The organism is Rathayibacter sp. Leaf248, assembly GCF_920939495.1.
Classification (GTDB): Bacteria; Actinomycetota; Actinomycetes; order Actinomycetales; family Microbacteriaceae; genus Rathayibacter; species Rathayibacter caricis.
This window is the reverse complement of record NZ_CAKLAV010000001.1, coordinates 1-55,540: the sequence shown is the minus strand read 5'-3', so window position 1 is coordinate 55,540 and position 55,540 is coordinate 1. Positions and strand designations below refer to the sequence as shown.

Here is a 55,540-nt window from a genome sequence, read left to right as displayed (position 1 = left end):
ACCCCTCCACACGTGATCAGCCGCAGCTGCGCGGTGGGGGTCGGGCCGTAGACGTCCTCGGTCGGGAAGTCCTCCTTGGGCACGCTCACCGAGCCGGTCACCTCGAAGGTGCGGGTGCTGCCGTCCGAGAGCACGACGTCGACCGTGTCGCCGGGGACCAGCGCGGAGAGGTCGAGGAAGACTCCGGGGCCGATCCGCGAATCGACGTGGCCGGCGATGACCGCGGGCCCGATGTCACCCGGGACGACTCCGTCCCGGTACCAGCCCGCCCGGTCGACGGCGACGGGCGGCTGGATCCAGCCGGTCCCGTCCCGCGTCAGCGACTCCAGCGACGAGTCGACGCCGATCGCGGGGATGACCACGCGCTCGGGCACGACCGCCGAGCGGGCCGGAGCCGCGGCGGCGACCGGGTCCTGCAGGGCCGCCGCCGCGCCGGCGCCGGGGGTCGACCGCGCGGTCGTGGAAGCCGTCGCCGGAGCGGAGGCGGCGGGTCCGCCCTCATTGGCGGGCTCCGCCGCCGAGCAGCCGGCCAGCGCGAGCAGGGCCGCGAGGACGATCGCCGCGCGGGGACCGCGCCGCATCAGCTCGCGCGTCCGCCGACGCTCGAGCGCCGGGCGATCAGGGCGACCGCTCCGGCGATGAGGCCGTACACCGCCAGGACGGAGACCACTCCGAGGGCCCCGGAGACGATCGGAGCCGCACCGGTCGACGCGACGTGCACGGCGGTCGCTCCTCCGCCGGTCTGGATGCCTCCGGTGGGCAGATCGCCCACGGCGGCGGAGTCGAGCACGGGAGAGAGCACGAGGCCTGCGTTCGCGTCGTCGAGGACGAAGAGCGAGGCGACGGATCCGGGAGCGAGGTCGAGATCGGAGGTGGCGGAGACGGAGCCGGCCGAGACGTCGAGGCCGGACGGGCCCGCCGGCACGCTCGTGTAGGACGAGGCCGTGCCCTGCGCCGCGCCGGTCGCGAGCGGGATGCCTGCCGCGGTGGAGACGTCGACCCGGGACGCGGTGGTCGAGGCCTGGATCACGCGGACGCGGGCCTGCCCGTCGGCGGGCGGGGTGAGGTCGTCGGTGAACACGGTCGTGCTCAGGACGGCGTTGCGCCCGAGGGCCGCGACCGTGAGCGGTGTGCCGCCGGTGACGTCGACCGCCTGCTCGATCACGGGCGCGGTCCCCTCCGGAGCGTCCGAGGGGACCATCGAGACGACGTACGTCCCGGTGTCGAGAGTCCAGTACGGCGAGACCGCCCCGTAGGCGACGTCGTCGAGTTCGAACGCGGCTCCGCCTCCCGAGAGCGACGTCAGGGTCACGTCGACCGCCTTCGTGTCGGGCGAGAGGTGCGCGACCCGCACCCATCCCGTCTCCTGCTCGGCCGCCGAGGCGGGCGCGGCGCCGAGTGCGGCCAACGCGGACGCGGCGGCGAGGACGACCGCGGCGCGCGAGACGCGGCGGGGACGGGAGGAGCGGGTGGTCGGGAGCATGGCGGGTCCTTCGGGTGGAGGGGGACGTTCAGGGGGCGCCCGGGAGCAGCCCGGACGGCTCGTCGAGGTCGAGGGTCACGAGCAGGCCGGCGTCGGTGGACTCGACGGAGGTGGGGACGAAGTCGCCCGTCTGGCTGTCGAGCCACGCCCTGGCGGACGCGGTGGCGGCGGCGTCTCCGGGGAGGTCGGCGCCGTTGAAGCCCGAGAGCAGCATCTGGTGGCGCACCCCGTCGGGCTCGCCGGCTGCGGCCGGGAAGTCGGCGACCGACAGCGGCGAGGCGGCGAGCTGCTGACCGAGCAGGAGGAGCAGACGGGAGTCGACCCGTCCCGCCTCGAGGAGCTCGCGGGCGGCCGGAGTCGCGGCGAGGGCGGGGTTCGTCGCCAGCTGCCCGCCGGCCGACGCGCGCGCCGCCGTGAGGACGGCGTCGTCGGCGGAGGCCTGATCCGCGCCGTCGGCGAGCACCTGGCGCACCTCGACCGCGGAGTCTCCGCTGCCGAAGCTCACGACCGCCTCGGAGTTCTCGAGCGCGGTCGCGGTCTCGCCGGACGCATCCGCGAGCAGCGCGGGGGTGGCGAGGACGTACTCGACCACGCGCCAGGCGGAGTCCGGCGCGGCGGCGGCGAGTGTCGACTCCGCGACGATCGTGTCGGCGGGGAACCCGGCGGCGGTGACGTCGGACACGAGGTCGTCCTCGACGAGCAGCACGGAGTCGGGGTCGACCGTGGAGGCGATCCAGGCGATCGCCTCCACGGTGGCGGCGGGGTCGCCGGCCGTCCCGGCGGTGCCCACGGCGTCGCCGTCGTCGGGGAGGAGGAGCGGGACGGCGACGAGGGCGCCGCCGATCACGAGGACGCCTGCCGCGATGCCGGCGCCGATCAGGAGGCGGCGGCGGCGGGGGCGGACGGGGACGACGGTGCCTTCGTCGTCGGAGTCCTGCTCCCTGCCGTGCCAGCGGTGCTCGGAGGCGGGCACGGGAGCGGGGAGGGCGGAGCGGTCGCCGCGATCGACGGGAGGCGCCGCGGGCGCGGCGCGCGGAGCGGAAGGCGCCGCGATCGGCAGGATGGGAGGTGCTGGGGGCGGGGGTGCGACGGGGGTCGCGGGCTCGGTCTCGGGCTCGGGCTCGGGCTCGGGCTCGAAGATCTCGATACCGATCGTCGTGTCGTCACCCGGAGACGTCTCGACCGGCGCGACCTCGGCCGGCTCGTCGTCGACCAGTTCGTCGTCGATCGGCTCGGCCTCGGTCGGCTCGTCGTCGATCGGCTCGGCCTCGGTCGGCTCGTCTTCGATCGGCTCGGCCTCGGTCGGCTCGTCTTCGATCGGCTCGGCCTCGGTCGGCTCGTCTTCGACCAGCTCGGCCTCAACCAGCTCGGCCTCAACCAGTTCGGCGTCGATCGGCTCGGCCTCGGCTGGCTCGGCCTCGACCGGATCGGCGTCGATCGGCTCGGCCACGATCGGGTCAGGAGACATCGGCTGCGCGTCGGAGGGCGCCTCCGACACGGGCTCGTGCACGGGCTCGTCTTGGGGAACCGACGCGACCGCGGGCGCAGAGGCGGCGGGCGGCTTCGGCGCGAATCGCGACTCCGGCCGGTGCGTCAGCGCCCCGAAGGGCGGAACCGGGACCGCCATGACGGGCGGCTCCGGCTCGGGCTCGGGCTCGGTGAGCGGTCCCGGCGGGGGTTCGATCGGCGCAGTCGGCTCCGGTTCGATCGGAGGAGCGGGCTCAGGCTCCGCGGGAGGGGTGGGCTCCTCGACTGGCTCGACGTCGGGCGACGTCTCCGGCTCGACGACCGGCGCGCGCTGGGGCTCGACGACCGGCGGAACGACCGACTCGGCGTCCGGATCGGTGTCCGGATCGGTGTCCGGCTCCTCGGCGGCGACAGCAGGCTCGGCGTCGGGAACCACGAAGGGTGCGAACGACTCCGCACCGGGACGTCGAGCGAGGGTGCGGTCGAGATCGGGCTCCTCGGGTGCGGCGTCAGTATCTACCTCGCGGGGTGGGGCCTCGGTCCCGGCTGCAGCGGACCGCGCGGCGGCGAGGTCGAGTTCGCGGGCGCGGCTCAGCACCGGAACGGCACTCCTGGGCAGGGTGTCGTCGGAGAGCGGCGACGCGGCCGTCTCGTCGGCGACCTCCTCCGTCTCGACGGGCTCCTCCGACGCGAAGATCGGCTCCGGATCGGCGGGGATCACCTTCCGCGTCGGCACCATGGTGATCGGCGGCGCCGCCTCCTCGCGGCCGCCGGTCAGGGACTGGACCTTCGAGAGCAGTCGCCGGGCCGCGGACGTCGGGCGCGCCATCAGCGCACGCTCCGTCCGGGCACGCTCGCGCGTCTGATGGTCATGACTCCTCTTCGGAGCCCTCGGCCCGATCGGATCGGTCCGTCGTGCGGTCGGGAAGCGCGCGCCCACGTGTGCATGCGCCCAGTCTCGCGGTGCAGTGGCGCAGAACGAAAGCCGAGTGGCGCGCGGGTGGCGGTGTCGGACGCGCCCGAAGGGGGTGCGCCGAGCCGGGGCGCCCGGGATGATCGCAGGATGGACCTCCCGTTCCCCCTCCCGATCGCCCCCATGCTCGCCAAGGCGGTGGCCGCCGTCCCCGCGCAGGACAGCGTCGCGGGCGGCTTCTCCTACGAGCCCAAGTGGGACGGCTTCCGCGCGATCGTCTCGGTCTCCGACGGCGTCGTCGAGATCGGCAGCCGCGGCTCCAAGCCGCTCACCCGCTACTTCCCCGAGCTCGTCGAGGCGCTCGGACGCCTCCTCCCCGACGGCTGCGTCGTCGACGGCGAGATCGTGCTGGCGACCGGGCCCGACGGCGCGCAGCGGCTCGACTGGGACCTCCTCTCGCAGCGGATCCATCCGGCCGCGAGCCGGGTCGCCACGCTCGCCGCCGAGACCCCGGCGATGCTCGTCGCCTTCGATCTGCTCGCCGTCGCCGGGCGCTCGCTGCTGGAGGAGGCGTACTCGGCCCGCCGCGCGGCGCTCGCCGACCTGTTCGAGGGCGTGCCGCATCCGCTGCACCTCGGGCGCAGCACCGACGACGAGGCCCTCGCCCGCGACTGGCTCGAGCGGTTCGAGGGAGCGGGCCTGGACGGAGTGATCGCGAAGCCGCTCGCGGCCCCGTACTCCCCCGGCAAGCGCACGGTGCTCAAGATCAAGCACCACCGGACGGCCGACGTCGTCGCGATCGGCTACCGCGAGCACACCTCGAAGCCCGGCGTCGGCTCCCTGCTGCTGGGCCTCTACGACGACGACGGCCAGCTACGGCAGGTGGGCGGCGCCTCCGCCTTCTCGGACGCGCGCCGGATCGAGCTCGTCGACGAGCTCGCGGACGCCGTGGAGCGCGACGAGTCGGGCGACCCCGTGCGCGGCGACGGCGAGCGGAGCCGTTTCTCGGGCGCCAAGGACACGTCCTTCGTCCGGCTGCGACCGATCCGCGTGCTCGAGGTGCGCTACGACCAGCGCGAGGGCGACCGGTTCCGGCACACGGTGCAGTTCGAGCGCTGGCGCCCGGATCGCGAGGCGCGCTCGTGCACGTTCGAGCAGCTGGAGCAGCCGGTCGCCTACGACCTGCAGGACGTCCTGGGCTGAGGGGCGGTCAGCCGACCGGCTTCTTCGCGCGGCTCGGCTGCACGCGCGGCGGCTCCCCCGGCATCTTCGGGAAGTCGGGCGGGAAGGGCAGCTCGCCGAGCCCCTCCGACACGTCCCGCTCCCACCAGCCGAGCAGGGTCTCGAGCGTGCCCGCGGTCTCGTGCATCCGCGCCCACGGGTCGCCCGTGGAGCGGAGGCGGTCCGGTACCGTGCGGATCGTGAAGGCGGCGGGGTCGACGCCGTCGAGCTCCTCCCACTCCACGGGGCACGACACCGGCGCGTGCGGCAGAGGACGCGGACTGTAAGCGCCGGCGATGGTGCGGTCGCGGTTCGCCTGGTTGAAGTCGACGAAGAGGCGCTCGCCGCGCTCCTCCTTCCACCATGCCGTGGTGACGTCCTCGGGCATCCGCCGCTCGAGCTCCCGGGCGGCGGCGATGACCGCGTGGCGCACCACGAGGAACTCGTGCTCGGGCACGATCGGCGCGAACACGTGGAGCCCGCGATTGCCGGAGGTCTTCACGAACGCCTCCAGCCCCGCCTCGCGGAGCACCTCGCGCAGGACGTGCGCGGCCCGCACCGCCTCGGCGACGCCGGTGCCGGGCTGCGGGTCGAGGTCGATGCGCAGCTGGTCGGGGTGGTCGGAGTCCTCCGCCCGCGAGGCCCACGGGTGGAAGACGAGCGTGTTCATCTGCGCGGCCCAGACCGCGACGGCGGGCTCGTCGATCACGAGCTGCGGATGCACGCGTCCGCTGGGGTAGGTCACCGGCACCGATCGGACGTACTCCGGTGCGCCCTTGGGCGGGTTCTTGGAGAAGAACTGCTCGCCGTCGATCCCGGAGGAGAAGCGCTGCAGCGAGATCGGGCGGTCGCCATTGGCCGCGACGAACGCGTCGCCGACGGCGATGAGGTACTCGGCGACCTCGCGCTTGGTGATCCCCGGCGCGGGGTAGAGCACCCGGTCGGGGCTCGAGAGCCGCACCTCGCGATCGCCGTGAGGTCCGGGGACGGTGAGGACGACGGCGTCACGGGGCATGCCCACACGCTAGCCCGCGGTGCCTCCGGGCGACAGGGGCCCTCCGCGGCGCCGTCGGAGCCGGATCGGGCCCTTCGCGCGCGACGGATCGACGACCTGCCCGCCCTGCACTATCTCGATCTCGCCGCGGTCGACGAGCCGGCGCGCCGCGCGGCGCACGGGCTCCATCAGGGGCCGCCAGTCCTCGCCGCCGACCTTCCGCGCGACCTCCGACGGGCAGGCGGTCGAGGACGCCGCCCGGGCGAGCAGGACGGTGCGGATCTCGTCCTCCAACCGCGCCTCCTCCGGGCCGACTCCCCGGCGACGGCAGGCGTCGGAGCAGTACTTGACGTCCTCCCAGTCGCGCGCCCACTTCGCGCGCCACTGGATCTCGCGGCCGCAGGAGGCGCAGACCTTGCTCTCGGGGCGGGCGGAGGACTCGCGGACACGGTGGGCCATCCTCCGAGTCTGCGCGGGCATCCGGTCTTCTGCCACCGGTTGCGGGATGCCGAGGGGACCTGCAGGCGCCGGTGTCATACTCCGCAATGCGGCCGAGGTCCCGGGGTCTGTACGACAGGCTGGAGGGACCGTGCTGCGGCACGAAGGCGGGCCGTCCCGGTCGCCGCGCCGCACCCCGAACGATCAGGAGTCTCCGATGAGCCGTGAGAACCTCGCCACCACCTCCGACGCCGACGCCGGCGCGCACCACCGCGCGGCCTTCGCCGGCCTGTCCCCGGAGGAGTTCAAGCTCGCGTTCCGCAACCACGCCGCGGGCGTCGCGCTGATCACGGCCGACCCGGGCACCGGCCCGGTCGCCCTGACCGCGACCTCGGTGTTCTCGGTCAGCGCCGAGCCTCCGCTCTTCGTCTTCTCGCTGTCGGCGGCCTCCTCGAGCACGCCCGCGATCCGCGCCTCCGAGACGCTCGTCGTGCACCTGCTCGGCGCGCAGCAGCTCGACCTCGCGCGGCTGGGCTCGACGAGCGGGATCGACCGCTTCGCCGACACGTCGCTCTGGTCGCGGCTGCCGACGGGCGAGCCCTACTTCCCGGCCGCCGCGGCGTGGATCCGCGGCACCGTCATCAACCGGATGGAGGCGGGCTCGTCCACGATCGTGGCCGTGCACGCCCTCGAGGCGCACGTTCCCGAGGACTCGGACGCCACGGCGCCGCTGGTCTACCACAACCGCACCTGGCACCACCTCGGCGAGCACTCGCGGCTCGGCTGACCTGCTCGAACGACGGAGCGGCCGTCCTCGGGATCCGAGGGCGGCCGCTCCGTCGTTCTGCGCGGCTCAGGCGTCGCCGACGGCGACAGGGCGGCCCGGCGTGTTGGACCACTGCGACCAGGAGCCCGGGAACACCTGCGGGGCGAAGCCCGCGAGCGTGAGGGCGACCGCATCGGCTGCGGCCGTCACTCCGGAACCGCAGTAGACGCCGACGGGCGCGTCGCCGGTGACGCCCAGGGACTCGAAGCGGGCGCGGAGCTCGTCGCCCGGCAGGAAGCGGCCGGAGTCGTCGACGTTCGCGGTCGCCGGAGCGTTGCGGGCGCCGGGGATGTGCCCCGCCCGCGGGTCGATCGGCTCGACGTCCCCGCGGAACCGCTCGGGTGCACGGGCGTCCAGCAGCACGCCGTGCCCGGGCAGGGCGGCGGCGGCGTCGATGTCGAGTACGGGCAGCGCGCCGTAGCGCAGCTCCACGTCCCCCTCCGGATGCTCGACCGGCCCGGTCGCGAGCGGGCGGCCCGAGCCGGTCCACGCGCGGAGCGAGCCGTCGAGCAGGCGCACGTCCGCCACGCCGGCGTAGCGCAGCAGCCACCAGGCACGGGCCGACGACAGGTTCTTGAGGTCGTCGTAGACGACGACGGACTGCCCCTGCCGCAGGCCCCAGCGGCGCGCCGCCTCCTGCAGCCGCTCGACGGAGGGCAGAGGGTGCCGTCCCTGCTCCGGTGCACCGTGCTCCGCCAGCTCGTGGTCGAGGTCGACGTAGACCGCGCCGGGCAGGTGGCCCTCCAGGTACGCCGGGCGCCCGTCGGGGCGGTCCAGCCGCCAGCGCACGTCCAGGACGAAGGGCGGCTCGGGCGAGGCGAGGGCCGCCTCGAGCTCGTCGGGGGCGACGAGGACGTCGCTCCGGGCGGGGGTGTCAGTCATGACGGTCCTTTCGAGGGGGCGCTCACAGCGCTGTTCCGGGATTCAGGATGCCCTGCGGATCGAAGGCCCGCTGCACCGCTCGCTGGAGGGCGACGACCTCGGGTCCGAGTTCGCGGCGGGCCCACTCGCGTTTGAGGGCGCCCACGCCGTGCTCGCCGCTGACGGTGCCGCCGAGCTCGAGAGCGAGGGCGAAGACCGCCTCCGCGGCGGCGTCGGCCTGCAGGCGGGCGGTGTCGGAGTCGTCGCGCACGCGGATGATCGGGTGCAGGTTGCCGTCGCCCGCGTGGGCGAAGACGTAGACGTCGGCACCGGTGTCCTCGGCGATCGCGTGCACCCGCCGGATCGCCTCGGCGAGCCGGGACCGCGGCACGGCGATGTCCTCGATGAGGACCCGGCCGCGCGCCTCGATCGCGGGGAGGGCGTCGCGGCGAGCGGAGGCGAGCGCGAGTCCCTCCGCGGGGTCGAGCGTCGTCTCGACGCTGAGGGCGGTCTCGGCGAGGACGGTGCGGACCGCCTCGATCTCGTCGGCCGCGCCGAAGCCGTTGGTCTGCACCAGGAGGAACGCGCCGCCGCGGAGGGCCAGCGCGGTGCCGCGGAGGGCGTCGATCGCCCCCAGCGTGCGGTCGTCGACCAGTTCGAGGACGCTCGGGCGCAGGCCCGCACGGGCGAGGGCGGTGGCGGCCTCGGCTCCGGTCGCGACGTCGGCGAAGTAGGCCGCGGCGGTGGCGACGGACCGGGGCCGCGGGAGGAGCCGCAGCGTGGCGCCGACGACGACGCCGAGACTCCCCTCCGAGCCCACGACGAGTGCCGTGAGGTCGAGACCGACGACGCCCTTCAGGGTGTCGCGCCCGAGGTGCACGAGCGATCCGTCGGCGAGCACGACGTCGAGGGCGAGGACCGCGTCGCGGGTGACCCCGTACTTGGCTCCGCGGAGGCCGCCGGCGTTCGTCGCGATGTTGCCGCCGACGGTCGAGATCTCCACGCTGCCGGGGTCCGGGGCGTAGAGGAGGCCGTGCTCGGCGGCGGCCCGGTCGAGATCGGCCGTGATCACGCCGGGCTCGACCCGCGCGACCTGGTCGACGGGGTCGATCGAGAGGATGCGGTCCAGTCCCGAGACGTCGAGGATCAGCGAGCCCTCCCCGGCGCTGGCGGCTCCCGCGAGCCCGGAGGCGGCTCCCCGCGTCACGACGGGGATCCCCTCCGCGGACGCCCGGGCGAGGGTCGCGCGCACCTCGTCGACCGAGCGGGCACGGACGACCTCCGCCGGGACTCCGCCCGGGGACCAGCCCGAGCGGTCGGCGCGGAGGGAGGGGAGATCGGGCGCGAGGGCGCTCACGCGTCGAGCCGCTCGACGATCGGCGCGGCACCCGCCGAGGCCCTGACCCGCTCGAGGAAGAGCACGACGGTCGCGGCGACGGAGCGGTGCGAGACGTCGTTCAGGACGTCGTGCCGGCCGCCCGCGACCAGATGGATCTCGGCGTGCGGGGCGGTGCGGTGCACGGCGACCGCCTCCTCCACGGGGCTGACCGGGTCGGCTTCGCCGTGCAGGGCGAGCAGCGGCACCGCGACGGCGCTCGCCGCCACCGCGAGCAGCTCGGGCGGCAGGACAGCGGTGGCGACGGAGCCGGTCTCGCGGGCGAGGACGCCGGCGTGGGCCGGGCAGGCGGTGCGATCGGCGACGGCCGCTCCCTCGGGGCGGACCGGGAGGCCCGCGACCACGACGGCGTCGACCGCGGTGGTGGCCGCGATCTCGAGCGCGATCGCCGCGCCTGCGTCGGAGCCGACGAGCACGACGGGGGCGACGAGGGACGGATCGGCGAGGAGCGCCCGCGCGGCATCGGCGACGCCGTCGGCCGTCGCCTCGCCGAGCACGCGGACCCGGTAGGCATCCCGTGCGAGGCGGGAGCCGAAGCGCTCGTAGACGGCCGGGGTCTCGCCCCGGCCTGCGAGCACGACGAGCGTGCCGCGCGGGGCGATCCCGTCGGGCTCGTCGAAGGCGAGGGGAGCGGGTGCGAGGGAGGGGGCGGTCATGCGGGAACTCTCTCTGAGGGAACGTTGTGGGGATGCAGGAGCTCGGCCAGCGCGAGCGGCGCGCGGGCCGCCTCCGCTCCGCGTCGGCCGAGGAGGGACTGGAGGCGCTCGTTCACGGGCGCGGGCACGCCGGTGCGCCGCGAGAGCAGCACGATCTCGCCGTTCAGCAGGTCGACCTCGCTCCCGGCGCCGCGGGCGAAGCTCTGCCAGGTCGAGAGGCGCCCGGGGACGTGCCCGGGGACCGGATCGACGACGAGGCGCGTGCCGTCGTCCTCGGCGATCGCGCGGCCGTCGGCGAGCAGCACGGCCCGCGCCTCCGCGGCGAGCGCCGTGCGCGCCTGCGCCCTCTCGACGTCCGTGCCGGCGAAGAGGTCGAGGCCGTTCGCCGTGTTGACGACGAGCTTCCGGGCCTTCCAGCCGCTGATGTCGCCGACGGCGCGGGCGGCGAATCCGGCTCGGCGGAGGATCGCGGCGTACTCCTCGGCGCGCGGGTCCTCCGCGTCCGGGTACCGGCCGATCCAGAGCACCCCTACGGTCGGGAAGGACGGCGAGACGACCTCGCCGGGCTCGAGGAAGCTCGCGGCGATGCCGATCGAGACGCCGAAGACGTCGCGGTAGCGGCGCAGCGCCGCGTCCTCGGCCGCGAGCCCGTTCTGCAGGGTGAGGACGGGCAGGTCGGCGCCCGCTCCCCCGTCGACCAGCGGTGTCCAGGCCCACTCGGCGAGCGCCGCCTCGGCGTCCTGCGCCTTGACCGCGAGCACGAGCACGTCGCCGCGGGTCGGCGCGACGTCCTCCGGCCCCGCGGCCACCGGAACGGCGACCATCTCGTCGCCCGCCGGCCGGCGCACGGTGAGCCCGCTCCTGCGCAGCACGCGGAGCTGCTCCCCCCGGGCCACGAGGACGACGGGGTGCCCGGAGAGATGGAGCTGCGCGGCGAGGACGGAGCCGACGGCGCCCGCTCCGATCACCACGAAGCGCCCGCTCATGCGACGGCTCCCGCGACGGACGTGCCCGGCACGGCGGCCAGGAGCGCCCGGGTGTACTCCGCCTGTGGCGAGCCGAAGACCTGCGCGGTCGTCCCCGCCTCCTCGATGCGCCCACGGTTCAGCACGACGACCTCGTGCGAGACCTCGGCGACGACCGCGAGATCGTGCGAGACGAACAGGTACGCCACTCCGAGGTCCTGCTGCAGCTCGACGAGCAGGTCGAGGATCTGCGCCTGCACCGACACGTCGAGCGCCGAGACCGGCTCGTCGAGGAGCACGAGGTCCGGCCCGAGCGAGAGAGCCCGGGCGAGAGCTACGCGCTGGCGCTGGCCGCCGGACAGCTCGACCGGCAGTCGGGAGAGGGACGACTCCGGCAGCCCGACGCGCTCGAGGAGCTCGCGGGCCCGCTGCAGCCGCGAGGAGCGGTCCCCGAGGCGGAACGAGACCAGCGGTTCGATCACCGACTCGAGCACCGTGAAGCGGGGGTCGAGCGCGGCGAACGGGTTCTGGTGCACGAGCTGGATCCGGCGGCGCAGCGGCCGCCACTCCCGCTCGCGCGCCCGGGTCACGTCGACGCCCTCGACGAGCACGCGTCCGCTCGTCGGCGCGACGAGTCCGAGCGCGATCCGCAGGGCGGTCGTCTTCCCCGATCCGGACTCCCCCACCAGGGCGAGGGTCTGCCCGGCGCGGATCGAGAACGACACGTCGTCCAGCGCGCGGAGGTCGGCACGGCGGCCCGGCAGGGCGAACTCGTGCACCACGTTCTCGATCCGGAGCACCTCCGGAGCGGGCTCCACCCGCGTGAAGCGCGGCACGATCGCGCCGCCGTGTCCGAGGCCCGGGGCGGCGGCGATCAGCGCCCGGGTGTACTCCTCGCGGGGAGCGACGAGGATCCGGGCGGGTGCCCCCTCCTCGACCACGCGGCCCGAGCGCATCACGAGCACCCGGTCGGCCCGGTCGGCGGCGACGGCGAGATCGTGGGTGATGATCAGGAGCGAGATGCCCTGCTCCCGGACCAGCGACTGCAGGTGGTCGAGGATCCGCTTCTGCACCGTGACGTCGAGCGCCGAGGTGGGCTCGTCGGCGATGATCAGCCGCGGCTTCCCGGCGAGGGCGATCGCGATGAGCGCCCGCTGGCGCAGTCCGCCCGAGAGCTCGTGCGGGTACTGCCGGGAGCGCAGCTCCGGGTCGTCGATGCCGGCCTCGGCGAGCGCCGCCAGCACCTCCGCGTCGACGGAGCGGCGGTCGACTCCCCGCAGGCGCACCGATTCGGCGACCTGCGCGCCGATGCGCATCGTCGGGTTCAGCCCGACCATCGGGTCCTGCGGCACGAGGGCGACGACCCGTCCGCGGAGTCGGCGCAGCTCCTTCTCGGACGCGGCGGTCACGTCGGAGCCGTCGATCGTGATCGATCCGCCCGTCACGCGGCCGTTCGCCGGGAGCAGGCCCAGCACGGCGTTCGCGGTCGTGGACTTGCCGGAGCCGGACTCGCCGACCACCGCCACGATCTCGCCCGGGGCGATCTCGAGCGAGACGTCGTGCACCACGGGCCGGCCGTCGTACGAGACCGAGAGGCTCTCGAGCCGCACCAGCGCGCTCATCGCTGCACCTCCTCGATCGTCTTGGCGACGTGGTTGAGCGAGAACACCAGCAGTCCGACGAAGAGACCGGGCAGCAGGGACAGCCACGGGCTCGTCACCAGGTAGTTGCGGCCGGTCGAGATGAGCGTGCCCCACTCGGCCGCGGGCGGAGCTGCACCGAAGCCGAGGAAGCTCAGCGCCGCGACCGCGATGATCGCCGTGCCGAGATCCAGGACGGCGAGGACGGCGACCGGACCCCAGGAGTTGGGCAGCACGTGCCGCACCAGCACCCGCAGGCGCGTGGCTCCGCCGGTGCGCGCCGCCTCGACGTAGGGCAGCGTCTTCACCCGGAGCACCTCCGCCCGCGTCGTCCGGGCGAATCCCGGCAGGATCCCGATCCCGACCGCGAGCGCGACCGGCAGTGTCCCGAATCCGATCGCCGTGACGATCGCGAGCGCGAGCAGCAGGCCCGGGACGGCGAGCAGGACGTCGACGATCCGCATGATCACGGCGTCCACGACTCCCCCGGAATAGCCGGAGACGACGCCGAGCGTCAGACCGCCGACGAGGGCGATGGCCAGGGCGATCACGGTCGCCTGGATCGTGAGCGCTCCGCCGTGCAGGACGCGCGCGAACAGGTCGCGGCCGAGCTCGTCGGTGCCGAAGAGGTGCGCGGCGCTCGGCGCCTGGAGCTTGTCGATCGGAGCGGTCGCGTACGGATCGTACGAGGTGAACAACGCGGGAGCGATCGCCGACACCAGCACGAAGACGGCGAAGGCGAGGGCGATCAGGAAGCCCGGTCGGCGCAGGAGCAGGCGGAGCGTCCGCCGCCGCCGCGCCCCGCGCCCGTGCGCGGTCGCGACGGGAGTCACGACGGGCGGCGCGGCCTCGACGGAGGTGTCGGGACGGGTGAGTTCGAGCGTCACGGTCGAGCCGCCTTCGGGGTGTAGGTGATGCGCGGATCCAGGAGCGGGTAGAGCAGGTCGACCAGGAGGTTCACGCCCACGAAGACCGCGGCGGCGAGCACCACGATCGCCTGGACCACCGGCACGTCCTGGGTGAGCACCGACTCCTGGGCGAGAGTGCCGATGCCCTGCCGGGCGAAGATCGTCTCGGCCACGATCGCCCCCGTCACGGTGTTGCCGGCGAGGACGCCGAGGATCGTCAGCGTCGGGAGCGAGGCGTTGCGGAACGCGTGCCGCCACTGCACCGCCGCCCGACCGAGCCCCTTCGCCCGCGCGGTCGTGATGTACGACTGCGCCTGCACATCCGCGAAGCTGCGGATCAGCACCTGGGCGAGCATCGCCGAGGTCGGGATCGCCATCGTGACCGCCGGCAGGATCAGACTCGCCGGCGTCGCGCTGCCCGTGGACGGCAGCAGGTGCAGCGTGAAGGCGAAGAACTGGATGAGCAGCAGCCCGATCCAGAAGCCCGGGAACGCCACTCCCGCCGAGGGGAGCCTCCCCAGCACGGTCTTGAGGGGCCGCCACTGCACGAGCGCCGCGAGGTACGCGAGCGCCGTGCCGCCGACCAGGGCGAGGCCGATCGCCAGAGCGCTGAGCTGCAGCGTGCCCGGCAGCTTCGCGGCGATCAGGTCGGTGACCGGGATCCCCTTCGTGATCGACGTGCCGAAGTCGCCCCGCAGCGCGCTGCCGAGCATGCCCGCGTACTGCTGCCAGACCGGCTGGTCGAGGCCGTAGCGGGCCTGCGCCTCGGCGAGCTGCTGCGGCGAGAGCGAGTCGAGCTCGACGTTGTTGGCCGACAGGAGGAGCGCCAGCGGATCGCTCGGCAGCAGCCACAGCACGGCGAAGGTCACCGTGTACGCGGCCCAGAGCACGAGGACCGCCTGAGCGACCCTCCCGAGGACGTACCGGCCGAGGCCGGAGGAGGCGGAGCGCGAGCCCGGCCTCCCCCCGACCGCGGCGGGCGGAGCCTCGAGGGTCGTCACCGCTGGATCCAGGCGTCGGCGAAGTCGCCGAACGACTCCGAGGTGAAGCGGAAGCCGTGCACGCTGGACGAGACGCCCGCCAGCTGCACCCGCTCGGCGAACGGGAACACGAGCGCGTCGTCGATCAGGTAGTCCTGCAGCTCGGCGTAGACCGCGGCACGGGCGGTCGGGTCGACCGTCTGCACGCCCTCGTCGAGCAGTGCCTGCACCTCGGCGGCCTGCTCCGGAGCGAAGTTGTTGACCGCCTGCGCCTTCGACCCCGCGACGCGCGAGTCGACGATCCACTGGATCACTCCGGGATCGGCCCGGGTGTAGTAGGTCGAGATCAGGTCGTACTGCCCGCTGCCGAGCACGTCGGCGCGCTGGGCGTTGGTGATCACGTTCAGCTCGAGATCGATGCCGACCTGCTTCAGCTGGTCCTGGATCAGCTGATCCCCCGCGCCGAACTGCGCGACGATCGGGACCGACAGCGTCAGCCTGCGGCCGTCCTTCGACCGGTACCCGTCGTCGCCGAGCTCCCAGCCGGCCTCGTCGAGCAGCTCGCCCGCGCCCTCGGCGTCGAACGCCAGAGCGTCCGACTCGTCGACCCAGTAGGGCGTGGTCGTGTTGTAGACGCTCGTCACCGCCGGGTAGTCGGCACCGAACACCGTCGTCGCGTAGGTCTCGCGGTCGATCGCCTTCTGCACCGCCTGCCGCACCCGCTCGTCCGAGAGGATCCGCCCCTCGGCGACGTTGGGGTAGTAGTTGCTCGCGGGCCCCGGCAGCGCGCGGCTCTCGACCGTGTCGCCGCCGCCCGTGATCACGGCCTGGTCGTTCTCGGTGATCGGGTTGCGCGGCCAGGCGACGTCGATCTCGTCGCTGGTGAGCTGTCCGACACGCACGCTGTCCTCGGCGACGTAGGTGACGTCGATCCCGTCCAGGTGCGCCTCCCCCGTGTTCTCGCGCAGCGCCGAGCCCCAGGCGTACCCGTCGCGCTTGTCGAGCGTGATGCCCGTGCCCGGCGTGTAGTCGGTGAGCGTGAACGGGCCCGAGCCGACGACGTTCCCGAGGCAGCGCTCCTCGGAGGTCGCCGCGTACGAGGAGGCCGCGAGGATCGCCAGGTTGGTGGTCGAGGTGCCCTGCAGGAACGACGCGTTCGGTGCGGCGAAACGCACGGTCACGGTATCGGCGTCGACGACGTCGGTGCCGGCGTACCCCGCGAGGTAGACGCCTCCGTAGGCGGAGGGCAGCTCGGCGAGCGTCGCCTGCGCGCTGTCGAAGGCGGTCTTGACGCTGTCGGCGGTGAACGCGGTGCCGTCCGAGAAGGTCACGTCGCTCCGCAGGTCGAAGGTGTACTCGGTTCCGGAGTCGTCCACCGTCCAGTCGGTCGCGAGCCAGGGCCGGATCTCGCCGGTCTCGGGGTCCTGGTCCGTGAGGGAGTCGGCGACGTTGCGGATCACCGTGCGGTGCTCGATCCAGTAGGTCTGGAAGGGGTCGACGCACGAGAACGCCGCGTTGTCGGGGAAGAACGCGAGCCGGAGGCGGCCGCCGTCGACCGGGGCGGAGTCGCCCGAGCCGGTGCCCGCGTCGGAGGCGCCGGAGCAGGCGGTGAGGGCGAGCGCGGAGGCGAGGGCCAGCGCTGCGGCGGACGCCGCGCGGGATCGTCGGAAGGGTGCGGTCATGTCGGTGTCTCCAGAGAAGGGTGGTGCGGGAGGGAGGGCCGGTGCGCGGCGGTCAGCGCACGGCGGCCGCGAGGCTGCGGGTGCCGAGGATCACGAGGGCGGCGTCGTCCTGCGGAGGGTGCACGCGCGAGGCGAGCACGTCGCGCAGGTGCCGCTCGAGCGGGTGGTGCCGGGTGAGGCCGGGGTTGCCGAGGGCGGCGACCGCGGTCTCGACCGCCGTGACCGCGGACCTGGTGGCGAGGAGCTTGCCGGCGAGGACGCGCTCGGCGGCCTGCGGGTCCCCCGCGTCGACGCGAGCGGCGAGCGAGAGGAGCACCTCCTCCGCCTGCACGAGCTGCGCCTGGATCTCCCCCGCGACGGAGCGGATCCGCTCGGTGGTCGCGATGGGCCGCCCGAGGGAGGTCGGAACCCGCTCGTTCGCGAAGCGCACGAAGAAGCTCTGCGCAGCGCGGCCGACCCCGACGTAGAGCGCGGCGACCGCGAGGCCGAAGCCTCCGGCCGCCCCCGACTCGGGAGGCAGCTGCGAGCGCGGGGTGCCGCGGAAGTGCTCGATCGGGATCCGCACACGGTCGTAGACGACGTCGTGGGTGCTCGAGGCGCGCTGGCCGAGGTGGTCCCAGGTCCGCTCGATCCTGACGCCGGCGGCGTCGCCGGGCACGATCGCGTGGCCGAGCTCCGGCTCCCCCGACGGACCCTGCGGGTCGACCGCCCAGACGAGGTGGTACGCCAGGCCCTCGGAGCCGGTGGCGAAGCCCTTGCGCCCCTCCAGCACCCAGTGGTCGCCGTCGCGGCGGATCGTGGTGGCGGGCAGTCCGCCGCGGGCCGGCGCGCCCCACTCCGGCTCGGCCCGCACCGCGTTCAGCAGCACGGGGCGCTCGCGCGAGTCGTGGAGGACCGAGCGGTAGAGCTCCTCCGGCCAGATCCCGGAGCGGTCCTGCGCCGCGTGCTGCAGCGCGGTCATCGCCGAGATGAGCGCGACGGCCGGGTCGCCGGCGCCCAGCGCGCCGAACACGCGCACCAGATCGACGGTCGAGGCGGGGGTGCCGCCGTAGCGGGTGCCGACGGCGAGGGTCAGCAGTCCTGCGTCGTGGACGGCCCGGATCCCCTCCCACGGGAACTCGGCGGTGCGGTCGTAGTGCTCGGCCGTCTCGGCGAGGCGCGCGGTGACGCGGGCGAGGGCGCGGTCCGACAGGTCCGGCGCGTCGATCAGGGGCGCGGTCAGGAGGGTCATGCGGACACCTCCGCGAGCTCGCGCTCGGCCTCGAGCGGCGGTTGCGCGACGACCTCGCCGCGGCGCCCGGTGGCGTCGCGGTGCGCGAGCTCCTGCCGCACGAGCGGGATGAGGTACCGGCCGTAGTCGATCGCGTCGTCGAGGTTGTCGTACCCGCGGATCGAGATCAGGTCGGCGCCCAGGTCGACGTAGTCGAGGATCGCCGCCGCGACCGTCTCGGGCGTGCCGACGAGCGCCGTCGAGGCGCCCTGCGCTCCGGTAGCCGTCGCGGTCGGGGTCCAGAGCGCGCGGTCGTGCAGATCCTTGCGCTTCGCGATGTCGAGCAGGCGCTGGGACCCCACGTTCGCCGGACCGGTGGAGCCGGGAGTCTGGACCCACAGCCCCTTCTCTCCCTTGCGTGGGGTCCCGGTCGTCGCCGAGCGCCCCTGCAGGATCCCGAGGATGCGGTGCGCCTTCTCCCAGGCGAGCTCCTCGGTCGGCGCGATGATCGGGCGGAACGTGACCCAGGTGCGCGGCGCGTCCGCACGCCCGGCCGCGAGGGCCGCGTCCGCGATCCGGTCGATCTGCTGCTGGGTGTCTGCCAGGGGCTCGCCCCACAGGCCGAAGATGTCGGCGAGAGCCCCGCCCTGCCGGTAGGCCTCGTCGCTCGATCCGCCGACCGAGACCGGGATGTCCCCGCGCACCGGGCGCACCCGGGAGACGAAGTCCTCGAACCGGTAGTAGCGGCCGTCGTGGTCGAACGGCTCGGTCGCCGACCAGACGCGGCGCAGGATCCGGATGTACTCCTCCTGTCGCGCGTAGCGCTCCGCCTTGCCGAGGCGGTCGCCCTCGCGGGCCTGCTCGTGGTCGCTCCCCCCGGCGATGAAATGCACGACGGCGCGGCCGCCCGACAGCTGGTCGAGGGTGGCGAGCGCCTTGGCCGCGACGGTCGGGTACACCGTGTTCGGGCGCAGGGCCACGATCGGCTTCAGGTGCTCGGTGGACTGCGTCACCGCCGCGGCGATCGTGAACGGATCGTGCCCGGCCGAGCCGTACGGGACGAGGGTGTAGTCGAAGCCGCCCTCCTCGAGGATCCGGGAGTAGCGGCGCAGATGGGCGACGTCGACCGCGCTCTCGGTGAGGCCGTTGACCTCGTTCGAGCGGTTGACGTTGATGGCGGAGATGAACTCGACGACCACGGTGGGTCCTTTCGGAGGGTGCGTGCGGGCACGGCGGAGAGACCTCGCTGCGGAGGTCGGAGGCGCCCGGGAGCGGGGCGCGGAGGGATTCGGGCCGGACCGGAGGTCGCGACTCGACAGGTGCGACGGAGCGAGCGCGCGAGGCGCCGCGCGTCGGACGGAGCGGCTGGAGCGGAACGCCCGGAGGGGCGCGTCAGCAGCGGTGCGTCAGACGGAGGCCGGACAGGAACATCCGCGCACCGGCGCGAAGGTGTTCCCGTCCTGGCGCATTCGCGCGGGGATCTCTCCGTCGACTCCGCGGGGCGTCACACGGCGGGCGCCGAGGGGCGCGGCCGGGGCGAGAGCACGGGAGGACGTCATGGGCTCGACGCTACGGGGAGCCGTGTCGGGGCGTCCAACGATGATTCCGGATGCGTTCCGATCGGCACTCCCGATCGTTGGTAACTTCCCGACTTGTTCGCGTGCCCCCGGCGTGGGAGCCCTCACACGCGGGCCTCGGCGGGCACCGGCGTCGGTCTCGAGCGGACCGCTCCGAAGACCTCGGCGAGCGCCGCGAGCGCGGTCTCCTCGATGTCCGGGGCCAGGCCGCGGCGCGAGACGAGCCGGAGGTTGACCGATCCGAGTGCGGGCAGATCGCGGCGCACCTCGAGCCCCTCGGCGAGCGTGCCCGTGTGGGCGGTGGGCAGAGCGGCGACTCCGATGCCGGCGCGCGCCGCGGCGATCACGCCCTCGAGCCCGGCCGACTCGGCGACCACGTGCACCTCGTGCCCGAACGCTCCGAGCTGCTGGAGGGCCCTCCGGCGCATCCCGCAGGGTTCGGAGTAGGCGACGAGCGGCAGAGGGACGCCCTCCGGGGCCTCCCACCCGGGCGCCGCGTACCAGTCCAGCGGCAGCGTGGCCACCTGGCGGCCCGGGAGGTCGCCGCCGACTCCGAGGATCAGCGCGAGGTCCACGACTCCGCGGGCCACCGCCCCCGCCAGCTGGGTCGAGCGGTCGAGCGTGAAGCTCACCGGGCGGTCGTCGAAGGCGCGGCGCAGCGTCCCGAGCAGTCGCGGGAGCAGCTGCTCGGCGGCCGGCTCGGTGAGCCCCAGCGCAAGCGGGTTCTCGGTCGCGGCGTCGAGCGTCTCGAGCGCGTCGTCGTGGACGGCGAGGATCCGCCGAGCCTGCACGAGCAGGCGCTCGCCGGCCGGGGTGAAGCGCGCCTTCCGCCCGGCCTTCTCGATGAAGGTCCGCTCGAGGCGGCGCTCGAGGGTGCGCACGTGCTGCGACACCGTGGGCTGGCTGATGTGCAGGGCGACCGCCGCGCGGCCGAAGCCGCCGCAGTCGGCGATCGCCACGAGCGTGCGCAGGTGGACGATGTCGAGGGTCTCCGGCATGCTGCGAGGCTAGACAGGCGCTCGCCGCGGAGCGACCCGGAGCGCAACACGGCGACACGGCGACGCCCTCCCCCGCGGGGCCGGAGCCGGGCGGAGGAGGGCGTGCGGGGTCGATCAGTGCGCGAGCACGGGCTCCCCGGTCGGGTCCGCCGCCACCCCGGAGCGACGGCGGAAGAGCAGCACCGACAGCACGGCGCCGAGGGCGAAGAAGCCGGCGCCCCATCCGTACGCCACGGCGTAGCTCTGCACCGCGGCCTCGGCGGCGACCGCCGCGGTGACCGGCGAGTTCGCGGCCAGGTAGTCGGTGACCGCGGTGGCGGCGAGCGTGTTCAGCAGGGCGGTGCCGATCGATCCGCCGACCTGCTGGCTCGTGTTGACCATCGCGGAGGCGACGCCGGCGAAGCGCGGATCGACTCCGCGCGTCGCCGTCTGCATCGACCCGGGCATGATCGAGCCCATCGCGAACCCGAGCACCATGAGCGCCGGCAGCACGTCGGCCGCGTAGGCGCTGTCGAGGTCCAGGCGGGTGAGCAGGAGCATGCCGACCACTCCGAGCACCATGCCGAACGGCACCATGATCTTCGGGCCGAAGCGCGGCAGCAGCAGGTTGGTCGAGAGCTGGGCCGCGAGGACGAGCATGCCGATCATCGGGAGGAACGACAGCCCGGTGCGGATCGGCGAGTAGCCCAGCGAGACCTGCAGGTAGTAGGTGACGAAGAGGAAGATGCCGAACATCCCGGCGCCCGCGATCAGCACCGAGAGGTAGGCGGCGCCGCGGTCGCGGTCGATCACGATCGGCAGCGGCAGGAGCGGGTGCTCGGTCGTGCGCTGGCGCTGCACGAAGGCGGCCAGCAGCACCACCGCCGCGGCGAGGGGCACCCACGTCATCGGCGAGTCCCAGCCGTCGGTCTCGGCGTTCGCGAAGCCGAAGACCAGGCCGAACAGGGCACCCGAGACCAGCAGGGTGCCGGGCACGTCGAGGCGGGGCCGCGGACCGGTGCGGTCGATCGGCGGCACGAAGACGATCGCGCCGATGACGGCGACGACCGCGATCACGACGTTGATGTAGAGGTTCCAGCGCCAGTCGAAGCTCTCGGTGAGCACGCCGCCCAGGAGGAGTCCGACCGCGCCGCCGGCGCCGGCGATCGCACCGAAGACGCCGAACGCGCGCGCCCGCTCCTTCGGCACGGTGAACGTCGTGGTGAGCACCGCGAGGGCGGTGGGAGCGAGGAGCGCGCCGAACACTCCCTGCAGCGCGCGGGCCGCGATCAGCAGCTCGAAGGTGCCGGCGGCCCCGCCGAGAGCGGAGGCGATCGCGAAGCCGATCAGGCCGATCACGAACGTGCGCTTGCGCCCGAGCAGGTCCGAGAGGCGGCCGCCGAGCAGGAGGAGGCTGCCGAAGGCGAGCGAGTAGGCGGTGACGACCCACTGGCGGTCGCCGTCCGAGAAGCCGAGATCGGCCTGCGCGGCGGGGAGGGCGATGTTCACGACGGTCGAGTCGAGGACGACCATCAGCTGGGCGAGGCCGACGGCCACGAGGGTCCACCAGCGGCGGTTCGAGAGGGCCGCGGCCGCGGAGGCGGCGGGCACCGGCAGGGAGGAGGTCTGCGTCATGAAGGAGAACATATACGAGACCGGGCGGTTCCGATACTGAGAAGTCTCGAAACTTTCCGGTTCCGCAATCCGCAGCATCCTGACCTACCCTGGAGCGACGAGCCGCCCGGACGGACGGCCGCCCACATCAGACAGGAGACGCTGCGATGACGCCGCCCCCTCCCCCCGCCGTCGGCATCGACGCCCCCGCCCGCCCCGGACGCCGCCGCGACCCGAGCCGCGACGGCGAGATCCTCGCAGCCGCGCTCGACGTGCTCGCCGAGACCGGCTACGACGGCATGACGATCGACATGGTCGCCGCCCGCGCCCGCGCCGGCAAGGCGACGCTCTACCGCCGCTGGGACTCCAAGGCCGAGCTCGTCGTCGACGCCCTCGCCTGCCTCAAGGGCGCCGACCTCGCACCGGACCGCCTCCCCGACACCGGCACCCTGCGCGGCGACCTCGTCGCCCTCATCCGGCCGCAGACCATCGAGGACGCCGAGCGCAAGCTCCGCATCATGGCCGGCGTCGTCGCCATGATCTCGAAGTCGCCCGAGCTCTCGGACGCCGTCCGCGCCGCGATCATCGAGCCGCGGGCCGAGGCGAACCGGATCCTGATGCGCCGGGCGATCGACCGCGGCGAGATCCCCTCGGACGTCGACGTCGAGACCCTCTCGCTCGTCACGCCCTCGATGGTCGCCTACCGCGTCCTGCTGCTGCGCATCCCGGTCGACCGCGCGTTCCTCCTGTCGCTGATCGACGGGATCGTGCTGCCGGCGGTGGGGCTGAGGACCTAGGACCGCGACCAGCCGTTCCACTTCGCCCAGGAGTGCGGTGCGAACGACGATGCGGGGTAATCCGACGCAGGACCGGTAACGGCCCGCCACCTGGAGGAGGCGAGCCGCTACCGACGGCGATCCCGGTCAGTAGTTGTACGACTCGCAGGCCGTGCCGTCGTTGTCCCCGTCCAGGCGTCCCGGATCCCCGTACGCCCTGTAACGGAGGAACCACGCCTGAGCAGCGGGTTGCGAGGCAAAATCCCCGCAGTTGACGATGTCACCGGGGTTCCCGTCAGGTGCAGGTGCAGGTGCAGGTGCAGGTCCCGGAGCCGGGGCCGGAGCCGGAGCCGGACGGTTGCTCTGCCACAGCGGCCGGCCCGACGACGAGTAGACGACGAGGTTCCCGTCGTTCTGCATGACCATGCGAGCGCCCGCGTTCCCGCTCGTGGCCGACTGCCAGACCGGTCGGTTCGCGGGGCTGTAGACGACGGCGTTGCCGTCCGCCTGCATCACGAGGCGGCTCCCCGCCGCGGAGGTGCCGGTGAACCAGCGGACCGCGCCGCGGCTGTAGACGACGAGATTTCCGTCCGCCTGCATCGCGGCCTCGCTGCCGCCGTCCGCCGAGCGCAGACCGCGGCCGGACGCGAGCTCGTTGCCGGAGGTGAGGACGTCGGCGATCACAGGAGCGGGGGGCGCCGGAGGCGCGGGCGGCACGTACGTCGACCAGAGCGGACGACCCGCGGTGGAGTAGATCACCAGGTTCCCGTCGTTCTGCATCACCAGGCGGGCCCCGGCGTTGCCGCTCGTGCCCGACTGCCAGCGGACTCCTCCCGCCGCGGCGTAGACCACGGCGTTGCCGTCCCTCTGCATCACGAGGCGGTTCCCGGGACCCGAGATGCCCGAGTTCCAGTTCACACCGCCTCGCCCGTAGACGACGAAGTTGCCGTCGGCCTGCATGACCGCCTGGGAGCCCCCGTCACCGGAGGTGAGCCGCTGGTCCGAGCGCAGCTCGCCGCCGCCCTGGAGCGTGTCTCCGACCACGGCAGGCGGCGGCGCCTGGTATCCCGTCGCCCAGGCGGGCGAGCCGTCGGCACGGTAGATCACGAGGTTGCCGTCGCTCTGCATGACCAGGCGGGCTCCCGGGTTGCCGCCGGTGCCCGAATTCCAGACCGCGGAGTTCGAGGAGGAGTAGACGACGAGGTTGCCGTCCGCCTGCAGGACGATCCGCGACCCGGCGACGGAGGTGCCCGTGTACCAGACCGGACGGTTCGAAGCGTCGTAGACGACGGCGTTGCCGTCCGTCTGCATCACGAAGAGGAAGGCACCGTTGGCGGAGACGAGCGACTCCCCCGCGGCCAGGGCTCCGTCGGCGACGAGTCGATCACCGGGCACCGCCGGCGGTCGAGGGGGCGTGGGGGCGGGAGGTCGAGTGGGAACCGGAGCCGGCGCGGGTGTCCGCGTCGGCGCGACGGTCGGAGTGGGAGACGCCGTCGGAGCGACGGTCGGCTCGGCCGTCGCGGTCGGCTCCGCAGTGGGCTCCGGCACTTCGGTGGGCTCGCCCGTCGGCTCGGAGGTGGGTGCGACGACGGCGGGGAGTGCCGAGGCGGTGGGCGCCAGGGAGGCGATCCCTCCGATCGCGACGAGACAGGACAAGGTGATCGCGGTGACGCGAGGGTGGTGCGGCTGGGGCACTGGCGGGCCTTTCGGGCGGAGGAGGGAGCGGAGGCTCGTCGTCGAGCCGTCCTGGGCGGAGCCTGGCATGCACAGGCGGAGCCCGTCCACTCGACCGCGGGGAAACGCTCAGCGCCGATGCGTCACTCCACGAGGGCGGCGAGTTGCGCCGCGACCGCTCCCCAGCCCTCCGCGAAGCCGAGGCGCTCGTGCTCGTCGCGCGTCGCCGGGTCCTTGTGCATCACGTGCGCCCTGTACAGCGTGCCGTCGGGGTGGTCCTCGAGCGTCACCAGCGCCGTGATGAAGGGCGTGGCGGACGGGCGCCAGCCCTCGACCAGGGCGGTCGTGAACACGAGCCGCTCCTCCGGATCGACGGCGAGGTAGCAGCCGGAGAGGTGCGGCGCGAACTCCCCGCCGTCGCTCATCGAGGTCTCCAGCCCGCCGCCCGGCCGCACGTCCATCGCGTCGACGCGGCACCGCATCGGGGCCGGGATCCACCACTGCGCGAACAGCTCGGGGGTGGTCCACGCCGCCCAGACCGACGAGCGGGGGGCGCGGATCACGCGCGAGATCTCGAGGTCGAGATCGGGGTCGAAGGCGGTCATGATGCTGTCCTCTCGTCGGACGGTCGCGGCGTCGCCGGACGGCGGCGCTCGGGGTCGGCCTGCCCGGAGGCCACCCGCTCGAGGCGGTCGGTGCGCTGCTCCCACTCCGAGCGCTGCTCGGCGAGCCAGTCCTCCACCGCGGCGAAGGCCGCCGGCTCGAGTCGGCAGGTGCGCACGCGCCCCTGCTTCGCGGTGCGGATCCAGCCGCCCTGCTCGAGCACGCGCAGGTGCTTGAGGAACGAGGTGAGCGCCATCGGGAAGGGCTCCGCCAGCTCGCCGACGGTCGCCGGACCTCGGCGGAGGCGGCTCACGACGGCCCTCCGGGTCGGATCCGCGAGCGCGCGGAACGCCGTGTCGAGCACGTCGCCATGGTGAGCCATACGGCTCAGTATGCCATCGGCGGCACGAGAGGGGGCGCGGACCCTCCTAAAATCGGAGCCATGTCGAAAGTGTTGAGCAGTCTGCCCGTGGGCGAGCGTGTCGGAATCGCATTCTCGGGAGGCCTCGACACATCCGTCGCTGTCGCCTGGATGCGCGAGAAGGGCGCGGTGCCCTGCACCTACACCGCCGACATCGGCCAGTACGACGAGCCCGACATCGACAGCGTCCCGTCGCGCGCCGCGCAGTACGGCGCCGAGATCTCGCGCCTCGTCGACGCGAAGAGCGCCCTCGTCGAGGAGGGCCTCGTCGCCCTGCAGTGCGGCGCGTTCCACATCCGCTCCGGCGGCAAGACCTACTTCAACACCACTCCGCTCGGCCGCGCCGTCACCGGCACCCTCCTGGTGCGCGCGATGCGTGAGGACGGCGTGGACATCTGGGGCGACGGCTCCACCTACAAGGGCAACGACATCGAGCGGTTCTACCGCTACGGCCTGCTCGCGAACCCCCGCCTGCGCATCTACAAGCCGTGGCTCGACGTGCAGTTCGTCAACGAGCTCGGCGGCCGCACCGAGATGTCGGAGTGGCTCGTCGCCCGCGGATTCCCGTACCGCGACGCCACCGAGAAGGCGTACAGCACCGACGCGAACATCTGGGGTGCCACCCACGAGGCCAAGCGGCTCGAGGAGCTGAGCTCCGGCATCGAGCTCGTCGAGCCGATCATGGGAGTCGCCTCCTGGCGCGAGGACGTCGAGATCGCCTCCGAGGTCGTCACGGTGCGCTTCGAGGCCGGCCGCCCGGTCGCGATCAACGGCACCGAGTTCTCGGACCCGGTGGCGCTCGTGCTCGAGGCGAACGCCATCGGCGGCCGCCACGGACTCGGCAGCTCGGACCAGATCGAGAACCGCATCATCGAGGCGAAGAGCCGCGGCATCTACGAGGCCCCGGGCATGGCCCTCCTCCACCTCGCCTACGAGCGCCTGCTCAACGCGATCCACAACGAGGACACGATCGCGCAGTACCACTCCGAGGGGCGCCGCCTCGGCCGCCTGATGTACGAGGGACGCTGGCTCGACCCGCAGTCGCTCATGCTGCGCGAGTCGATCCAGCGCTGGGTCGGCTCCGCCGTCACCGGCGAGGTCACCGTGCGCCTGCGCCGCGGCGACGACTACACGATCCTCGACACCGCCGGGCCCGCGCTGAGCTACCACCCCGACAAGCTCTCGATGGAGCGCGTCGGCGACGCCGCGTTCGGCCCCGAGGACCGCATCGGCCAGCTGACCATGCGCAACCTCGACATCGCCGACTCGCGCTCGCGCCTCGAGCAGTACGCCGCCGCAGGTCTCGTGGGAGGCCCGACCGCCGAGCTCGTCGGCCACCTCGAGATCGGCGAGGGCGAGGCCATCACCGAGGGCGGCGGATCGGCCGCGGCCGATGCCCTCGGCCGCGCGACCGACCTCGCCTCCGAGGGCGCGGCGTTCGACGCCGGCACCGACTGACGCGACACCGCACGACGGGAACCCCCTGGCGCCTCTCCGGAGCGTGCCGGGGGGTTCCTCCGTTCCGGGGCGCCGCCCCTGGTCAGGAGGCGGGGCCGCGCACCAGGGCGAGCGCAGCGTCCACCGTCGCCACCGACTGAGCGGAGTCGACCCGGGCGAGCACCAGCGCGGCGACCAGCAGCGACACGAGCACGTCGGCCTGGCCCGAGCGTCGCGCGGAGGAGGCGTGCGGCCAGCGCGCGTCGGCGCCGGCGCGCATCGCCCGCAGCAGCTCCGCCCGGTAGTCCGCGATCACCTCGCGCACTGCCTCGTCCCGCGCGATCGGCGCGCCTGCGGCGTTCAGCAGGAGGCAGCCGCTGCGGGCGGAGATCGTCCGCGCATCGCTGAGCGCGGCCCGGAGCCCCGTGAAGTACCCCTCCAGCGCGTCCGGAGCGACGACGTCGGCCCGCAACGGCGCGAGCCGCGGTCGCACCACCTCGTCGAGGTAGCTCTGCACGGCCGCATCGAAGAGCCCTCGCTTGCTGCCGAACGCGTGGTAGAGGCTGGAGCGGCGCAGGCCGGTCGCCGCCTCGAGCTCGGGGACGGACGCCTCCTCGAAGCCGCGCTCCCAGAACACCGATCGCGCGGCGCGCACGACCTCGTCGGTGTCGAACCCCTGCGTGCGTCCCACGGAAGCCCTCTTTCTGTATCGGTCGTTCCATTATGCACCGCGCGGGCCTATAGTGGATCGAACGTTACACAATCAGGAGGTCTCGTCGTGATCGTCATCGGACTCGTGCTCGCGGCCCTCGCCGCTCTGCTGCACGTCTACATCTTCGTGCTGGAGTCGCTGCTCTGGACGACCCCGCGGGCCCGCTCCACCTTCGGCACCTCCGAGGACGAGGCGCGCGCCACGAAGGAGCTCGCCTTCAACCAGGGCTTCTACAACCTGTTCCTCGCGATCACGACGATCGTCGGCCTGGTCGTCCTCGCGTCCGGAGCGACCGCCGTCGGCGCCGCTCTCGTCTTCACCGGCACGGGCTCGATGGTCGCCGCGGCGCTCGTCCTCCTCCTCTCCTCCCCCGCCAAGCGCCGCGCGGCGCTCACCCAGATGGCACCCGGACTGCTCGCGATCCTCGTGCTCGCGATCGGCCTCGCCGCCTGACCCCGCCGCCCGCGCCCGACCTCCTCCGGAAGGCTCCATGACCACCGCCACCAGCACCCAGATCCAGCTCGTCCGCCGTCCCGAGGGCTGGCCCGTCGCCGACGACTTCCGCACCGTCCGGGTGTCGTACGACGCGCCGGCCGCCGGCGAGATCCGCGTCGAGAACGCCTTCGTCTCCGTCGACCCGTACATGCGCGGCCGGATGAACGACGTGAAGAGCTACACGCCGCCCTACGCCCTCGGCGAGACCATGACCGGAGGCGCTATCGGCCGGGTCAGCGTCTCCTCCGACCCCGCGTTCCCGGTGGGCGCGGTCGTGCTCCACCAGCTCGGCTGGCGCGACGTCGTCCAGGCCCCCTCCTCCGCGTTCCGCGTCGTCCCCGAGATGCCCGGCGCCCCTCTCTCACTGCGGCTCGGGATCCTCGGCATGACCGGCCTCACCGCGTTCGTCGGACTGACCGCGATCGCCGGGATGAAGGAGGGCGACACCGTCTTCGTCTCGGGCGCCGCGGGAGCGGTCGGCTCGGCCGCCGGGCAGATCGCCCGCCTCCTCGGAGCGGGCCGGGTCGTCGGCTCGGCCGGATCGGCCGAGAAGGTCGCGCTCCTCACCGGGAAGTACGGCTACGACGCCGCCTTCGACTACCACGCCGGCCCCGTGCGCGAGCAGCTCGCCGAGGTCGCCCCCGACGGCATCGACGTCTACTTCGACAACGTCGGCGGCGATCACCTCGAAGCCGCTCTCGACGCCTTCCGCGACGGCGGCCGCGCCGCGCTCTGCGGAGCGATTGCGGGCTACAACAGCACCGAGAAGCCGACCGGGCCGGACAACATGGCGAACATCATCACCCGGGGGCTGACCCTCCGCGGGTTCACCCTGTCGGGCTACCTCGACCGCGCACCCGAGTTCGACCGGCTGATGTCCGGCTGGTTCCAGGAGGGACGGATCGCCTACGACGAGACGGTCGTGGACGGGATCGAGAACAGCGTCGGGGCGTTCCTCTCGATGATGCGCGGCGGCAACACGGGGAAGATGGTCGTCCGGGTCTGACGTCCGACGGGGTGCGCTGTCGCGGGGATGCCGCGGCGCCGCGCCGGTGGCAGACTCGGCGCATGTCGTCCCTGCTCAGCCGTCCGAGCGCCGCGGCGCTCGCGCTCCCCGTGCTCCTGGCCTCCGTGCTCCTGGTCGCCGGATGCGCGGGGCGAGCCGACGTGGCGGCGTCGCGGACCCCGCTCCCGACGCCGGTGAGCTCCTCGACCGCGGAGTCGCCGACTCCGACTCCTGCCGTCAGCGCGACCGCGGTTCCCACTGCAAGCCCCGCGCCGACCGAGTCGGTGCCGGAGGCGGTCCCCTCGGAGCCGGCGCCGACGACGGCCGTCCCCGTCGAGCCGGCACCTGCGCCGGTACCGGCTGCAGTCGAGCGCTGCCACGGGAGCGACCTCGCACTCGAGTACGTCCCCGACCCGGAGGCGTCCGGCGCGGGCAGCAGCGCCTTCGACCTCGTGTTCATCAACGTCTCCGCCGCTCCCTGCGCCCTGGCCGGCATCCCGGGCGTGTACCCGACCGACGCCGACGGCGTGCGCATCGGAGCGGTCGCCTCGTCGTACGGGCCGAACCCGGCCGAGCCCTTCACGGTGCAACCGGGCGGCCGCGCCGACGTCCGCGTGCTCTGGCACGCGCCGGGCGCCTACGGCTGCCCCTCCGCCCGGTCGAGCCGGATCGTCGCGGAGGTGGTGGACGACGTGGATCCCGCGGTCGCCGCGCCGGCGGAGATCGAGGTCTGCACCGACGGCACGGTGATGCTCGAGGCGTCGACGTACACGCTGCTCGGCTGACGCTCCAGGAGCCGGCGCGGACGTCCCGTGCCGCCCTGCTGCTTCCGGAGCCGCTCCGCGACCCCTTGACCGGGACTCCGCGACCCGCGACTCTCACTAGCACGCTCGCTCCCCATCACCAGGAGGTCCCCATGAAGGTCGGCTCGCTCGTTCTCCGTCTCGCCGTCGGCGGTCTGTTCGTCGGACACGGACTGCAGAAGCTCCGCGGCTCGTTCGGCGGTCCGGGTCTGGAGGGCACCTCCCAGATGATGGAGAGCCTCGAGATGCACCCGCCCCGCCGGAACGCGCTCGCGGCCGCGGTCACCGAGACGGCCGGCGGAGCCGCCCTCGCCCTCGGAGCGGCCACGCCGCTCGCCGCGGCCGGTCTCGTCGCGACCATGGTCACGGCCGTCCGCAAGGTGCACTGGAGCAACGGCCTCTGGAACGCGGGCGGCGGGTGGGAGTTCAACGGCCTGCTCGTCGCGGCGACGGCGGCGATCGTCGCCGACGGTCCGGGCCCGCTCTCCTTCGACGCGCTGGTCGGGAAGAAGAAGTGGGGTGCCGGATGGGCGCTGTTCGCGCTCGTCGCGGGCGCCGCCGCCTCCACCGCCGCCATCGAGGCGGGACGCCGCGCTGTCAGCACCTCGGAGGAGCCCGGAGCGACGAGCGACTCGTCCACCACTCCCGACTCCCCCACCTCGGCGGCCGACGGCACCGCCTGACCCGACCTGGGTCGACGTCGGGCGATAGCGTCGGAGCTGTGACCGATCCGCTGCCGCCCGCCGCCACCCATCCGTCCCGCTCGGTCGACGTCGACGCCTGGCAGCGCGCCGCCGACCGTCTGCACTGCGACGGCGACGACGTCGTCGAGCGGATGCGCGTGCTCGCCGCCCGGTATCCCGGGACGGACGGCCGCGGCCGCTTCGAGCTGGCCGGCGCCCTCGACAGCGCCGGCCACGAGGCGGAGGCCGCCGCCCAGTACGAGGAGGCGCTCACCCTCGGTCTCGACGAGGAGCGGCAGGCGCAGCTGAGCATCCAGTACGCCTCGACGCTGCGGAACCTCGGCCGCCACGACGAGGCCGTCGCCCTGCTGAGCGCGGCCGCGCCGCACCCGTCGGTGGGAGCCGCCCGCGAGGTTTTCCTCGCGCTCGCCCTGCACAGCGCGGGCCGACCCGAGGAGGCGCTCCGCACCGCCCTCGAGGCGCTCGTGCCGGCGCTGCCCCGCTACCGCCGCTCGGTCTCCGCGTACGCGGCGGCGCTGACGGACTGATCCGTCACCCTTCCCGATCCGTCACTCCTGGAGCAGGGCGTCGATCTGGCCCATCGCCTGCCGCATGCCCTCCTCCATGCCCATCTGGACCATCTGCTCGAGCTGCTCGATCGACTCGAACGACGAGCGGACCGTCATCCGGGTCCGTCCGCCCGCCTCCTCGAGGGTGACGACCGCATGGGTCGTCCCGTACGAGTCGTCCGGATTCCCCTCGTCGTCGGCGAAGCCGTCGTCGAACTCGAAGCGCACCGGCTCGTCGACCGCGGTCACGAGCCACCAGCCGCGTGCCTTCTCGCCATCGGGCCCGGTCATCACGTAACTGCTCCGGCTTCCGACGACGGCGTCGTGCCGCTCGAACGTCGCGGGCCAGGTCGGCGGCCCCCACCAGCGCTCGAGCTGGCGGGGGTCGGACCAGATCCGCCAGACGCGGTCGATGCCGGCGTCGAACTCCGCGGTGAGAGTCAGGGTCAGGTTCTCGACGTCCTTCACGGACTCCAGCACGGTCATGGTGCGCTCCTTCTCGATTCTCCGGACGGCTGCGGATCCTCCTCGGCGAGGAGATCGGCGATGCGGTCGGCACGTCCGCGCCACAGCTCCTCGTAGGCGTCGAGGAGACGGGCCGCTGTGCGCAGCCCCGCCACCTCTCCCCGCACGAGCTGCTCTCTGCCCCGCCGCCGCTTGCTCACGAGCGACGCGCGCTCGAGCACGGCCACGTGCTTCTGGACGGCGGCGAACGACATCTCGTACTGCGAGGCGAGCGCCGTGACGGACTGCTCACCCTGCAGCACTCGCGCGACGATGTCGCGCCGGGTGCTGTCGGCGAGCGCCTGGAATAGGCGGTCCACCTCGGTGCTGCTTCCCGTATCTACAACCATAGGGTTGTAGATTAGCTCGGTCGGCCCGCCGGGGGAAGGGTCACGTCCTCCTCGCCTGCACCGGATCGGTCACGGGAGGGCCGCGGCCGACACGAGCCTCCGCGACGTGCTCTCGAGAACCCAGTCCGGTACGGAGCGCGCCGAGAACAGCGACTCGTAGAGCAGCGCCATCGAGTAGTCGGGGTCGAGCCTCCTGGCCTCCGCCAGGTGGGCCGCGGCGAGCGAGGCCGCTCCGCGTGCCCACCAGCACCACGCCAGCACGGTCAGCACCGGCGCACGGGCCTCCACGGGCGCGAGGGCCGCCGTCCGCGCGAGTGCTCGCGTCGCGAGCGCGAGCCGCGCGGGATCCGGCCCCGGGCCCACTCCCATCAGGAGCTCCACCTCCGCCAGGTCGTCGTCGCCCGGGAGTCGCAGGGCGTCGTGCCGCTCGACGAGCGCCTCCATCGTCTCGCCCGTGAGCGCCTGCTCCGCCTGCTCGCGGATCATCCTGACTAGGGCCGGAGCCGCACCGATCGGCCCGAGGGCGATCTGGAGCGCCAGCTGGTCGCGTAGCGGAGGCGACTGCAGGAACTGCACGATGCGCCCCTCCCGGCGGGCGACCGACGGACCGGCCAGCCACCGCTCGATGACCGGAGTGAGACCCGCGATCTGCCCGACCGGACCGTGCGCGAGGACCGCCGCGACCACGGCGCGATCGTCCTCCTCGACCACCGGCAGCACGGCCTGCTCCGCCACATCGAGCGGCTCGTCCGCGACCGCGCGCGAGAACAGGCCCGATTCGCTGCCGTGGATCTCGTCGAGCCGACGCGGCGAGCGCCGTTCGGCCGCGATCGTGTAGCGGCCCCAGCCGTCGGAGGCGACGCAGGCGACCCCGACGATGCCGTGCCGGGTGCGCTCGAGCCGTCGGACCACCGCTCGCCCCAGGGCCGCGAGCGGGATGCCGCGCTCCTCGGCGTAGCTCCGCTCCGAGTAGACGACGACGAGCACCGCGTCGGCCTCGGGCACCGCGGTGAAGGCCTGGATGCAGGCCCCGGCGAGGGCGGCGGTCTCGGACTCCCCGAGCCGCCCCGGCAGCGCAACCCGGAAGCCTCCGACCGCGCGTCGTCCGAGGAACGGCACGATGACGAGCGAGTCCTTCGGGTGCACTCCGACGAGGGACGGGATCACCGACAGGAGGTCGGCGAAGCCCGGGGCGCGGATGAGCTCGGGGCCGGGGTGCGGGTCGAGGGGAACGGAGGTGCGGTCGTGATCTGCCATGCGCCACACCGTCCTCTCCAGCGCACCGTCACGCAGGCTGAGGAGGATGATCCGTGGACAGCGGCCGCGATGCCCACTCTGGGGAGGAGGCGCCCGGCGCTCCCGGCACTGGGACGAGTTCGTCCACTTCGCCGACCCCGACGGCGACACCTGGGCTCTGCAGCAGATCGTCATCCCCGGCTGAGGGACCGGGCCCGGCGGCGGCTCAGAACTCGATGCGGTCGAGCTCCCGCCCGAGGTACGGCGCCAGCGTCCGGGCGTAGGTCTCGGTCAGGTGCCCCATGTCGCGGTACACCTTCACTCCGCCGATCACGAACGGGCAGATCTCCTCGTCGCAGAAGTAGCGGGTGAGGTCGACCGCGTTCGCCCCCTCCCAGCCCTCGGCCGCGGCGGCCATGAGCTCCCGCTCGGCGAACGCCTCGTTCGTCGGGACCCCGCAGACGTCGGCGGTGCCCGGGCGCTCGCTGCACGCCAGATCGTGCACCGTCTCGACGACGGGGTTGTCGCGGATCGCGACGACCTCGGTCCCCCGGGCGATCAGGGGAGCCCACGACTGGCGGAACCCGTCGATGCCCGCCTGCTCGTCGGGTTCGCCGGACGAGTCGATGAACACCGACTTCTTCGCGGAGTACGCCGTGACCATCAGGTCGTAGGGTTCCTGCGCCGCCAGTTCCTCCTGCAGCTTCTCGACCCAGGTCGCGCACGACGAGCGGGACACGGACGAGTCGTCGCGGCGCGACGCGGTCGTGAAGACGCAGCCCGTCTTGTAGTAGGTGTGCAGATCCCAGCCGCGCTCCTCCGCGACCCCCCGCAGCGCCGGGAAGAACGACGCGGCGTGGGAGTTCCCGATCAGCAGGACCCGGCGGCCGTCGGGATCGCCGAACCGGCACTCCTTCAGCTCGACGCCCGCGTTGTTGGTGCTGCACTCCCTGGTGTTGATCTCGGAGCCGTCCTCGGACGCGTCGAAGGCGGGCACGCTCGTCGTCCAGGAGCGGGCCTGCTCGCAGGCCGACGCGTTCTCGATCGCCGCGGCACCGAAGCAGCCGTCGGTGGAAGCGGGGATCGCGCTCGCGCGGGCGAGATCGGCGCTGATCGCTGCACTCGTGGCCGCGATCGCCCCTCCGCCGGCGAGGACCGCGACCAGCATCATCGCCGTCGGAGCGAGCGCCCGCCAGCGCGACCCGGTCGGTGCCCGCCGATGCAGCGGATCCTCGAGGACGTGCTTCGACAGAGTCGCCAGCACCACCGCCGCCGCCACGATGGAGAGTCCGGCGAGCAGCCCGGGCTCCTGCCCCGAGATCTCCTCCCAGAACACGAGCAGCGGCCAGTGCCACAGGTAGAGCCCGTAGCTGACGCCGCCGAGCCAGACCAGCGGCCGCAGAGCGAGCAGCCGCGCGACGCCGAACGTCGGAGCGGGGCCCGTCCCCGCGATCAGGACGAGGACCGCCGAGAGGGTCGGCCAGAGGGCGGCCACTCCCGGGAACGCGCTCGACACCTGCAGGACGATGCCGCACGAGATCACGCCGACGAGGCCCAGCCACCCCGCGACCACCCGGATCGCCGTCGGCAGCGTCCGCCCGGTCAGCACGAGAGCGCTGAGTGATCCGAGCCCGAACTCCCACGTCCGCGCGAGCACGCTGTAGTAGGCCGACGGCTGGTCCCGCTGCACCAGCAGCACGGAGTAGGCGAAGGAGACGATGCTCACGACGGCGACCACGACGAGCAGCACCCGGAGCAGCTCCACCCGACGCCGCAGGACGACGACGACCGCTGTTGCGGCGAACGCGAGGAGCAGCCACACCAGGTAGAACTGCCCCTGCACCGACATCGCCCAGAAGTTCTGCACCGGCGAGTGGAAGTTGTCCTGCGCGAGGTAGTCCACTCCTGCTCGGTCCAGGACCACGTTCTCGACGTAGAGCGCCGACCCGAGCACCTCGGTGAAGGTCTGCTTCAACTGGGAGGGCCGCAGGAGGAACGGGCTCACCGCCGCGACCACCACGAGCACCACGGCCGCCGCGGGGAAGAGTCGCGACGCGAGCCGCGAGACGAACACGACGGGGCGGACGCGCCCGTACCGGCGGACCTGCCCCATCAGCGTCACCGTGGTCAGGAACCCGGCGACGACGAAGAAGACGTCGACACCTCCCGAGACGCGGCCCAGCCAGATGTGGAACGACGCGACCAGGAGCGAGGCGACGGCGCGCAGGCCCTCGATCTCGGGCCGGTAGCCCGCGGAGTCGGACTTCTTCGAGACCGCGGGGGCCGACCGGCCGCCGGGCGTCGCACGGTCCGAGGGAGGGGCGATCGGCATGGGCGGGAGGATCCTTCGAATGGCGGAGGGGCGGGGCGGGCCGCAGCGTCCGGCGTTCGGTCGCCGGGGCGGATTCGTTCCCGTTCGGGACATCCGTGTCCGAAGAAGGGGCTGGAGCCGTGACTCGACGTCGTTCGCGGACAATCTAGCGGCGCTCCTCCGCTAGCACAAAGTTGAAGGACACGTAGTCCCCTGGCGCATCGCTGGCGCATCGCTGGCGGGTCAACGGATCCGACGCACGATCGAGACGATCCCGCTCCTGCCGACACTGTCACAGTGAGAGCAGGCGGAGGAGGCCCGATGATCACCGAGACGACCACCGACGCCGAGCTGGTCCGGCGGGCCGCCGCGGGCAGCGAGGCGGCCTTCCGCACGCTCTACCGCGCCTACGTCCGCCCCGTCTACTGGCTCGCGCACGGCGTCCTCCACGATCCCGCCGAGGCGGAGGAGATCACGCAGGAGACCTTCGTCGTCGCGTGGAGCAAGCTCGACGGCCTCGACCTGATCGGCGACTCTCTCCTCCCCTGGCTCGTCACGATCTGCCGTTTCCAGGCGGCGAACCGGGTCCGCGCGCTGCGACGCGAGCGCGACCGCACCGCGCCGACGGAGGAGGAACCCGCCTCCCCCCACGACCTCGAGCAGCAGGTGGTCACCGCCGCCCTGGCCGAGGCCGTCCTCCGGGCGACCGACGGGCTCTCCGAGCTCGATCGGGCCGTGTTCCGCCTGTGCGCGACCGAGGGGCGGGGCTACGAGGAGGCCGCGCGCGAGCTCGGCGTCTCGCACGCCACCGTCCGCAACCGCCTGTCCCGCGTCCGCCGGCGCCTGCGCCTGGTGGTCGACGACTTCCGAGGAGCAGAACAGCCGTGACCGAGACTCCCGATCTCCTCCCGCCTCTCGACGAGCACCGCGTCTCCGCGATCGAGGCGCGCGTCTTCCGCTCGCTCGCCGCTGCGCGCGCCGCGCGGTCGGCGCACCGTCGGAGGGCGCTCTCGATCGGGGGTGCCGCCGCAGGCCTCCTCGTGCTCGCCGTCGTGGTCGGTCCCCTCGTGAGCGTGAACGGCCTGTCGGTCGGCTCCTCGGACTCCGCTGCGATCGCACCCGACTCGGCCGCCGACTCGGCCGCCGACTCGGCCGCCGGTGCCGGCGCGGAGTCGTCCGAGGGGTCCGCGCCGGAGGGAGCGGGCATCGCCGGCACCCTCCCCGCTGCGGGCGCCCCGGCGTCGAGCACTCGCGAGATCGCGTCGACCGCCGCCGCGACCGTCCGCGTCCCGTCCGTCGCCGACGCGATCGCGGCCCTCTCCGAGAGCGCCGTGGAACTCGGCGGCTACGTCGAGAGCTCGAGCACGTCCGACACCGGCGGATCCACGACGGCGGACGATTCCGGCGACGACCGGATCGAGCCCTCCTTCCCCGCACCGCTCCCGTCGGGCGCCGGCTCCGTCACCCTCCGCGTCCCCGCCGATCGACTCTCCGACGCGCGGGCGTCCCTGACCGAGCTCGGCACCGTCACCGAGTCGACCGTCGAGAGGCAGGACGTCACTCTGCAGGCCGTCGACCTCCGGGCGCGCGCCGCCGCGACGCAGGCCTCGGTCGATCGCCTCACGGAGCTCGTGGCGCAGGCCGGCGATCTCGCCGATCTGCTGGCGGCCGAGTCCGCACTCACGCAGCGCCAGGCCGAGCTCGAGTCGACCCGGCAGCAGCTCACCGCACTCGAGAGCCGCGTGTCGCTCGCCTCCCTGAGCATCACGGTGCTCCCGGAGGAGACCGCCGCGCCCGCCGACGCCACCGGCTTCCTCGACGGGCTCCTCAGCGGCTGGAACGGTCTCGTCGCGGCCGCGAACGCCGTTCTGATCGGCATCGGGTTCCTGCTCCCCTGGCTGCTCGTCGCCGCCGTCGTCGCCGCGGTCGTGCTGGCCGTCCGTCGCCGACGGGCACCGCCCGCGCCCGACTCCGACTAGTCTCCAGGGTGGCCTCCGCGCCTGTCGTCCCACCAGAGAGAACCACCGTGAGCCTCCTCCGCACCAAGTCCGTCGAGCAGTCGATCGCCGACACCGACGAGCCAGAGTTCCGCCTCAAGAAGTCGCTGTCCGCCCTCGACCTCACGGTCTTCGGCGTCGGCGTCGTGATCGGGGCCGGCATCTTCACTCTCACCGGACGCGCCGCGCACGACATCGCCGGACCCGCCATCGTCCTGAGCTTCGTGGTCGCCGCCTTCGCGTGCGCCCTCGCGGCCATGTGCTACGCCGAGTTCGCCTCCACGGTCCCCGTGTCGGGCTCCGCCTACACCTTCTCCTACGCCTCCCTCGGCGAGCTGTTCGCCTGGATCATCGGCTGGGACCTCATCCTCGAGCTCTTCCTCGGCGCGAGCGTCGTCGCCCAGGGCTGGAGTGCCTACCTGGGCTCGCTGCTCGGCCAGCTCGGCGTCGTGCTGCCCCCCGCGATCTCCTACGGCGGAGTCGTCGACCTGCCCGCGATCCTGCTGGTGCTCGTGCTCGGCGGCCTCATGACCTTCGGGATCAAGGAGTCCCTCCGCGTGAACCTCGTGCTCGTCGCGGTCAAGCTCTTCATCGTCCTGTTCGTCATCATCGCCGGGATCCAGTTCATCGACTCGGCGAACTACTCGCCCTTCGTCCCGCCGTCGGCGCCCACGGAATCGGCCTCCGGTCTCACCCAGCCGCTCCTCCAGTTCCTCTCGGGCATCGAGCCCGCCACGTTCGGCATCGGCGGCATCATCGCCGGCGCCTCCCTCGTCTTCTTCGCCTACATCGGCTTCGACGTCGTCGCGACGACGGCCGAGGAGACGCGGAACCCGCAGCGCGACATGCCCATCGGCATCATCGCCTCGCTCGCGATCTGCACCGTCCTCTACTGCGCGGTCGCCCTCGTCGTCACCGGCATGGTCCCCTACCGCGAGCTCGACCCCTCCGCGGCCCTGGCCAACGCCTTCGCGTACCACGGCCAGACCTGGATGGCGACGGTCATCTCGGCCGGCGCCGTCGCGGGCCTCACCACGGTCGTGCTCACGCTGCTGATCGGAGCGACGCGCATCATCTTCGCGATGTCCCGCGACGGCCTGCTCCCCCAGCGCCTCGCCACCGTGCACCCGCGCCTGCGGACCCCGTGGGTCACCTCCCTCGCCGTGACCGTCGTCGTCGCGCTGCTCGCGGGTCTGACCCCGATCGGCGTCCTGGAGGAGATGGTCAACATCGGCACGCTGTCGGCGTTCGTGCTCGTCTCGGTCGGCGTCATCGTCCTGCGGCGCACGCGCCCCGATCTGAAGCGCGGCTTCCGAGTCCCGCTCAACCCGTGGCTCCCCGGACTGTCGGCGCTGATCTGCACCTACCTGATGCTCAACCTCTCGATCGAGACCTGGCTGCGGTTCCTGATCTGGCTGGCCATCGGCTTCGCGATCTACTTCGCCTACTCCCGTCGCCACGCGAAGATCGGGAAGTAGGCGCTACGGAGCCGGGAGTCAGGACACCGCGGTCGGCGTCGGCCGCAGCACCTTCTCCATCGCCTTCCCCCGCGCGAGCTCGTCGACGAGCTTGTCGAGGTACCGGATGCGCTGCATGAGCGGATCCTCGACGTCCTCGACGCGGATCCCGCAGATCACGCCGGTGATCAGCACGGCGTTCGGGTTCAGATCCGACGCCGCGAAGAAGTCCTCGAACGTCGTCCGCTCGGCGAGGTGCCTCTGCAGTTCGGCCTCGTCGAAGCCGGTCAGCCACCGGATGACCTCGTGGAGCTCCTCGACGGTCCGCCCCTTCTTCTCCACCTTCGCCACGTAGTGCGGATGGACGTCGGCGACCGCCGTGCGGAAGATCCTGCTCATGGCGGAAGGGTAGTCCGGCCGGGCGCCTGCGCGCACTCCCGGAGCCGCGCGGGAATGCCGGGTCGCCGCCGGCTCTTGCACCCCGTATGAGAGCGATCGTCTACACCTCCACCGGCCCCTCGTCCGTCCTGTCCCTCGTCGACCGCGAGCCCGCCGCTCCCGGCGACGGCCAGGTGCGCGTCCGCGTCGTCGCCTCGGGAGTCAACCCGACCGACTGGAAGGCGCGGGCCGACGGCGACCTCGCGTTCGACGAGGTGGTCCCGAACCAGGACGGCGCCGGAGTGGTGGACGCCGTCGGTGCCGGTGTCGCCGACCTCGCCGAGGGCGACCGCGTCTGGTTCTTCCTCGCCGCGCACCAGCGCCCCACGGGCAGCGCGCAGGAGTACACGGTGCTTCCCGCCGACCGCGTCGTCCGCCTCCCCGCGGGCATCGGCTTCGACGTCGCCGCGAGCCTCGGAGTCCCGGCGATGACCGCGCACCGCGCCCTGACGGTGCACGAGGAGGGTCCGGCGCGGCTCTCCCCCGGCGCCCTCTCCGGCCGCACCGTCCTCGTTCAGGGCGGAGCCGGTGCCGTCGGCCACGCCGCGATCCAGCTCGCCGCGTGGGCCGGAGCGACCGTCATCGCCACCGTGAGCAGCGACGCCAAGGCCGCTCTCGCGACCGCGGCCGGCGCTCACCACGTCCTGCAGTACCCGGACGACGCCCTCGCCGACCGCATCCGCGAGATCGCTCCCGACGGCGTCCAGCAGATCGTCGAGGTGGCTCCGGCGCAGAACGCCGCCCTCGACGTCGACGTGCTCGCCAACCACGGCAGCATCGGCTACTACGCGAACAACAACGGCGACGAGTTCACGATCCCGATCGTCCGGAGCTTCGCCAAGAACGCCCGCTGGCAGGGCCTGCTCCTCTACACCGTCGGCGCGGAGCCCCTCCGAGCCGCCGCCGAGGACATCACCGCGGCGCTCGTCGACGGAGCACTCCCCGTCGGCGAGGACGCAGGCCTCCCCCTCACCTGGTTCCCCCTCGAGGAGACCGCCGCCGCGCACGACGCCGTCGAGGCCGGCACCACCGGCAAGATCCTGATCCGCGTCTCCGCCGAATAGACGGCGAGCAGCACGTCGGCCGGGAGCGGCCGCGGACCGCCCCGCTCGGGCGGCCACCGCTCCCGGCCGACACCGCTCATGCGGCGGATGGCCGCTGAGCGCGTACCGCCGGCCCCGCGGGCAGATCACCGCCCGAGGCGGCACGCGGAACGCCCCCGGACACAACGAAGCCCTGGTGGAAGAGGCTTCTCACCAGGGCTTGCTGTCGGGCTGACAGGATTTGAACCTGCGACCCCTTGACCCCCAGTCAAGTGCGCTACCAAGCTGCGCCACAGCCCGTGGCAGACCGGGCACGTGGCCCGGGCAACTCGACTATCTTAGCGGGTCGCGACGCCGGAAGTGAAAACGAGCCGGGCCCGCGCCTGCGTAGAATCGCTGAGCGCCTGCGTCCCGGAATCACCGGGTGCCGGACGGGCGGCACGGGAGGCGGCATGGACGCGCGGCAGAGGCGATCGCAGGAGTCGCTGCACAGGGCGATCATCGAGCTCGCCACCGAGCGCGCCGTGTCGGGCCTGACCGTCTCGGACATCACCGACCGCGCCGGAGTGAACCGGTCGACCTTCTACGCGCACGCGGCGTCCGCCGCCGAACTGCTGACGGCGGCGCTCCTGACCGATCTCGAGCGCATCCGCGTCGCATACGTGACGAGGCTCGGCGACGGCGATCCGGCGGGCGCGTCCAACCGCGAGGCGACGCTCCGCATCCTCGACCACCTCGAGCGTCACCGCGACCTCTACCTCGGCGCCTTCGACGACGTCGGAGGGGACTCGGGTATCCGCGTCATGCTGGCCGCTCAATTCCGCCGATCCGTCAGCGAGGCCGTCGAGAGCGGTGCAGTGACGGTTCCGCACGAGAGCCGCCTCCCCGGCGGCGCGGCGTCCTACATCTCGGCCGGCTCGGCCGCGCTGATGGAGGAGTGGCTGCGACTGCCCGCTCCTCGCGACCCCGATCTCTACCTCGACGCCTTCGCCCAGGTCCTGCCGGCGTGGTGGCCGCTCACGGCGGACGCGCCCGAGACCGCGAACGCCTGAGCCGCACGAACGTCTGAATCACCCCGACGCCTGAACCGCCTCCGGCCCGCCGGATCCGAGGATCCCGGCGGGCCGGAGACATGAGGAACGAGGGTCAGCGCGCCCGCTTCTCGCGCACGCGCATGTTGACGTTCACCGGCGACCCCTGGAAGCCGTAGATCTCGCGCAGTCGGCGCTGGATGTAGCGGCGGTAGCCGGGGTCGAGGAACCCGGTCGTGAACAGCACGAATGTCGGCGGCCGCGAGGACGCCTGCGTGCCGAACAGCACGCGGGGCTGCTTGCCTCCGCGCAGGGGGTGCGGATGCGCCGCGGTGAGCTCGGCGAGGAACGCGTTGAACTTGCCGGTCGGGATGCGCGTGTCCCACGACTCGAGCGCCAGCTCCAGCGCGGGGACCAGCTTCTCGAGGTGGCGGCCGGTGCGGGCCGAGATGTTGACGCGGGGAGCCCAGGCGACGTGCGCCAGGTCCTTCTCGATCTCGCGCTCGAGGTAGCGGCGGCGCTCGTCGTCGAGCAGGTCCCACTTGTTGAAGGCGAGGACCAGAGCGCGACCGGATTCGAGCACGAGGTCGATGATGCGGACGTCCTGCTCCGAGATCGGCTCGGAGACGTCGATCACGACGACCGCGACCTCCGCCTTCTCGAGCGCGGTCGAGGTGCGCAGCGACGCGTAGAAGTCGGCGCCCTGCTGCAGGTGCACGCGACGGCGGATGCCGGCGGTGTCGACGAAGCGCCACACCTTGCCGGCGATCTCGACCTGCTCGTCGACCGGGTCGCGGGTGGTGCCGGCGAGCTCGTTGACGACGACCCGCTCCTCCCCCGCGGCCTTGTTCAGGAGGCTCGACTTGCCGACGTTGGGCCGGCCGAGGATCGCGACGCGGCGCGGTCCGCCGACCTCGCGCTTGGCGACGGCGGACTCGAGCGGCAGGGTCTTCAGGACCGTGTCGAGCAGATCCGCGACGCCGCGGCCGTGGACGGCCGAGACGGGGTAGGGCTCGCCGAGGCCGAGCGACCACAGCGTGGCGGCGTTGGGCTCCTGGCGCGCGTCGTCGACCTTGTTGGCCGTGAGGAACACCGGCTTCTTCGTCTTGCGGAGCAGCTTCACGACGTGCTCGTCGGTCGCGGTCGCTCCCACGTTCGCGTCGACCACGAAGATCACGGCGTCGGCGAGGTCGATCGCGATCTCGGCCTGCGCGGCGACGGAGGCGTCGATGCCGCGGGCGTCGGGCTCCCAGCCGCCGGTGTCGACGATCGTGAAGGCGCGATCGATCCACTCGGCGCGGTAGGAGACGCGGTCGCGGGTCACTCCGGGGGTGTCCTCCACGACGGCCTCGCGGCGCCCCAGGATCCGGTTGACGAGCGCCGACTTGCCGACGTTCGGCCGGCCGACGATCGCGACCACCGGCAGAGCCGGCAGGTAGCGGACCTCGTCCGAGTCCTCGCCCGAGTACTCGAGGAGGGTGAGGTCCTCGTCGTCGAGGTCGTAGTCCTCGAGCCCGCTCCGGAGCGCGTTCGCGCGCGAGGAGACGAGCTGCTCGTCGAGGTCGCCGAGGCGCTCGACGAGGTCGTCGTCTCCGAAGTTCAGCTCGTCGTCACCGACGCGCGTGTCCTGTGCCATGATCGGCCCTTGCTCTCGAGGTATTGACCTCGGCGATGACCGCGTCGACGGTCTGCTCGAAGTCGAGATGAGTGGAGTCGAGAAGAGTGACTCCTTCTGCGGCGTTGAGGAAATCGACCACCTGGGAGTCGGCGCGGTCCCTCGACCGCAGTGCCTGACCCGTCGCTTCCGCGGATTCCGTGGTGACTTCGCGCGAACGCCTCGCCATTCTAGCCTCTTCGCTCGCGGTGAGCAGGATCCGGACCGCCGCCGTCGGTGCGACCACGGTGGTGATGTCCCGTCCCTCGACGATGATGCCCGCCTTGCGGGTCTCGCCGATGATCCGCCGGAAGAGCAGAGTGACCCGTCGGCGCACCTCCGGCACCTTCGCCACGGCCGACACCCGGCCCGTGACGCGGGGCTCCCGGATCGCCGCGGTCACTTCGGTCCGGCCGACCCAGACGGAGTAGGACTCGGGGTCGGTGCCGATGGAGTAGTCGAAGCCGTCGAGGGCGTCGACGATCGCGTCCTCGTCGTCGAAATCGAGCCCGACCTCGAGCGCGTGCCAGGCGAGGGCCCGGTAGGCGGCGCCCGTGTCGAGGAACTCGAAGTCGAGGCGGCGGGCCGCCTCGCGCGAGACGCTCGACTTGCCGCTCCCGGCGGGGCCGTCGACGGCGACCACGACCGCGTCGCCGAAGTCGGCGGACTCGTCGGCGCGCGCACCGCGGGTCGACGACGGAGCGGCTCCGCCCTCCTCCGGCATGCTCTGCTGGGCTCTGCGGGCGGGCGTCATCCTGTTCAGGCCGCCCTCCTGCCTGTTCTGCTCCGTGCTCATCCGGCGATCCTCCAGCCGCGTGCGGTCAGTTCCTCGGTCAGCGGCCCGACCGCCTCGGGCACCACCGAGATCTCGGCGAGGCCCACCCGGCGCCCCTCCGCGTGCTCGAGGCGCACGTCCTCCATGTTGACGCCGGCCTCGCCGATCTCGACGAGGAGACGGCCCAGAGTTCCGGGCACGTCGTCGATCAGGACGATGAGGGTCGCGAAGCGCTGGTCCTGGCCGTGCTTGCCGGGCAGGCGGGCGACCCCCGCGTTACCGGCGGCGAAGTGCTCGGCCAGCAGGCGTCGCGCTCCGGGAGCGTCCAGGTCGCGCAGGGCGTCGGCGAACGCGGCGACGTCGTCCCGGAAGGCGTCGAGCACCTCGACCACGTTCCCGCGGTTGGCCGCCAGGATCTGCACCCAGAGCTCCGGAGCCGACGACGCGAGCCTGGTGACATCCCGCACCCCCTGCCCGGCGAGGCGGAGCGACGCGTTCGGCGCGTCGAGCAGCCGCGCACCGAGGAGCGAGGAGACGACCTGAGGCACGTGCGAGACGAGGCCGACCGACAGGTCGTGCTCCTCCGGACCCATCTCGACGATCGCGGCACCGAGATCGAGCGCGAGGGCCTCGACGCGGGCCAGGGCCTCCGCGGTCGTCTCACCGTCGCGGCAGATCACCCACGGGCGTCCGACGAAGAGGTCGCCGCGCGCGGCGACGGGGCCACCGCGCTCGCGGCCGGCCATCGGGTGCGAGCCGATGTAGCGCGTGAGGTCGATGCCTCGCGCGCGGAGGTCTCGCAACGGCTCGGTCTTGACGCTCGCGACGTCCGTCACGACGGCGTCGGGGTGCGCGGCGAGCTCCCGCTCGACGACCCCCGCCACCACGTCCGGAGGCACGCAGACCACGACCAGTGCGGGGCGGTCCTCGGCGGAGGCGGCACGACCCGCTCCGTAGTCGATGGCGAGCGAGAGGCTGGCCGGCGACGCGTCGTCGAGCACGACGTCGACCCCGCGCGAGGCGAGGCCGAGGCCGATGCTCGCACCGAGCAGTCCGGAGCCGACCACCCGCACCGTCCCCGTCGTCCGCATCGCGGGCGGGGCGGGGTGCAGGAGCTCGTTCACCCCGACAGCCTACCGATCCGGTCGTCGCTGCTTGTCCGGGCCGGAGCGCCGACCGGCCGCGGGACGTCGATCCGCGCTCGGGGAGGAGCGTCGGTCGTCGGAGGGCCGCCGGTCCCCGCTGTCGCGCCGCTCGCCGGTCGGCCGCCGGTCCTCCCGGCGCTCGGCGGGCCGCCGGTCCTCGCGGCCTTCGGCGGGACGCCGGTCCTCCCGGCGCTCCTCCGGTCGGGGCCGCCGCGCTCCCGCGCTCGCCTTCCGCGTCGGCTCGGGCTTCTCGGCCACCTTCTCGCCGCCCTGGCGCGAGATCGTCAGCAGGGCGCCCAGCTCCTCGCGGGTCAGATCCCGCAGATCCCCGGAACGCAGCGTGCCCAGGTGCAGCGGTCCGAACTGGCGCCGGACGAGTTCGAGCACCGGGTGCCCGACGGCCGCCATCATGCGCCGCACCACGCGGTTCCGCCCCGAGTGCAGGGTGAGCTCGACCAGGGAGGCGTTCGACTTCCCCTCCGGACGGCCCAGCAGCCGCGCCTTGTCGGCCGCGACGGGGCCGTCGTCGAGCTCCACGCCGGCGGTCAGCGCCGCGATGGTCTGCGGTAGAACCTGCCCCTGCACCTTGGCGATGTACGTCTTGGTCACTCCGAACGACGGATGCGCGAGCACGTGGGCCAGCTCCCCGTCGTTGGTCAGCACGAGCAGCCCCGACGTCTCGGCATCGAGCCGGCCGACGTTGAAGAGCCGCTCCTCGAAGTTCTGGGTGTAGGTGCTGAGATCGGCGCGGCCGTTCTCGTCGGCGAGCGAGCTCACGACTCCCACCGGCTTGTTCAGCATCACGTAGCGGCGCGTGGTGTCCAGCTGCACCGCCACTCCGTCGACCTCGATCGAGTCGGTCGCCGGATCGATGCGGCGCCCGAGCTCCGCGGCCACCTCGCCGTTCACCCGGATCCGCCTCGCGACGATCATCTCCTCGACGACCCGGCGGGAGGCGACCCCCGCCGCGGCGAGGACCTTCTGCAGTCGTTCGCCCTCGGGCCCGCTGTCAGGCGTGCTCATCGAATCCGTCCCGTCCGTCGCTCAGAAGTGGGGAGATCTTCGGCAGCTCGTCGAGCGAGGCGAGGCCGAGATGCACGAGCAGCTGCTCCGTCGTGCCGTAGAGGATCGCGCCGGTCTCGGGGTCGTTGCCGACCTCCGCGATCAGACCGCGACCCAGCAGTGTGCGGGCGACCGAGTCGACGTTGACGGCGCGGATCTGCGCGACCTGTCCGCGCGAGATCGGCTGCTTGTAGGCGATGACGGCGAGGGTCTCCAGCGCCGCCTGCGAGAGCTTCGTCGGGTTCTGGGTCAGCACGAAGTCCGACACCACGGGGTCGTACTCGCGGCGGACGTAGATCCGCCAGCCCGAGCCGACCTCGCGCAGCTCGAAGCCGCGCCGGACGCCGCCGGTGACGCCGTCGAAGTCGGCGACGAGACGCTCGATCGACTGCCGCACGACCGCGATCGGTCGGGACAGCGCCGTTGCGAGGGCGACGAGCGACTGCGGCTCGTCGGCGACCATCAGGATCGCCTCGATAGCCCGGTCGATCTCGAACGCCACGGTGCCGAGCGCAGCCTCCTGGGTCTCAGCCGTCATAGTCGGCTCCCAGGTGCGCCAGGTTCGCATCGGACCACGACGGAGCGACCCACTGCAGGGTGAGCTCGCCGAGCGGCTCCGGCTGCTCGAAGGCGACTGCGGCGTGCCGGTAGAGCTCGAGGACGGCGATGAAGCGGGCGACGATCACGCCCTTCTCCTCGGCGGTCGCGATCAGCTCGCGGAAGGTGGCGGTCGACCGCTCCCTCAGCACCGCGACGACGTAGGCGGCCTGCTCCCGGATGCTGATCAGCGGCGCGTGCAGGTGATCGAGGCCGACCGTCGGGATCTCCCGGGGAGCGAGGGCGAAGGCGGCCAGCGCGCCGAAGTCCTCCGCCGACAGCGTCCAGACGAGCTCGGGCTTCCGCGCCCGGTACTCCTCCTCGAGCGGGACGTCGCGCACGTGGCGCGCCGTCTCGATCTCGATCCGCTCGGCGAACCAGCTCGACACCTGCTTGAACGCGCGGTACTGCAGGAGTCGCGCGAACAGCAGGTCGCGGGCCTCCAGCAGCGCGGCGTCCTCGGCGTCGACGAGCTCGCCCTGCGGCAGCAGCCCGGCGATCTTGAGGTCCAGGAGCGTCGCGGCGACGACCAGGAACTCCGACGCGCGGTCGAGCCCCTCGAGCGTGTCGATGCCGTGCAGGTACGACAGGAACTCGTCCGTCACCGCGCTCAGCGCGATCTCGGTGATGTCGACCTGCTGCTTGGCGATGAGGCTCAGCAGCAGATCGAAGGGTCCTTCGAAGTTCGCCAGTGCGACACGGAAGCCGCCGGCGGCCTCGGCCACCGGCTCCTGGACGAGGACCGACTCAGGCGACCGCGCCACGCGAGATCAGCTCCCTGGCGAGCTGGCGGTACGCCGCCGCGGCCTTGTGCTCCGGCGCGAACTGCGTGATGGGCACACCCGACACGCTGGCGTCGGGGAACTTCACCGTGCGGCCGATCACCGTCTCGAGGACGCTGTCCCCGAACGCGTCCACGACGCGGTCGAGCACCTCGCGGGAGTGCAGGGTGCGCGAGTCGTACATCGTCGGCAGGATCCCGTCGAGCTCGATCGCCGGGTTCAGGCGGTCGCGCACCTTGTCGATCGTCTCGATCAGCAGCGCCACACCGCGCAGGGCGAAGAACTCGCACTCGAGCGGGATGAGCACGCCGTGGCTCGCGGTCAGCGCGTTCACGGTCAGCAGCCCGAGCGAGGGCTGGCAGTCGATCAGGATCACGTCGTAGTCGGCGCTCACCTTGCGGAGCACGCGCGCCAGGATCTGCTCGCGGGCGACCTCGTTGACGAGGTGGACCTCGGCGGCCGACAGGTCGATATTCGCCGGGATGACGTCGAGTCCGGGGACCCTGGTCGAGCGGATCGCCTCGGAGGGGTCTTTGACCGTGCCGAGCAGGAGGTCGTAGATGGTGATCGCGTCGTAGGTGGCGACACCGAGGCCCGCGGACAGCGCGCCCTGCGGGTCGAAGTCGATGGCCAGCACGCGGCGGCCGTACTCGGCGAGGGTGGCGCCCAGGTTGATGGTGGTCGTCGTCTTGCCGACGCCGCCCTTCTGGTTGCAGAGCGAGATGATGCGCGCCGGTCCGTGGCCCGTCAGCTCGACCGGGAGGGGGAACTCGCGCAGGGGGCGGCCGGTCGGGCCGAGCGTCGGAGCCTCGAGGCCGGTGAGCTCCGTCGTGTCGTCCGTCTTGCCTGTCACCTGCGTCGTCCTCGCTTCCCGGGGCGTGCGCTCCCGCGCGGCCTGCCGTCGAGTCTACCGACCCCCTCCGCCCCCGGAGCCGCGCCCCGCCGCGTGCGCCCCTCCGCCGCCCCGCCCCTCTCAGCGCCGCGCCCGCGGATGCGCCGTCGTGTACACGTCCCGCAGCGTGTCCGCCGTCACCCGCGTGTAGATCTGCGTCGTCGCGACGGAGGCGTGCCCGAGCAGTTCCTGCACCACGCGGACGTCCGCTCCTCCCGCGAGCAGGTGCGTCGCGAACGAGTGCCGGAAGGTGTGGGGGGAGATCTCGCGGTCCAGGCCCGCCTTCTCGGCGACCGCGCGGATCACGAGCCAGGCGCTCTGCCGCGACAGCCGTCCGCCGCGCACGCCGAGGAAGAGCGCCGGAGTCGCGCGTCCGCGCCGCGACAGCTCCGGCCGCGCCCGCACGAGGTAGTCGTCGACCGCCTCCCGCGCGTAGCGCCCGAGCGGCACCATCCGCTGCTTGGAGCCTTTGCCGGTCAAGCGCACCACGTCCGCGTCGAGAACGTCGTCGACGGTGAGATCGACCGCCTCCGAGATCCGCGCGCCGGTCGCGTAGAGCAGCTCCACCAGCGCCCGGTCGCGCATCTGCGCGAGCTCCTCCCCGCGGGACGCCTCGAGGAGCGCGCTCATCTGCTCCACCGTGATCGCCTTCGGCAGGGTCGTCGGGAGCTTCGGCGGCACGACGTCGTGCGCCACGTCGTCGACGACGAGCCCCTCCTCCAGAGCGAAGCGGTGCAGACCGCGCACGCTCGACAGGATGCGCGCGCGCGAGGACGCGGCGAGCGGACGCCCGGGCCGCGCGGCCAGCCACGAAGCGAAGTCGCCGACGTCCGAGCGGCGCAGCTCGGCCAGGTCGCCGATGCCGAGCTCGTCGAGGCGGCTCAGGTACAGGTCGAGGTCGCGGCGGTAGGCGGCGATCGTGTGCGCGGACAGCCCGCGCTCGACGCTCGCCTGCCGGAGGAACGCCTCGACGCTCGCCCTCGGGGTCATCCCCGGGGGTGCCGCACCCTCGGGTGCCGCGTCCACGGCGACGACGCGTCGCCGAGGCCCGCCCAGCCGCGCGAGCGGAAGGCGTGGGCCGCGAGCGCGGCGATCGTGAGCGACGGGTTCTGCACCCGGCGCGCGAGGACGGCGTCGACGAGCTCGTCGAGCGCGACCCAGCGCAGCTCCATGTCGGCCTCCTCCGCCTCCCGATCGAACACCGAGCCGGTGCTCGAGAGATCGCGGGCGAGGTAGATGCGGATGACCTCGTCGCTGCCCCCGGGCGAGGTGGCGAACTCCGAGAGCAGGTCCCACCGGCCGGCCTGCAGGTCGGTCTCCTCGGCGAGCTCGCGCTGGGCGGCGACGAGCGCGTCCTCGCCCTCGATGTCCAGGAGCCCGGCGGGGATCTCCCACTCGCGGGTGCGGACGGGGTGGCGGTACTGCTTGATCAGTGCGACGCGGTCCTCGTCGTCCAGGGCGAGCACCGCGACGGCGCCCGTGTGGTCGAGGAACTCGCGGCGCAGCTCGCCGTCGCCGTAGCGGAAGGTCTCGGCGCGGACGCCCCAGACCATGCCGTCGAAGACGCTCTCGCTCGTCAGGATCTCGGGCTCGACGAGCTCGTCCGAGAGGCCGGAGTCACTCATCGGCGCCGGCCTCCGAGGCCGGGAAGAGGCGCGAAGCCTCCTGGCGCTCCAGCGCCGCCGTCACCAGTCCGCGGAACAGCGGGTGCGCGTCGTTCGGACGCGAGCGCAGCTCGGGGTGGGCCTGGGTGCCGACGTAGTAGGGGTGCTTGTCGCGCGGCAGCTCGACGTACTCGACGAGGCGGCCGTCGGGCGAGGTGCCCGAGAACCACAGGCCGGCCTCGGCGATCCTGTCGCGGTACGCGTTGTTGACCTCGTAGCGGTGGCGGTGCCGCTCGGCCGCCTCGGGCGCTCCGTAGACCTCGGAGACGATGGAGCCCTCGGCGAGCTCCGCGGTGTAGAGGCCCAGGCGCATCGTGCCGCCCATGTCTCCGGACGCGAGGATCTCGACCTGCTCCGCCATCGTCGCGATGACGGGGAACTCGGTTCCCGGGTCGAACTCCGACGACGACGCCCCCTCGAGCCCCGCCTCGTTCCGCGCGTACTCGATCACCATGCACTGCAGGCCGAGGCAGAGTCCCAGAGTCGGGATCCCGTTCTCGCGGGCGAAGCGCAGAGCACCGAGCTTGCCCTCGATGCCGCGGATGCCGAACCCGCCGGGCACGCAGATGCCGTCGAGCTCCGAGAGCGCCTTCGACGCCGCCTCCGGGTCCTCGAGTCCGTCCGAGGCGATCCAGCGGATGGCCACCTTGGTCTGCTGGGCGAAGCCTCCGGCGCGCAGCGCCTCGGTCACCGAGAGGTACGCGTCGGGCAGGTCGATGTACTTCCCGACCAGACCGATGGTGACCTCGTGCTTGGGCTCGTGGACCGCTTCGAGGAGCTTGGACCAGCCGTCCCAGACGACCTCTCCGGCGTCGAGCCCGAGCTGGTCGATGATGTAGGAGTCGAGCCCCTGCTCGTTCAGCATGCCGGGGATCTCGTAGATCGAGGCGACGTCCTTGGCGTTCACGACAGCCTGCTCGTCGACATCGCACATCAGCGCGATCTTGCGCTTGTTCGACTCCGAGACCGGCCGGTCGCTGCGCAGCACGAGCGCGTCGGGCTGGATGCCGATGGAGCGCAGCGCGGCGACGGAGTGCTGCGTCGGCTTGGTCTTCTGCTCGCCGGAGGCGCCCATGAACGGCACCAGGGACACGTGCACGAAGAAGACGTTCCGGCGCCCGAGCTCGTGCCGCACCTGACGGGCCGACTCGATGAACGGCTGGCTCTCGATGTCGCCGACAGTGCCGCCGATCTCGGTGATGATCACGTCGGGCTGCGGGTCGTCCTCGGCCTGCAGCCGCATACGGCGCTTGATCTCATCGGTGATGTGCGGGATGACCTGCACCGTGTCGCCGAGGTACTCCCCCGCCCGCTCGCGCGCGATGACCCGCGAGTAGATCTGCCCGGTCGTCACGTTCGCGGCCTGGTTCAGGTTGATGTCGAGGAAGCGCTCGTAGTGCCCGATGTCGAGATCGGTCTCGGCGCCGTCGTCGGTGACGAACACCTCGCCGTGCTGGAACGGATTCATCGTTCCCGGATCGACGTTCAGGTAGGGGTCGAGCTTCTGCATCACGACGCGCAGCCCGCGGGCGGTCAGCAGGTTGCCGAGGCTCGCGGCCGTGAGGCCCTTGCCCAGCGACGAGACGACGCCACCCGTGACGAAGATGTGCTTCGTGACCTTCGAGGGGGCGGAGTGCCCGGCCGTCGAGGAGTCGGAAGAGGAGTCTGAAGGGCCCGCGTTCGAAATGTCCACCACGGGCTTCCACCCTAACAGCAGTTCCCGGGAGGGGGGCCAGGTCGGCCGGATCGATCAGCCGCGCCGGCTCGTCTCGAGGAGCTCCCGCGCGTGCGCCAGCGCGTTGGCCGAGTCGGTCAGCCCCGAGAGCAGTCGCGCCATCTCGGACACGCGCTCGTCGGCGTCGAGCTGGGTGACCGCACTGGAGGTGACGCTGCCGTCCGAGCCCTTCTCGACCCGCAGGTGGTTGTTCGCGAACGCGGCGACCTGCGCGAGGTGCGTCACGACGATGACCTGGGAGGTCTCGGCGAGCCGGGCGAGCCGACGTCCGATCTCGATGGCCGCGGCTCCGCCCACCCCGGCGTCCACCTCGTCGAAGACGAAGGTCGGCACCGGGTCGTTGGCCGCGACGACGACCTCGATCGCGAGCATCACCCGCGAGAGCTCACCACCGGAGGCGCCCTTGCCCAGCGGCCGAGGCGTCGCGCCCGTGTGCGGCTCGAGCAGCATCTCGATCGTGTCCCGGCCGTGCGCGGTCGGGTCGCCGGTGCTCGTCACGCGCACGTGGAGGCGGGCGTCGCCCATGGCGAGGGCGGACAGCTCGTCGCTGACCCGCTCCCCCAGCTCGGCCGCCGCGGCCGTGCGCAGAGCGCTGAGCGTCGTCGCGAGGCGGTCGACCAGATCCTGGTCGGCGGCCGTGTCCGACTCGAGCGCGGCGATCCGCTCGTCGTCGCCGTCGAGCTCGAGCAGCCGCAGACCCGAGGAGTCGACGAGGTCGAGGACGTCGTCGAGCGTGGGCCCGTAGGTGCGCGCGAGCAACGACAGCTCGGCCCGCCGGTTCTCGATCAGCTCGAGGTCGTGCGCTCCGTCGAGGTCGAGCTCGGCGAGGTAGGAGGAGAGGCTGCCCGCGACGTCGACGAGCAGCACGGAGGCCTCGTTCAGCGTCTGGACCGTCGGCTGAAGGACGGCGTCGTGCTCGGCCGCCCGCTCGAGGACCCGACGCGCGAGGTCGAGCAGACCGAGGGCGTCCCGGCCGTCGAGCTCCTCGGACGAGATGGCCTCGCGCGCCTCGCCGGCCGCGAGCCGCAGCTGTTCGATGCTGCCGAGCCGCTCCGACTGCGCCGCGAGCTCCACGTCCTCGCCGCGCTGCGGCGCGACCACCTCGATCTCGGCCAGGGCGCTCCGGAGTCGTTCCGCCTCACGCGCCCGCGCCTCACGCGCCGCAGTCAGTTCGTCGAGCTCCTCGCGGTTCGCGCGCCAGCGCTCGAACGCGCTCCCGTAGTCGCGCAGCGCCTCGGCGAGCTCAGCACCGCCGAAGCGGTCGAGAGCGTCGCGCTGCGCTGCGGCCGACCGCAGGCGGATCTGATCCGACTGGCCGTGAACGACGACGAGCTGGTCGGCGAGCTCCGAGAGCACGCTGACCGGCGCTCCCCTGCCCCCGACGACCGCGCGGCCGCGACCCTCCGCCGAGACCGACCGGGCCAGCAGGAGCTCGGGGCCGTCGAGGTCGCCGCCGGCGTCGCGGACCCGCTCGGCCACCGCACCGTCCTCCGGCACGATCCAGCGGCCCGACACCCACGCCTGCGGGCGGCCCGAGCGGACGGCGGACGCGTCGGACCGGGCACCGAGCACCAGCCCGAGCGCCGTCACCACCATCGTCTTGCCGGCGCCGGTCTCTCCGGTCACGGCGGTGAAGCCGGGGCCGAGCGGGAGGGTCGCCTCGGCGATGACGCCGAGGTCGCGGATCTGCAGCTCTTCGAGCATCGGGGGGACTACTCCGTCTCCGTGGACCCCCGCCATCCGCGGATGGGGAGGCCGAACTTGTGCACCAGGCGGTCGGTGAAGGGGGCGTCGTGCAGGCGGGCCAGTCGCACGGGGTAGGGCGAGCGCCGGAACACGACGCGAGCGCCGGGGGGCAGCTCGTACGTCCGCCGGCCGTCGGCCCAGAGCACGCCGACACCGTCGGTGCGCTCCTTCACCTCGACCGCGAGGCTCGACCCGGGCCCGACGACCAGCGGACGCGCGAACAGGGCGTGCGCGCTGAGCGGCACGAGCAGCATCGCCTCGAGGGTCGGCCACACGACCGGGCCTCCTCCCGAGAACGCGTACGCGGTCGAGCCGGTCGGAGTCGACACCACGATCCCGTCGCAGCCGAAGCTCGACAGCGGCCGGCCGTCGACACCGACCATCACCTCGAGCATCCGCTCGCGGCTGCCCTTCTCGACGGTGGCCTCGTTGAGCGCCCAGGTCTCGTAGACGACCTGCTCGTCGATCTTCACCCGCACCTGAAGCGTCATCCGCTCCTCGACGCCGTAATCACCGTCGAGTGCTCGGGCGACGGCGTCATCGAGATCGTCGCGCTCGCTCTCGGCCAGGAAGCCGACGTGGCCGAGATTGACGCCGAGCAGTGGAGCCGTCCCGGTGCGCGCGATCTCAGCGGCGCGGAGGATCGTCCCGTCGCCGCCGAGGACGAAGACGAGCTCCACGTCGGCGAGCAGGACGTCGATGCCGAGAACGGCCACGTCCGAAAGGGACGGGGATGCAGCGACGATGTCGCCCTTGTCGTCACCGCACAGAACGGGCCGGGCTCCGGAGCCGCGCAGCCGCTGGATCACGAGGATCGCCGCTTCGAGGGAGTCCGTCCGGCCGGTGTGGGCGACGACGAGGATGTTGCGCTCCTGCGGAGGGGACTGCATCGAGAGGGTGTCCTCCAGGTAGATCGACGTCGGTCGACCGCCCGCTTCACCCGGTGGTGAGCGCGGTGACCGCGTCCCTCCATTCTGTCGGAATCGTCCCGCGGTCGCGGTGGAGGTGAGCCAGATACTCGTGATTCCCAGCGCTTCCGGGTAATGGGGAGGACGCGAGGCCGACCACTCCGAGGCCGAGATCCCAGGCCGCCCAGAGCACGTCCGACAGCGCTTCCCGGCGCAGCTCCGGATCGCGCACGATGCCCTCCTTCACACCGGTCCGACCGACCTCGAACTGAGGCTTCACCAGCACGACGAAATCGGCGAGCGGAGAGACGGACGCCGCGACGGCGGGCAGCACCATGGTGAGTGAGATGAAGGAGACGTCCGAGACCACCAGATCGGGCACGACCGTCGTTCGAGCAGCTGACGCAAGCGAGGCCGGCGTCATGTCCCGGGCGTTGAAGCCCTCCACGACGTGCACACGGTCATCCGAGCGGATGCGCGGCGCGAGTTGAGCATGTCCGACGTCGAGCGCGATCACCGAGGCGGCCCCGCGCTCGAGGAGCACCTGGGTGAATCCGCCCGTCGAGGCTCCGACATCGAGGACGTTCGCACCCTGCACGGAGACGGTGGGGAAGCTCTCCAGCGCTCCGAGCAGCTTGTGCGCCGCCCGACTCACGTAGTGATCGAGTCCGGCGACCGCGACGTCCTGATCGGGCCGCACCCGGAGGGACGCTTTCAGCGCAGGGGCTCCGTCGACCGTGACGAGAGCATCCGCGATGAGACGGGCGGCGTGAGTGCGCGAGCGCGCGATCCCCCGCGCGGCGAGTGCCGCATCGAGGCGCGTGTCCTGCGCAGGAGCATTCGAGACGGGGTCACTCATCGGCGTTCGTCCGCGCCCTCGAGTCGCGCCCGCAGCCGATCCTGCACCGCGATGTAAGACGATGCCCGAGCGGAGAGCGGCTGCTCCTCGATCGATGCGAGCGTCTCGACGAAGTCATCGACAGGGACCTCGTTCTCCTCGTATCGAACAGTGTCGTCTGACGTCATGCATTCCACCCTAGATCGCTCCGGCCGGCCCGGAGCGACTCCTCGTCGAGTCGTCCGAGAGGCACGACGCACGTCTTCTGCGTGTGCAGGGCCTGGTGGTGCGGGTGGTGGGTTAAACAGCGATGGCCACCCATTTCTGGGTGGCCATCGTGAATGGTGTCCGGCGGTGTCCTACTCTCCCACAGGGTCCCCCCTGCAGT

The 55,540-nt window shown here is 72.9% G+C and carries 54 protein-coding genes, 1 tRNA gene and 1 pseudogene (1 of these 56 cut by a window edge); 15 read left to right on the top strand and 41 right to left on the bottom strand.

Features of this window, described 5'->3' with window-relative positions:
• The 3 genes in view from LRG51_RS00280 to LRG51_RS00270 are tightly spaced (at most 28 nt apart) and all read right to left on the bottom strand, a layout consistent with a single transcriptional unit that may run on beyond the window.
• Positions 1-581: the 5' portion of a class F sortase gene (locus tag LRG51_RS00280; RefSeq protein WP_055794828.1), read on the bottom strand. Its footprint begins 64 nt before the window's first position; 581 of the gene's 645 nt are visible here — the first part of the coding sequence; it begins with the start codon at positions 579-581; its stop codon lies off the left edge, out of view.
• Positions 581-1,483, bottom strand: coding sequence for a DUF4397 domain-containing protein (locus LRG51_RS00275; RefSeq protein ID WP_055794826.1), 903 nt, complete (start codon positions 1,481-1,483; stop codon positions 581-583). The genes LRG51_RS00280 and LRG51_RS00275 overlap by 1 nt, the downstream gene beginning before the upstream one ends.
• 28 nt (positions 1,484-1,511) lie before the next feature.
• Positions 1,512-3,779, bottom strand: a complete 2,268-nt coding sequence (locus LRG51_RS00270) for a hypothetical protein (RefSeq protein WP_230670339.1) — start codon at positions 3,777-3,779, stop codon at positions 1,512-1,514.
• Between the two features lie 234 nt (positions 3,780-4,013).
• Between LRG51_RS00270 and LRG51_RS00265 the strand changes: the two genes are divergently transcribed.
• The gene (locus tag LRG51_RS00265) at positions 4,014-5,066 is read left to right on the top strand and encodes an ATP-dependent DNA ligase (RefSeq protein WP_230670337.1); all 1,053 of its coding nucleotides are present in this window, start codon (positions 4,014-4,016) and stop codon (positions 5,064-5,066) included.
• A 7-nt stretch (positions 5,067-5,073) separates the two neighbouring features.
• Here the strand turns inward: LRG51_RS00265 and ligD are convergent, their stop codons facing one another.
• Positions 5,074-6,099, bottom strand: coding sequence for a non-homologous end-joining DNA ligase (gene ligD / locus LRG51_RS00260; RefSeq protein ID WP_200931051.1), 1,026 nt, complete (start codon positions 6,097-6,099; stop codon positions 5,074-5,076).
• 9 nt (positions 6,100-6,108) lie between these two features.
• On the bottom strand, positions 6,109-6,537 hold the full coding sequence (locus LRG51_RS00255; protein ID WP_055794820.1) for a DUF2256 and DUF3253 domain-containing protein: 429 nt from the start codon (positions 6,535-6,537) through the stop codon (positions 6,109-6,111).
• A 196-nt stretch (positions 6,538-6,733) separates the two neighbouring features.
• Between LRG51_RS00255 and LRG51_RS00250 the strand changes: the two genes are divergently transcribed.
• On the top strand, positions 6,734-7,303 hold the full coding sequence (locus LRG51_RS00250; RefSeq protein WP_055794819.1) for a flavin reductase family protein: 570 nt from the start codon (positions 6,734-6,736) through the stop codon (positions 7,301-7,303).
• Positions 7,304-7,369: 66 nt separating this feature from the next.
• Here LRG51_RS00250 and LRG51_RS00245 read toward each other — a convergent pair whose 3' ends face one another.
• The 12 genes from LRG51_RS00245 to LRG51_RS00190 all read right to left on the bottom strand — a co-directional run bounded on the left by LRG51_RS00245 (position 7,370) and on the right by LRG51_RS00190 (position 21,829).
• On the bottom strand, positions 7,370-8,224 hold the full coding sequence (locus tag LRG51_RS00245; RefSeq protein ID WP_055794817.1) for a sulfurtransferase: 855 nt from the start codon (positions 8,222-8,224) through the stop codon (positions 7,370-7,372).
• 22 nt (positions 8,225-8,246) lie between these two features.
• Entirely contained in the window at positions 8,247-9,560 is a 1,314-nt protein-coding gene (locus tag LRG51_RS00240; RefSeq protein ID WP_230670335.1) for an FAD-binding oxidoreductase, read from the bottom strand.
• A complete protein-coding gene (locus tag LRG51_RS00235; RefSeq protein ID WP_055794813.1) occupies positions 9,557-10,255 on the bottom strand; it encodes an alpha/beta hydrolase in 699 nt (232 codons plus the stop codon). Before LRG51_RS00235 ends, LRG51_RS00240 begins: the two co-directional genes overlap by 4 nt.
• On the bottom strand, positions 10,252-11,241 hold the full coding sequence (locus LRG51_RS00230) for a ketopantoate reductase family protein (RefSeq protein ID WP_230670333.1): 990 nt from the start codon (positions 11,239-11,241) through the stop codon (positions 10,252-10,254). The genes LRG51_RS00235 and LRG51_RS00230 overlap by 4 nt, the downstream gene beginning before the upstream one ends.
• On the bottom strand, positions 11,238-12,842 hold the full coding sequence (locus LRG51_RS00225; RefSeq protein WP_230670331.1) for a dipeptide ABC transporter ATP-binding protein: 1,605 nt from the start codon (positions 12,840-12,842) through the stop codon (positions 11,238-11,240). The genes LRG51_RS00230 and LRG51_RS00225 overlap by 4 nt, the downstream gene beginning before the upstream one ends.
• Entirely contained in the window at positions 12,839-13,747 is a 909-nt protein-coding gene (locus LRG51_RS00220) for an ABC transporter permease (protein WP_107575361.1), read from the bottom strand. The genes LRG51_RS00225 and LRG51_RS00220 overlap by 4 nt, the downstream gene beginning before the upstream one ends.
• A complete protein-coding gene (locus tag LRG51_RS00215) occupies positions 13,744-14,769 on the bottom strand; it encodes an ABC transporter permease (RefSeq protein WP_230670329.1) in 1,026 nt (341 codons plus the stop codon). Before LRG51_RS00215 ends, LRG51_RS00220 begins: the two co-directional genes overlap by 4 nt.
• Entirely contained in the window at positions 14,766-16,430 is a 1,665-nt protein-coding gene (locus tag LRG51_RS00210; RefSeq protein WP_230670327.1) for an ABC transporter substrate-binding protein, read from the bottom strand. Before LRG51_RS00210 ends, LRG51_RS00215 begins: the two co-directional genes overlap by 4 nt.
• A 52-nt stretch (positions 16,431-16,482) precedes the next feature.
• Positions 16,483-17,661 carry an acyl-CoA dehydrogenase family protein gene (locus LRG51_RS00205; RefSeq protein WP_230670325.1) on the bottom strand — a complete coding sequence of 393 codons (1,179 nt, stop codon included), beginning with the start codon at positions 17,659-17,661 and terminating at the stop codon, positions 16,483-16,485.
• Entirely contained in the window at positions 17,658-18,839 is a 1,182-nt protein-coding gene (locus LRG51_RS00200) for an LLM class flavin-dependent oxidoreductase (RefSeq protein ID WP_230670323.1), read from the bottom strand. The genes LRG51_RS00205 and LRG51_RS00200 overlap by 4 nt, the downstream gene beginning before the upstream one ends.
• Positions 18,840-19,321: 482 nt before the next feature.
• The gene (locus LRG51_RS00195) at positions 19,322-20,215 is read right to left on the bottom strand and encodes a LysR family transcriptional regulator (protein WP_230670321.1); all 894 of its coding nucleotides are present in this window, start codon (positions 20,213-20,215) and stop codon (positions 19,322-19,324) included.
• Positions 20,216-20,329: 114 nt separating this feature from the next.
• Complete coding sequence (locus LRG51_RS00190) at positions 20,330-21,829, bottom strand: MFS transporter (RefSeq protein ID WP_230670319.1); 1,500 nt, start codon at positions 21,827-21,829, stop codon at positions 20,330-20,332.
• Positions 21,830-21,975: 146 nt separating this feature from the next.
• Between LRG51_RS00190 and LRG51_RS00185 the strand changes: the two genes are divergently transcribed.
• Positions 21,976-22,605, top strand: a complete 630-nt coding sequence (locus LRG51_RS00185; protein ID WP_230670317.1) for a TetR/AcrR family transcriptional regulator — start codon at positions 21,976-21,978, stop codon at positions 22,603-22,605.
• Positions 22,606-22,731: 126 nt separating this feature from the next.
• Here the strand turns inward: LRG51_RS00185 and LRG51_RS00180 are convergent, their stop codons facing one another.
• The 3 genes from LRG51_RS00180 to LRG51_RS00170 all read right to left on the bottom strand — a co-directional run bounded on the left by LRG51_RS00180 (position 22,732) and on the right by LRG51_RS00170 (position 25,243).
• Complete coding sequence (locus LRG51_RS00180; RefSeq protein WP_230670315.1) at positions 22,732-23,979, bottom strand: excalibur calcium-binding domain-containing protein; 1,248 nt, start codon at positions 23,977-23,979, stop codon at positions 22,732-22,734.
• A 422-nt stretch (positions 23,980-24,401) separates the two neighbouring features.
• Complete coding sequence (locus tag LRG51_RS00175; RefSeq protein WP_230670313.1) at positions 24,402-24,863, bottom strand: SRPBCC domain-containing protein; 462 nt, start codon at positions 24,861-24,863, stop codon at positions 24,402-24,404.
• Positions 24,860-25,243, bottom strand: coding sequence for an ArsR/SmtB family transcription factor (locus LRG51_RS00170; protein WP_230670311.1), 384 nt, complete (start codon positions 25,241-25,243; stop codon positions 24,860-24,862). Before LRG51_RS00170 ends, LRG51_RS00175 begins: the two co-directional genes overlap by 4 nt.
• A 60-nt stretch (positions 25,244-25,303) precedes the next feature.
• Here LRG51_RS00170 and argG point away from each other — a divergent pair, with 60 nt between their 5' ends.
• Entirely contained in the window at positions 25,304-26,740 is a 1,437-nt protein-coding gene (gene argG / locus LRG51_RS00165; protein WP_077224451.1) for an argininosuccinate synthase, read from the top strand.
• 82 nt (positions 26,741-26,822) lie between these two features.
• Here the strand turns inward: argG and LRG51_RS00160 are convergent, their stop codons facing one another.
• Positions 26,823-27,410, bottom strand: coding sequence for a TetR/AcrR family transcriptional regulator (locus LRG51_RS00160; protein ID WP_230670308.1), 588 nt, complete (start codon positions 27,408-27,410; stop codon positions 26,823-26,825).
• An 87-nt stretch (positions 27,411-27,497) separates the two neighbouring features.
• Here LRG51_RS00160 and LRG51_RS00155 point away from each other — a divergent pair, with 87 nt between their 5' ends.
• The 5 genes from LRG51_RS00155 to LRG51_RS00135 all read left to right on the top strand — a co-directional run bounded on the left by LRG51_RS00155 (position 27,498) and on the right by LRG51_RS00135 (position 30,966).
• Entirely contained in the window at positions 27,498-27,884 is a 387-nt protein-coding gene (locus LRG51_RS00155; protein WP_055794787.1) for a DUF1304 domain-containing protein, read from the top strand.
• 37 nt (positions 27,885-27,921) lie between these two features.
• Positions 27,922-28,932: an NADP-dependent oxidoreductase gene (locus LRG51_RS00150; protein WP_055794784.1), complete on the top strand. Its 1,011-nt coding sequence runs from the start codon at positions 27,922-27,924 to the stop codon at positions 28,930-28,932.
• Positions 28,933-28,994: 62 nt separating this feature from the next.
• A complete protein-coding gene (locus LRG51_RS00145) occupies positions 28,995-29,717 on the top strand; it encodes a DUF4232 domain-containing protein (RefSeq protein ID WP_055794782.1) in 723 nt (240 codons plus the stop codon).
• Positions 29,718-29,848: 131 nt separating this feature from the next.
• A complete protein-coding gene (locus tag LRG51_RS00140; RefSeq protein WP_055794780.1) occupies positions 29,849-30,418 on the top strand; it encodes a DoxX family protein in 570 nt (189 codons plus the stop codon).
• Positions 30,419-30,456: 38 nt separating this feature from the next.
• Positions 30,457-30,966, top strand: a complete 510-nt coding sequence (locus tag LRG51_RS00135; protein ID WP_230670306.1) for a tetratricopeptide repeat protein — start codon at positions 30,457-30,459, stop codon at positions 30,964-30,966.
• Positions 30,967-30,987: 21 nt separating this feature from the next.
• Here the strand turns inward: LRG51_RS00135 and LRG51_RS00130 are convergent, their stop codons facing one another.
• The 3 genes from LRG51_RS00130 to LRG51_RS00120 all read right to left on the bottom strand — a co-directional run bounded on the left by LRG51_RS00130 (position 30,988) and on the right by LRG51_RS00120 (position 33,098).
• Entirely contained in the window at positions 30,988-31,473 is a 486-nt protein-coding gene (locus LRG51_RS00130) for an SRPBCC family protein (RefSeq protein WP_055794778.1), read from the bottom strand.
• Complete coding sequence (locus LRG51_RS00125) at positions 31,470-31,841, bottom strand: ArsR/SmtB family transcription factor (RefSeq protein ID WP_055794776.1); 372 nt, start codon at positions 31,839-31,841, stop codon at positions 31,470-31,472. The genes LRG51_RS00130 and LRG51_RS00125 overlap by 4 nt, the downstream gene beginning before the upstream one ends.
• A gap of 69 nt (positions 31,842-31,910) precedes the next feature.
• Positions 31,911-33,098 carry a DUF4192 family protein gene (locus LRG51_RS00120; protein WP_230670304.1) on the bottom strand — a complete coding sequence of 396 codons (1,188 nt, stop codon included), beginning with the start codon at positions 33,096-33,098 and terminating at the stop codon, positions 31,911-31,913.
• 46 nt (positions 33,099-33,144) lie between these two features.
• Here LRG51_RS00120 and LRG51_RS00115 point away from each other — a divergent pair, with 46 nt between their 5' ends.
• Positions 33,145-33,282 carry a hypothetical protein gene (locus LRG51_RS00115; protein WP_230670302.1) on the top strand — a complete coding sequence of 46 codons (138 nt, stop codon included), beginning with the start codon at positions 33,145-33,147 and terminating at the stop codon, positions 33,280-33,282.
• A 21-nt stretch (positions 33,283-33,303) separates the two neighbouring features.
• Here LRG51_RS00115 and LRG51_RS00110 read toward each other — a convergent pair whose 3' ends face one another.
• Complete coding sequence (locus tag LRG51_RS00110) at positions 33,304-35,409, bottom strand: acyltransferase family protein (RefSeq protein WP_230670300.1); 2,106 nt, start codon at positions 35,407-35,409, stop codon at positions 33,304-33,306.
• A gap of 300 nt (positions 35,410-35,709) precedes the next feature.
• Between LRG51_RS00110 and LRG51_RS00105 the strand changes: the two genes are divergently transcribed.
• The 3 genes from LRG51_RS00105 to LRG51_RS00095 are packed head-to-tail and all read left to right on the top strand — an operon-like array spanning position 35,710 to position 38,863.
• On the top strand, positions 35,710-36,276 hold the full coding sequence (locus tag LRG51_RS00105) for an RNA polymerase sigma factor (protein WP_230670298.1): 567 nt from the start codon (positions 35,710-35,712) through the stop codon (positions 36,274-36,276).
• Positions 36,273-37,367, top strand: a complete 1,095-nt coding sequence (locus tag LRG51_RS00100) for a DUF4349 domain-containing protein (protein WP_230670296.1) — start codon at positions 36,273-36,275, stop codon at positions 37,365-37,367. Before LRG51_RS00105 ends, LRG51_RS00100 begins: the two co-directional genes overlap by 4 nt.
• A 47-nt stretch (positions 37,368-37,414) precedes the next feature.
• Positions 37,415-38,863 carry an amino acid permease gene (locus LRG51_RS00095; protein WP_055794766.1) on the top strand — a complete coding sequence of 483 codons (1,449 nt, stop codon included), beginning with the start codon at positions 37,415-37,417 and terminating at the stop codon, positions 38,861-38,863.
• A gap of 18 nt (positions 38,864-38,881) precedes the next feature.
• Here LRG51_RS00095 and LRG51_RS00090 read toward each other — a convergent pair whose 3' ends face one another.
• Positions 38,882-39,241, bottom strand: coding sequence for a DUF2200 domain-containing protein (locus tag LRG51_RS00090; RefSeq protein ID WP_055794764.1), 360 nt, complete (start codon positions 39,239-39,241; stop codon positions 38,882-38,884).
• Positions 39,242-39,327: 86 nt separating this feature from the next.
• Between LRG51_RS00090 and LRG51_RS00085 the strand changes: the two genes are divergently transcribed.
• Positions 39,328-40,344, top strand: coding sequence for an NADPH:quinone reductase (locus LRG51_RS00085; RefSeq protein ID WP_230670294.1), 1,017 nt, complete (start codon positions 39,328-39,330; stop codon positions 40,342-40,344).
• 205 nt (positions 40,345-40,549) lie between these two features.
• Here LRG51_RS00085 and LRG51_RS00080 read toward each other — a convergent pair.
• A tRNA-Pro gene (locus LRG51_RS00080) sits at positions 40,550-40,623 on the bottom strand.
• A 152-nt stretch (positions 40,624-40,775) separates the two neighbouring features.
• Between LRG51_RS00080 and LRG51_RS00075 the strand changes: the two genes are divergently transcribed.
• A complete protein-coding gene (locus tag LRG51_RS00075) occupies positions 40,776-41,375 on the top strand; it encodes a TetR/AcrR family transcriptional regulator (protein WP_055794761.1) in 600 nt (199 codons plus the stop codon).
• A gap of 94 nt (positions 41,376-41,469) precedes the next feature.
• Here the strand turns inward: LRG51_RS00075 and der are convergent, their stop codons facing one another.
• From der to LRG51_RS00005, 14 genes and pseudogenes are all read right to left on the bottom strand, one after another.
• Positions 41,470-42,990 carry a ribosome biogenesis GTPase Der gene (gene der / locus LRG51_RS00070; protein ID WP_230670292.1) on the bottom strand — a complete coding sequence of 507 codons (1,521 nt, stop codon included), beginning with the start codon at positions 42,988-42,990 and terminating at the stop codon, positions 41,470-41,472.
• Positions 42,965-43,804 (bottom strand): (d)CMP kinase, encoded by an 840-nt coding sequence (gene cmk / locus LRG51_RS00065; RefSeq protein ID WP_230670290.1) that lies wholly within the window; start codon positions 43,802-43,804, stop codon positions 42,965-42,967. Before cmk ends, der begins: the two co-directional genes overlap by 26 nt.
• Positions 43,801-44,874, bottom strand: a complete 1,074-nt coding sequence (locus LRG51_RS00060) for a prephenate dehydrogenase (protein WP_055794995.1) — start codon at positions 44,872-44,874, stop codon at positions 43,801-43,803. The genes cmk and LRG51_RS00060 overlap by 4 nt, the downstream gene beginning before the upstream one ends.
• Before the next feature lie 297 nt (positions 44,875-45,171).
• Positions 45,172-45,951 (bottom strand): annotated as a pseudogene (locus LRG51_RS00055) (pseudouridine synthase); the annotation flags it as partial.
• Positions 45,938-46,528 carry an SMC-Scp complex subunit ScpB gene (scpB, locus tag LRG51_RS00050; RefSeq protein ID WP_230670288.1) on the bottom strand — a complete coding sequence of 197 codons (591 nt, stop codon included), beginning with the start codon at positions 46,526-46,528 and terminating at the stop codon, positions 45,938-45,940. The gene scpB and the pseudogene LRG51_RS00055, both read right to left, overlap by 14 nt.
• Positions 46,518-47,351, bottom strand: a complete 834-nt coding sequence (locus tag LRG51_RS00045; protein WP_230670286.1) for a segregation and condensation protein A — start codon at positions 47,349-47,351, stop codon at positions 46,518-46,520. Before LRG51_RS00045 ends, scpB begins: the two co-directional genes overlap by 11 nt.
• A complete protein-coding gene (locus LRG51_RS00040; RefSeq protein ID WP_056867358.1) occupies positions 47,335-48,222 on the bottom strand; it encodes a ParA family protein in 888 nt (295 codons plus the stop codon). The genes LRG51_RS00045 and LRG51_RS00040 overlap by 17 nt, the downstream gene beginning before the upstream one ends.
• Positions 48,223-48,342: 120 nt before the next feature.
• Positions 48,343-49,251, bottom strand: a complete 909-nt coding sequence (xerD, locus tag LRG51_RS00035; protein ID WP_230673058.1) for a site-specific tyrosine recombinase XerD — start codon at positions 49,249-49,251, stop codon at positions 48,343-48,345.
• Entirely contained in the window at positions 49,248-49,886 is a 639-nt protein-coding gene (locus LRG51_RS00030; RefSeq protein ID WP_056867360.1) for an NUDIX domain-containing protein, read from the bottom strand. The genes xerD and LRG51_RS00030 overlap by 4 nt, the downstream gene beginning before the upstream one ends.
• On the bottom strand, positions 49,879-51,621 hold the full coding sequence (locus LRG51_RS00025; protein WP_442966627.1) for a CTP synthase: 1,743 nt from the start codon (positions 51,619-51,621) through the stop codon (positions 49,879-49,881). Before LRG51_RS00025 ends, LRG51_RS00030 begins: the two co-directional genes overlap by 8 nt.
• A 54-nt stretch (positions 51,622-51,675) precedes the next feature.
• Positions 51,676-53,364, bottom strand: a complete 1,689-nt coding sequence (gene recN, locus LRG51_RS00020; protein WP_230670284.1) for a DNA repair protein RecN — start codon at positions 53,362-53,364, stop codon at positions 51,676-51,678.
• A gap of 8 nt (positions 53,365-53,372) precedes the next feature.
• A complete protein-coding gene (locus LRG51_RS00015) occupies positions 53,373-54,296 on the bottom strand; it encodes an NAD kinase (RefSeq protein WP_230670282.1) in 924 nt (307 codons plus the stop codon).
• 46 nt (positions 54,297-54,342) lie between these two features.
• A complete protein-coding gene (locus tag LRG51_RS00010) occupies positions 54,343-55,173 on the bottom strand; it encodes a TlyA family RNA methyltransferase (protein WP_230670280.1) in 831 nt (276 codons plus the stop codon).
• Positions 55,170-55,340, bottom strand: coding sequence for a hypothetical protein (locus LRG51_RS00005; RefSeq protein WP_230670278.1), 171 nt, complete (start codon positions 55,338-55,340; stop codon positions 55,170-55,172). The genes LRG51_RS00010 and LRG51_RS00005 overlap by 4 nt, the downstream gene beginning before the upstream one ends.
• Between the last annotated feature and the right edge of the window lie 200 nt (positions 55,341-55,540).

Coding starts and splice junctions, on each gene's coding strand:
- LRG51_RS00130 (WP_055794778.1), bottom strand. CDS start 31,473: ATGACCGTGCTGGAGTCCGTGAAGGACGTCGAGAACCTGACCCTGACT.
- LRG51_RS00115 (WP_230670302.1), top strand. CDS start 33,145: ATGATCCGTGGACAGCGGCCGCGATGCCCACTCTGGGGAGGAGGCGCC.
- LRG51_RS00110 (WP_230670300.1), bottom strand. CDS start 35,409: ATGCCGATCGCCCCTCCCTCGGACCGTGCGACGCCCGGCGGCCGGTCG.
- LRG51_RS00175 (WP_230670313.1), bottom strand. CDS start 24,863: ATGACCGCCTTCGACCCCGATCTCGACCTCGAGATCTCGCGCGTGATC.
- der (WP_230670292.1), bottom strand. CDS start 42,990: ATGGCACAGGACACGCGCGTCGGTGACGACGAGCTGAACTTCGGAGAC.
- LRG51_RS00275 (WP_055794826.1), bottom strand. CDS start 1,483: ATGCTCCCGACCACCCGCTCCTCCCGTCCCCGCCGCGTCTCGCGCGCC.
- LRG51_RS00245 (WP_055794817.1), bottom strand. CDS start 8,224: ATGACTGACACCCCCGCCCGGAGCGACGTCCTCGTCGCCCCCGACGAG.
- LRG51_RS00030 (WP_056867360.1), bottom strand. CDS start 49,886: ATGAGTGACTCCGGCCTCTCGGACGAGCTCGTCGAGCCCGAGATCCTG.
- LRG51_RS00205 (WP_230670325.1), bottom strand. CDS start 17,661: ATGACCCTCCTGACCGCGCCCCTGATCGACGCGCCGGACCTGTCGGAC.
- argG (WP_077224451.1), top strand. CDS start 25,304: ATGTCGAAAGTGTTGAGCAGTCTGCCCGTGGGCGAGCGTGTCGGAATC.
- LRG51_RS00125 (WP_055794776.1), bottom strand. CDS start 31,841: ATGGTTGTAGATACGGGAAGCAGCACCGAGGTGGACCGCCTATTCCAG.
- LRG51_RS00015 (WP_230670282.1), bottom strand. CDS start 54,296: ATGCAGTCCCCTCCGCAGGAGCGCAACATCCTCGTCGTCGCCCACACC.
- LRG51_RS00085 (WP_230670294.1), top strand. CDS start 39,328: ATGAGAGCGATCGTCTACACCTCCACCGGCCCCTCGTCCGTCCTGTCC.
- LRG51_RS00060 (WP_055794995.1), bottom strand. CDS start 44,874: ATGCGGACGACGGGGACGGTGCGGGTGGTCGGCTCCGGACTGCTCGGT.
- LRG51_RS00270 (WP_230670339.1), bottom strand. CDS start 3,779: ATGGCGCGCCCGACGTCCGCGGCCCGGCGACTGCTCTCGAAGGTCCAG.
- LRG51_RS00075 (WP_055794761.1), top strand. CDS start 40,776: ATGGACGCGCGGCAGAGGCGATCGCAGGAGTCGCTGCACAGGGCGATC.
- LRG51_RS00235 (WP_055794813.1), bottom strand. CDS start 10,255: ATGACCGCCCCCTCCCTCGCACCCGCTCCCCTCGCCTTCGACGAGCCC.
- cmk (WP_230670290.1), bottom strand. CDS start 43,804: ATGAGCACGGAGCAGAACAGGCAGGAGGGCGGCCTGAACAGGATGACG.
- LRG51_RS00140 (WP_055794780.1), top strand. CDS start 29,849: ATGAAGGTCGGCTCGCTCGTTCTCCGTCTCGCCGTCGGCGGTCTGTTC.
- scpB (WP_230670288.1), bottom strand. CDS start 46,528: ATGACGGCTGAGACCCAGGAGGCTGCGCTCGGCACCGTGGCGTTCGAG.
- LRG51_RS00090 (WP_055794764.1), bottom strand. CDS start 39,241: ATGAGCAGGATCTTCCGCACGGCGGTCGCCGACGTCCATCCGCACTAC.
- LRG51_RS00210 (WP_230670327.1), bottom strand. CDS start 16,430: ATGACCGCACCCTTCCGACGATCCCGCGCGGCGTCCGCCGCAGCGCTG.
- ligD (WP_200931051.1), bottom strand. CDS start 6,099: ATGCCCCGTGACGCCGTCGTCCTCACCGTCCCCGGACCTCACGGCGAT.
- LRG51_RS00225 (WP_230670331.1), bottom strand. CDS start 12,842: ATGAGCGCGCTGGTGCGGCTCGAGAGCCTCTCGGTCTCGTACGACGGC.
- LRG51_RS00265 (WP_230670337.1), top strand. CDS start 4,014: ATGGACCTCCCGTTCCCCCTCCCGATCGCCCCCATGCTCGCCAAGGCG.
- xerD (WP_230673058.1), bottom strand. CDS start 49,251: ATGACCCCGAGGGCGAGCGTCGAGGCGTTCCTCCGGCAGGCGAGCGTC.
- LRG51_RS00170 (WP_230670311.1), bottom strand. CDS start 25,243: ATGGCTCACCATGGCGACGTGCTCGACACGGCGTTCCGCGCGCTCGCG.
- LRG51_RS00190 (WP_230670319.1), bottom strand. CDS start 21,829: ATGACGCAGACCTCCTCCCTGCCGGTGCCCGCCGCCTCCGCGGCCGCG.
- LRG51_RS00150 (WP_055794784.1), top strand. CDS start 27,922: ATGACCACCGCCACCAGCACCCAGATCCAGCTCGTCCGCCGTCCCGAG.
- LRG51_RS00255 (WP_055794820.1), bottom strand. CDS start 6,537: ATGGCCCACCGTGTCCGCGAGTCCTCCGCCCGCCCCGAGAGCAAGGTC.
- LRG51_RS00010 (WP_230670280.1), bottom strand. CDS start 55,173: ATGAGTGACCCCGTCTCGAATGCTCCTGCGCAGGACACGCGCCTCGAT.
- LRG51_RS00120 (WP_230670304.1), bottom strand. CDS start 33,098: ATGGCAGATCACGACCGCACCTCCGTTCCCCTCGACCCGCACCCCGGC.
- recN (WP_230670284.1), bottom strand. CDS start 53,364: ATGCTCGAAGAGCTGCAGATCCGCGACCTCGGCGTCATCGCCGAGGCG.
- LRG51_RS00145 (WP_055794782.1), top strand. CDS start 28,995: ATGTCGTCCCTGCTCAGCCGTCCGAGCGCCGCGGCGCTCGCGCTCCCC.
- LRG51_RS00195 (WP_230670321.1), bottom strand. CDS start 20,215: ATGCCGGAGACCCTCGACATCGTCCACCTGCGCACGCTCGTGGCGATC.
- LRG51_RS00105 (WP_230670298.1), top strand. CDS start 35,710: ATGATCACCGAGACGACCACCGACGCCGAGCTGGTCCGGCGGGCCGCC.
- LRG51_RS00250 (WP_055794819.1), top strand. CDS start 6,734: ATGAGCCGTGAGAACCTCGCCACCACCTCCGACGCCGACGCCGGCGCG.
- LRG51_RS00005 (WP_230670278.1), bottom strand. CDS start 55,340: ATGACGTCAGACGACACTGTTCGATACGAGGAGAACGAGGTCCCTGTC.
- LRG51_RS00230 (WP_230670333.1), bottom strand. CDS start 11,241: ATGAGCGGGCGCTTCGTGGTGATCGGAGCGGGCGCCGTCGGCTCCGTC.
- LRG51_RS00185 (WP_230670317.1), top strand. CDS start 21,976: ATGACGCCGCCCCCTCCCCCCGCCGTCGGCATCGACGCCCCCGCCCGC.